Annotated in this window: 48 protein-coding genes, 1 tRNA gene and 1 pseudogene (1 of these 50 running past the window's edge); 24 read left to right on the top strand and 26 right to left on the bottom strand. The window is 64.4% G+C overall.

Translation table 11 applies throughout. The features are described 5' to 3' along the window. Together QMX83_RS01810 and QMX83_RS01805 are read left to right on the top strand one after the other, a co-directional pair. A protein-coding gene (locus tag QMX83_RS01810) for a heavy metal translocating P-type ATPase (protein ID WP_125359993.1) crosses the window boundary here: on the top strand, positions 1 to 1,447 show its 3' portion. The gene continues 548 nt to the left of window position 1, outside the view; 1,447 of the gene's 1,995 nt are visible here — the last part of the coding sequence; its start codon lies off the left edge, out of view; its stop codon occupies positions 1,445 to 1,447. Between the two features lie 2 nt (positions 1,448 to 1,449). Continuing rightward, complete coding sequence (locus QMX83_RS01805) at positions 1,450 to 2,175, top strand: response regulator transcription factor (RefSeq protein WP_125359994.1); 726 nt, start codon at positions 1,450 to 1,452, stop codon at positions 2,173 to 2,175. Positions 2,176 to 2,414: 239 nt separating this feature from the next. On the opposite strand, the gene QMX83_RS01800 is transcribed toward QMX83_RS01805, so the two are convergent. Then, positions 2,415 to 2,681 (bottom strand): hypothetical protein, encoded by a 267-nt coding sequence (locus tag QMX83_RS01800; RefSeq protein ID WP_282294952.1) that lies wholly within the window; start codon positions 2,679 to 2,681, stop codon positions 2,415 to 2,417. A 278-nt stretch (positions 2,682 to 2,959) separates the two neighbouring features. On the opposite strand from QMX83_RS01800, the gene QMX83_RS01795 reads away from it, so the two are divergent. After that, complete coding sequence (locus QMX83_RS01795) at positions 2,960 to 3,880, top strand: hypothetical protein (protein ID WP_125359996.1); 921 nt, start codon at positions 2,960 to 2,962, stop codon at positions 3,878 to 3,880. 274 nt (positions 3,881 to 4,154) lie between these two features. Continuing rightward, complete coding sequence (locus QMX83_RS01790) at positions 4,155 to 4,529, top strand: antitoxin Xre/MbcA/ParS toxin-binding domain-containing protein (protein ID WP_125359997.1); 375 nt, start codon at positions 4,155 to 4,157, stop codon at positions 4,527 to 4,529. Between the two features lie 774 nt (positions 4,530 to 5,303). Here QMX83_RS01790 and QMX83_RS01785 read toward each other — a convergent pair. The 4 genes from QMX83_RS01785 to QMX83_RS01770 form a co-directional block, all read right to left on the bottom strand. Beyond that, positions 5,304 to 6,524: a response regulator gene (locus QMX83_RS01785; protein ID WP_125359999.1), complete on the bottom strand. Its 1,221-nt coding sequence runs from the start codon at positions 6,522 to 6,524 to the stop codon at positions 5,304 to 5,306. After that, the gene (locus QMX83_RS01780; RefSeq protein ID WP_125360000.1) at positions 6,521 to 6,982 is read right to left on the bottom strand and encodes a response regulator; all 462 of its coding nucleotides are present in this window, start codon (positions 6,980 to 6,982) and stop codon (positions 6,521 to 6,523) included. The genes QMX83_RS01785 and QMX83_RS01780 overlap by 4 nt, the downstream gene beginning before the upstream one ends. Next, positions 6,963 to 10,139, bottom strand: a complete 3,177-nt coding sequence (locus QMX83_RS01775; RefSeq protein ID WP_125360001.1) for a hypothetical protein — start codon at positions 10,137 to 10,139, stop codon at positions 6,963 to 6,965. Before QMX83_RS01775 ends, QMX83_RS01780 begins: the two co-directional genes overlap by 20 nt. A 705-nt stretch (positions 10,140 to 10,844) precedes the next feature. Next, entirely contained in the window at positions 10,845 to 11,183 is a 339-nt protein-coding gene (locus QMX83_RS01770) for a hypothetical protein (RefSeq protein ID WP_125360002.1), read from the bottom strand. A 77-nt stretch (positions 11,184 to 11,260) separates the two neighbouring features. Between QMX83_RS01770 and QMX83_RS01765 the strand changes: the two genes are divergently transcribed. Both QMX83_RS01765 and QMX83_RS01760 read left to right on the top strand, forming a co-directional pair. Next, the gene (locus tag QMX83_RS01765) at positions 11,261 to 11,530 is read left to right on the top strand and encodes a helix-turn-helix transcriptional regulator (protein ID WP_125360003.1); all 270 of its coding nucleotides are present in this window, start codon (positions 11,261 to 11,263) and stop codon (positions 11,528 to 11,530) included. An 8-nt stretch (positions 11,531 to 11,538) separates the two neighbouring features. Then, positions 11,539 to 12,021 (top strand): annotated as a pseudogene (locus QMX83_RS01760) (ATP-binding protein); the annotation flags it as partial. An 18-nt stretch (positions 12,022 to 12,039) separates the two neighbouring features. Here QMX83_RS01760 and QMX83_RS01755 read toward each other — a convergent pair. The 6 genes from QMX83_RS01755 to QMX83_RS01730 form a co-directional block, all read right to left on the bottom strand. Further along, on the bottom strand, positions 12,040 to 13,635 hold the full coding sequence (locus QMX83_RS01755) for an EAL domain-containing protein (RefSeq protein WP_282294951.1): 1,596 nt from the start codon (positions 13,633 to 13,635) through the stop codon (positions 12,040 to 12,042). A 397-nt stretch (positions 13,636 to 14,032) separates the two neighbouring features. Continuing rightward, positions 14,033 to 14,869, bottom strand: coding sequence for a sugar-phosphatase (yidA, locus tag QMX83_RS01750; RefSeq protein ID WP_282294950.1), 837 nt, complete (start codon positions 14,867 to 14,869; stop codon positions 14,033 to 14,035). 67 nt (positions 14,870 to 14,936) lie between these two features. Beyond that, positions 14,937 to 15,542, bottom strand: coding sequence for a hypothetical protein (locus QMX83_RS01745; protein ID WP_282294949.1), 606 nt, complete (start codon positions 15,540 to 15,542; stop codon positions 14,937 to 14,939). A 142-nt stretch (positions 15,543 to 15,684) separates the two neighbouring features. Next, positions 15,685 to 17,433, bottom strand: coding sequence for a peptidoglycan-binding protein (locus tag QMX83_RS01740; protein WP_282294948.1), 1,749 nt, complete (start codon positions 17,431 to 17,433; stop codon positions 15,685 to 15,687). A gap of 132 nt (positions 17,434 to 17,565) precedes the next feature. Then, positions 17,566 to 18,105, bottom strand: a complete 540-nt coding sequence (locus QMX83_RS01735) for a hypothetical protein (protein WP_282294947.1) — start codon at positions 18,103 to 18,105, stop codon at positions 17,566 to 17,568. Between the two features lie 52 nt (positions 18,106 to 18,157). Next, positions 18,158 to 18,694, bottom strand: a complete 537-nt coding sequence (locus QMX83_RS01730) for a hypothetical protein (RefSeq protein ID WP_282294946.1) — start codon at positions 18,692 to 18,694, stop codon at positions 18,158 to 18,160. Positions 18,695 to 18,903: 209 nt separating this feature from the next. Here QMX83_RS01730 and QMX83_RS01725 point away from each other — a divergent pair, with 209 nt between their 5' ends. Then, positions 18,904 to 19,572, top strand: a complete 669-nt coding sequence (locus QMX83_RS01725) for a VOC family protein (protein ID WP_282294945.1) — start codon at positions 18,904 to 18,906, stop codon at positions 19,570 to 19,572. Positions 19,573 to 19,625: 53 nt separating this feature from the next. Here the strand turns inward: QMX83_RS01725 and QMX83_RS01720 are convergent, their stop codons facing one another. Next, complete coding sequence (locus QMX83_RS01720; protein ID WP_282294944.1) at positions 19,626 to 19,748, bottom strand: hypothetical protein; 123 nt, start codon at positions 19,746 to 19,748, stop codon at positions 19,626 to 19,628. A gap of 216 nt (positions 19,749 to 19,964) precedes the next feature. Between QMX83_RS01720 and QMX83_RS01715 the strand changes: the two genes are divergently transcribed. The 3 genes from QMX83_RS01715 to QMX83_RS01705 all read left to right on the top strand — a co-directional run bounded on the left by QMX83_RS01715 (position 19,965) and on the right by QMX83_RS01705 (position 25,154). Continuing rightward, positions 19,965 to 20,780 carry a hypothetical protein gene (locus tag QMX83_RS01715; protein WP_282294943.1) on the top strand — a complete coding sequence of 272 codons (816 nt, stop codon included), beginning with the start codon at positions 19,965 to 19,967 and terminating at the stop codon, positions 20,778 to 20,780. Further along, complete coding sequence (locus QMX83_RS01710; RefSeq protein WP_282294942.1) at positions 20,777 to 22,267, top strand: N-6 DNA methylase; 1,491 nt, start codon at positions 20,777 to 20,779, stop codon at positions 22,265 to 22,267. Before QMX83_RS01715 ends, QMX83_RS01710 begins: the two co-directional genes overlap by 4 nt. Before the next feature lie 115 nt (positions 22,268 to 22,382). Then, positions 22,383 to 25,154, top strand: coding sequence for a type I restriction endonuclease (locus tag QMX83_RS01705; protein WP_282294941.1), 2,772 nt, complete (start codon positions 22,383 to 22,385; stop codon positions 25,152 to 25,154). Positions 25,155 to 25,175: 21 nt separating this feature from the next. Here the strand turns inward: QMX83_RS01705 and QMX83_RS01700 are convergent, their stop codons facing one another. Both QMX83_RS01700 and ubiA read right to left on the bottom strand, forming a co-directional pair. Then, positions 25,176 to 26,567, bottom strand: a complete 1,392-nt coding sequence (locus tag QMX83_RS01700) for a TIGR00366 family protein (protein WP_282294954.1) — start codon at positions 26,565 to 26,567, stop codon at positions 25,176 to 25,178. Between the two features lie 118 nt (positions 26,568 to 26,685). Next, positions 26,686 to 27,579 (bottom strand): 4-hydroxybenzoate octaprenyltransferase, encoded by an 894-nt coding sequence (gene ubiA / locus QMX83_RS01695; RefSeq protein WP_282294940.1) that lies wholly within the window; start codon positions 27,577 to 27,579, stop codon positions 26,686 to 26,688. 165 nt (positions 27,580 to 27,744) lie between these two features. On the opposite strand from ubiA, the gene QMX83_RS01690 reads away from it, so the two are divergent. Continuing rightward, positions 27,745 to 27,821, top strand: a tRNA-Arg gene (locus QMX83_RS01690). 83 nt (positions 27,822 to 27,904) lie between these two features. Then, positions 27,905 to 28,522: a glutathione S-transferase gene (locus tag QMX83_RS01685; RefSeq protein ID WP_282294939.1), complete on the top strand. Its 618-nt coding sequence runs from the start codon at positions 27,905 to 27,907 to the stop codon at positions 28,520 to 28,522. Here QMX83_RS01685 and QMX83_RS01680 read toward each other — a convergent pair. After that, positions 28,519 to 29,481, bottom strand: a complete 963-nt coding sequence (locus tag QMX83_RS01680; protein WP_282294938.1) for a YafY family protein — start codon at positions 29,479 to 29,481, stop codon at positions 28,519 to 28,521. The two genes, QMX83_RS01685 and QMX83_RS01680, sit on opposite strands and share 4 nt — an antisense overlap. 126 nt (positions 29,482 to 29,607) lie before the next feature. Between QMX83_RS01680 and QMX83_RS01675 the strand changes: the two genes are divergently transcribed. Both QMX83_RS01675 and QMX83_RS01670 read left to right on the top strand, forming a co-directional pair. Continuing rightward, on the top strand, positions 29,608 to 30,465 hold the full coding sequence (locus tag QMX83_RS01675; protein ID WP_282294937.1) for an NIPSNAP family protein: 858 nt from the start codon (positions 29,608 to 29,610) through the stop codon (positions 30,463 to 30,465). Beyond that, positions 30,462 to 31,097, top strand: a complete 636-nt coding sequence (locus QMX83_RS01670; protein WP_282294936.1) for a LysE family translocator — start codon at positions 30,462 to 30,464, stop codon at positions 31,095 to 31,097. The genes QMX83_RS01675 and QMX83_RS01670 overlap by 4 nt, the downstream gene beginning before the upstream one ends. An 87-nt stretch (positions 31,098 to 31,184) precedes the next feature. Here QMX83_RS01670 and QMX83_RS01665 read toward each other — a convergent pair whose 3' ends face one another. Then, positions 31,185 to 32,540, bottom strand: a complete 1,356-nt coding sequence (locus tag QMX83_RS01665) for a Gfo/Idh/MocA family oxidoreductase (RefSeq protein WP_282294935.1) — start codon at positions 32,538 to 32,540, stop codon at positions 31,185 to 31,187. 24 nt (positions 32,541 to 32,564) lie between these two features. Then, positions 32,565 to 35,546, bottom strand: a complete 2,982-nt coding sequence (locus QMX83_RS01660) for a TonB-dependent receptor (RefSeq protein ID WP_282294934.1) — start codon at positions 35,544 to 35,546, stop codon at positions 32,565 to 32,567. A 412-nt stretch (positions 35,547 to 35,958) separates the two neighbouring features. Between QMX83_RS01660 and QMX83_RS01655 the strand changes: the two genes are divergently transcribed. The 5 genes from QMX83_RS01655 to QMX83_RS01635 are packed head-to-tail and all read left to right on the top strand — an operon-like array spanning position 35,959 to position 42,039. Beyond that, positions 35,959 to 37,116, top strand: a complete 1,158-nt coding sequence (locus QMX83_RS01655) for an SIS domain-containing protein (protein ID WP_282294933.1) — start codon at positions 35,959 to 35,961, stop codon at positions 37,114 to 37,116. A 13-nt stretch (positions 37,117 to 37,129) separates the two neighbouring features. Further along, a complete protein-coding gene (locus QMX83_RS01650; RefSeq protein ID WP_282294932.1) occupies positions 37,130 to 38,056 on the top strand; it encodes an ROK family protein in 927 nt (308 codons plus the stop codon). A gap of 40 nt (positions 38,057 to 38,096) precedes the next feature. Beyond that, a complete protein-coding gene (locus tag QMX83_RS01645; protein ID WP_282294931.1) occupies positions 38,097 to 39,416 on the top strand; it encodes a D-tagatose-bisphosphate aldolase, class II, non-catalytic subunit in 1,320 nt (439 codons plus the stop codon). 35 nt (positions 39,417 to 39,451) lie between these two features. Further along, positions 39,452 to 40,228, top strand: a complete 777-nt coding sequence (locus QMX83_RS01640) for a DeoR family transcriptional regulator (protein WP_125361529.1) — start codon at positions 39,452 to 39,454, stop codon at positions 40,226 to 40,228. After that, positions 40,225 to 42,039 carry an MFS transporter gene (locus QMX83_RS01635; RefSeq protein ID WP_282294930.1) on the top strand — a complete coding sequence of 605 codons (1,815 nt, stop codon included), beginning with the start codon at positions 40,225 to 40,227 and terminating at the stop codon, positions 42,037 to 42,039. Before QMX83_RS01640 ends, QMX83_RS01635 begins: the two co-directional genes overlap by 4 nt. 31 nt (positions 42,040 to 42,070) lie before the next feature. Here the strand turns inward: QMX83_RS01635 and QMX83_RS01630 are convergent, their stop codons facing one another. The 7 genes from QMX83_RS01630 to QMX83_RS01600 all read right to left on the bottom strand — a co-directional run bounded on the left by QMX83_RS01630 (position 42,071) and on the right by QMX83_RS01600 (position 51,610). Beyond that, positions 42,071 to 47,566, bottom strand: coding sequence for an AAA domain-containing protein (locus QMX83_RS01630; RefSeq protein WP_282294929.1), 5,496 nt, complete (start codon positions 47,564 to 47,566; stop codon positions 42,071 to 42,073). Beyond that, positions 47,563 to 48,756 (bottom strand): M48 family metalloprotease, encoded by a 1,194-nt coding sequence (locus QMX83_RS01625; RefSeq protein WP_282294928.1) that lies wholly within the window; start codon positions 48,754 to 48,756, stop codon positions 47,563 to 47,565. Before QMX83_RS01625 ends, QMX83_RS01630 begins: the two co-directional genes overlap by 4 nt. Before the next feature lie 94 nt (positions 48,757 to 48,850). Next, positions 48,851 to 49,333 carry a type II toxin-antitoxin system YhaV family toxin gene (locus tag QMX83_RS01620; protein WP_282294927.1) on the bottom strand — a complete coding sequence of 161 codons (483 nt, stop codon included), beginning with the start codon at positions 49,331 to 49,333 and terminating at the stop codon, positions 48,851 to 48,853. Positions 49,334 to 49,339: 6 nt separating this feature from the next. Continuing rightward, on the bottom strand, positions 49,340 to 49,663 hold the full coding sequence (locus QMX83_RS01615) for a type II toxin-antitoxin system PrlF family antitoxin (RefSeq protein WP_282294926.1): 324 nt from the start codon (positions 49,661 to 49,663) through the stop codon (positions 49,340 to 49,342). A gap of 46 nt (positions 49,664 to 49,709) precedes the next feature. Continuing rightward, entirely contained in the window at positions 49,710 to 50,066 is a 357-nt protein-coding gene (locus QMX83_RS01610; protein ID WP_282294925.1) for a hypothetical protein, read from the bottom strand. A gap of 257 nt (positions 50,067 to 50,323) precedes the next feature. Beyond that, the gene (locus QMX83_RS01605; protein ID WP_282294924.1) at positions 50,324 to 51,022 is read right to left on the bottom strand and encodes a ComF family protein; all 699 of its coding nucleotides are present in this window, start codon (positions 51,020 to 51,022) and stop codon (positions 50,324 to 50,326) included. A 90-nt stretch (positions 51,023 to 51,112) separates the two neighbouring features. Then, the gene (locus tag QMX83_RS01600; RefSeq protein WP_282294923.1) at positions 51,113 to 51,610 is read right to left on the bottom strand and encodes a hypothetical protein; all 498 of its coding nucleotides are present in this window, start codon (positions 51,608 to 51,610) and stop codon (positions 51,113 to 51,115) included. Positions 51,611 to 51,779: 169 nt separating this feature from the next. Between QMX83_RS01600 and bioB the strand changes: the two genes are divergently transcribed. The 5 genes from bioB (at position 51,780) to bioC (ending at position 56,655) form a co-directional block, all read left to right on the top strand. Then, positions 51,780 to 52,829, top strand: a complete 1,050-nt coding sequence (gene bioB / locus QMX83_RS01595; protein WP_282294922.1) for a biotin synthase BioB — start codon at positions 51,780 to 51,782, stop codon at positions 52,827 to 52,829. Between the two features lie 78 nt (positions 52,830 to 52,907). Further along, positions 52,908 to 54,119, top strand: coding sequence for an 8-amino-7-oxononanoate synthase (bioF, locus tag QMX83_RS01590; RefSeq protein ID WP_282294921.1), 1,212 nt, complete (start codon positions 52,908 to 52,910; stop codon positions 54,117 to 54,119). Positions 54,120 to 54,135: 16 nt separating this feature from the next. Continuing rightward, positions 54,136 to 54,918 carry a pimeloyl-ACP methyl ester esterase BioH gene (gene bioH, locus QMX83_RS01585; RefSeq protein ID WP_282294920.1) on the top strand — a complete coding sequence of 261 codons (783 nt, stop codon included), beginning with the start codon at positions 54,136 to 54,138 and terminating at the stop codon, positions 54,916 to 54,918. Positions 54,919 to 54,924: 6 nt separating this feature from the next. Then, entirely contained in the window at positions 54,925 to 55,707 is a 783-nt protein-coding gene (locus QMX83_RS01580; protein ID WP_282294919.1) for an SDR family oxidoreductase, read from the top strand. A gap of 63 nt (positions 55,708 to 55,770) precedes the next feature. After that, positions 55,771 to 56,655, top strand: a complete 885-nt coding sequence (gene bioC / locus QMX83_RS01575; RefSeq protein WP_282294918.1) for a malonyl-ACP O-methyltransferase BioC — start codon at positions 55,771 to 55,773, stop codon at positions 56,653 to 56,655. A 19-nt stretch (positions 56,656 to 56,674) separates the two neighbouring features. Here bioC and QMX83_RS01570 read toward each other — a convergent pair whose 3' ends face one another. After that, complete coding sequence (locus QMX83_RS01570) at positions 56,675 to 57,292, bottom strand: YdcF family protein (RefSeq protein WP_282294917.1); 618 nt, start codon at positions 57,290 to 57,292, stop codon at positions 56,675 to 56,677. After that, positions 57,277 to 57,671 (bottom strand): pyridoxal-phosphate dependent enzyme (locus QMX83_RS01565; RefSeq protein WP_282294916.1); only part of this gene is annotated, 395 nt, incomplete at its 5' end. The genes QMX83_RS01565 and QMX83_RS01570, both read right to left, overlap by 16 nt.

Here is a 57,671-nt window from a genome sequence, read left to right as displayed (position 1 = left end):
CAGCAACGTCAACCAGGCACCGGTGACAGGTGAGAGCATTCCGGTGGACAAACATCCGGTGCCTGACGCCGAAGAAGCGAGGCGTCGTCCCGATGCAGTTGACATGGCGTCTAGAGTGTTTGCAGGCACCATCAACGGTTCCGGAGCGTTGGAGGTGGAGGTTAGCCGGCGCTCTACGGAATCCGCGCTTGCACGCGTGGTCAAGATGGTCAGCGAGGCCGAGACACGAAAATCACCCACTCAACGTCTTACGGACAAGTTTGAGCGCATCTTCGTTCCCTGTGTTCTCGCCCTCTCTGGCATTCTGCTGTTCTCGTGGGTGGTGATTGACGAGCCGTTCCGTGACAGCTTTTACCGGTCCATGGCCGTGCTGGTTGCAGCCAGTCCGTGCGCATTGGCCATTGCCACCCCAAGCGCTGTTCTAGCCGGCATTGCCCGGGCCGCGCGTAGCGGAGTACTGATCAAGGGCGGTGCCCCGCTGGAGGAGCTCGGCATGGTCACGGCAATTGCCTTTGACAAGACCGGGACCCTGACCGAGGGCAAGCCCCGCGTAACCGACATTGTCGTGGCGGAGGGCGTAACCGAGAAGGAGTTACTAGAGATCAGCGTCGCCGTGGAAGCGCTGAGCGACCACCCATTGGCGGCCGCCATCGTTGCAGACGGTAGGACGCGCCTTTCCGGCCAGGTCGCAGTGGTAGCCAGTGGATTTGAGAATCTCGCCGGACGAGGAGTACGAGCGGAGGTTGATGGCCAGCCTGCCTGGATCGGGAAGGCTGAAATGTTTGGGGCTGACGGGGTTCCGGCTTTAGGCTCGTCCGCCAAAGAAGGTATCGCAACGCTGCGCAGTCGCGGCCGAACGACAATGGCGGTGAGACTGGGCGACAGGGATCTTGGCGTCATCGGCTTGATGGACACACCGCGGTCCGAGGCGCGCGATGCGCTGGACAGATTGCGTGGACTAGGCGTGAGCAGGATGATCATGATCTCTGGTGATCACCAGTTGGTCGCGCAATCTGTAGGCAGCGACGTCGGTGTCGATGAAGCGTGGGGCAACCTCATGCCAGACGACAAGGTTTCCGCGATACGTGAGATCAAGGCTAGCCAAAGGATCGCGATGGTTGGCGATGGCGTCAATGACGCACCTGCCATGGCCAGCGCCAACGTTGGTATCGCAATGGGCGCGGCGTCCTCGGACGTCGCTCTGGAGACTGCGGACGTTGCACTCATGTCGGAAGATCTGCGGCAGGTGGCCTTCTCGGTAGCCCTCAGCCGGCGCACTAAGAAGGTCATTCGTCAGAATCTGTACGTTAGCCTTGGCGTGGTCGCTTTGCTGGTTCCTGCCACGGTTCTGGGCTTAGGTATCGGCCCTGCGGTTGCAGTCCATGAAGGAACTACTCTTCTGGTCGTCATCAACGCGCTGCGGCTGCTCGGGTTTCGGGCACCCTGATCGTGGACATCCTGCTAATTGACAGCGATCGGTATCTCGTTCGCACGCTACTTGACGAATTGGAAGCCAAGCATCACACCGTGGACGTTGCCCTGGATGGGATCACAGGCTTACATCTTTCTGTGTCAAACAGCTATGACGCGATAATTGTCGACTGGGACCTTCCGCGGATGAGCGGATTGGACGTGGTACGCAGATTGCGACGTGAACACAATTCTTCCGTTCCATTGCTGATGCTTGCGTCCATGGCAGATATCGCCAGCAAAGTAGAGGCCTTTCGGACAGGCACTGACGACTTTGTCACAAAGCCGTTCGATCCACTGGAGCTGGAGGTTCGCCTAGAAGCACTAGTGGCCCGTTCTCGCGGCAGAGTCGGGATGCGCCGCCTTTCCGTTGGCAACTTGACTATGGACTTGGCCACTCTCGAGGCATTCCGCGCGGGAAACCGCCTTCACCTCTATCCTGCGTCTTGGAAGCTTCTAGAGGTCCTGATGCGCGAGAGCCCTGGAGCCGTTCCCAGGGAGCATCTCGAACGCGCGGTGTGGGGTCATCAGACACCTGACCATGACTTATTGCGCTCACAAATGTCTAGCCTTCGCAAGACCGTGGACGGGCCATTCAAGGACAAATTGATCCACACACTTCCGCGGTTTGGATACAGGCTTTCTATTCAGACCTCGATGGAGATGCGCGCAGCAGTGATGGAGGGCTCTGGAAGCTATGATTGAACGAAATGGCTTCTGCATTGATACCGGCCGTGCCTGGTTGGTGAAAGTTGATCGAGGTCAGTCATGAAAGGTGGTTGGCTTGCCGGCGTGCCGGCTGCAGTGTTCGCTTCAGCCTCGCTTTGGGGAATCTTGGCAATGCAGCCGTATGCGCCCAAGCCACACGAGTGGATGATGTGGATCCCGGCCACGGTTACTGCGTCCAGCATGACCATGGCTTGGGTCAGTGCCGCGATTGTGGATCAGATGCCGGCCATGTCGAACACGCGCGCTAGAAATCGTGCGGTTTTTTCGCGATGGACTCTCATGGTTGCGCTACTGGCAGCCATCGCCGCCTTCATTGCGTGCGTGACATCGAGCGAGCTTGATAGAGTGTTGGCATTGTTTGTTGGCGCGTCCCTAGTTCTATATTCCTCAGTAGAATCGCTTGTTGCGGCGGCACGTTGTCGCGCGAAGTTCGCCCCTACAATATTCGTCATGCTTCTACAATCGGCGGCGTTGGTGCTCACCGCGTTCCTGGTAGCCCACGATGAGCCGTCGCTCGACAGAGTAAGTGAAAGTTGGTTTACGGCGTGCATCTTGGCCTCGGGACTCTCTGCGCTCGCTGTCGCCAGATACTGGCAGGCGCTGTTGAACGACCCATTAGTCTCCTTTTCGCCAATGATTCGCTCAGTTTTGCGATTCTTTGCCGGCGACATGGCGTTGAGTACTTGGCATAGCAGGAGCCTGGTGAACGGTGACCCAGGGGAAGTGGCTGCCAAGGGGCCAGTCCGAAGGCGGCAGAAGCGTGGAAGAGAAAGCCGGCGGAGGCGATAAAGCGAATAGTCGGAAAATGGACTTGGAAAGTGATGAGGTGGGTCGGGACATGTTGGAGAGAAGAACTCCCGGGAGGGATAAGCGGGTAGAGGCTATCCTGATAGAACGCTACAAGAAGTATTTCATGAGCGAGAATTCGTTCAAACGCGGACTGGGTGTTCCTTGGCCAGCATTACGTAGCGCTATCATCAGCGAGGCAATGCGCTGTCACAGCGAAGTAGCTGGTACGCTCCCGCTCACTCTACAGCAGGCGGCCGCTGTGCTGAGTGTCCCACCCAGAGCACTGTTGGCGCTGAGCAAAAAGCATGCCGGTGAAAATGCAATATTTGCCTCCCTTTCAGGTAGTCGGGGGCTGGTACGAAGGGGGGTGGTATGCCCATGCAGGTTATTGCAGTGGGCATCAGAAGTGGACGCTGTCAGTGGATGGCGGGAAAGGCGGAGTGAGGTGGCGAGCATCGGTGCTACCGCGAAAGCTGCCGAGATTGTTGATCAGATTGGACTGCTGGAGTCGACCTTGGTTGAAGCAAGGATGGTTGATGTATCGAGAGGCGATCCTAAAGTGATCTCGCTTCGGCTGGATGAACGTGCACTGCCGATGAACATGGACGACATTCGCATGTGGCAGCAGCAGGAAGAGCGAGCATTGCTCGAAAGCCGCGATCGAGGGGTACGTGCTGTCTCAATTCCTGAGGCGCTATCGCTCCGGTGGCAGGACGAGGGCCTGCGTAGAGTGTGGCTGGACAGATTTCGTGTCACTCTGGTTCGCCTTGAGGCGCTACTGAATTACCATCGCAGTGATCTCAGGCAGGTTGCGATCCAGACAAAAGCTCAACTTCGAACGGTCGAACACGGACGACGAAGGCTGAGGCTTGTTATTTCGAGTGTTCGTTGACTGGGACCGCGGAAGCGAGCGTATGCAACTGGGCCGGTACTCTAATGGCCATAGTCGCCAGCTAGACGCGTCTTCATCCAATAAAAAGAAGGCGACCCTTGTGCATTGGGAAGGAGACCGTTGTCCTATGCAGGTCTGGGGGCCTAGGTCGCTTGTCTGGAAAGCCTTTGAACTGTGGGCCTAATGGCCGGCAGGTGGTTGGCCGCCGATAACTGTCGCTTGACGTGTACCAGAAAGAGTATTCTCGGACCAGACTTAAGGAGGGTATCGGGCCATGTCTCAGCCACCTGTTTGTCAAGTCTTAGACCTGAAAGCTGCCGCGATTCGGACCTTCGTACGAATCGCGCAGGCTTGGCGGTTGTCTGAGGATGAGCAAAGTCAGATACTGACCCTGTCCGAGCTGCCGCGCTCAGATGAAGATGTGAACCGAATGGTCGATGACACGGTGCTTCTCCGGATCGTGAACGCGATATCGATCTACGGAGCCTTGCACAGCCTGTTCCCGGATGCAGCTCAGGCTGATACATGGATTCATCGCGCCAATTCGGCCCCTCGGTTCGGTGGTGACCCAGCCATTCGGCTGATGTGTAGCGGGTCTGCGCGTGCCCTTGAGACAGTGCGGGACCATCTTGAAGCTCAGCTGCGTTGATTCCAAGCTAGCTGATACTTAGGTGAGATTGCGCAGATGGCCGCGTCGAGTTGGAGGAACCAAGCAGCTGTAGTTGCTCTTGCGAGCTTGGTCCCGACACTCGCGCATGCCGAAGGGAAGCGCGCGATGAGGTTTCGAGAAGATTTTCGCTCTGCGTCATCATTGTTTCAAAGGGGAAGGTAGGAGCATTCCTCGAATCAGATCGCGCGCACCAATGCGTTTAGATCAATGACTGTGGTTAGCCGACTATAGGCAAAACAGTGGCCATCGTGTCTCACCCTGGGCGACCGGGCCCGGTTATTGTGAAAGGGTCATCCGGAGGACACGCCCCTGAGACCGACCATACGTGCGGAGCTGATTCGAGATGCAACGAAGGCACTTGCGGCCCTCGCTGAGGGAAAAAGCGAAACCTTGGCAAGCAGCGCCTTCGCAATTTAGGCAGCGCGTAAGTCACACCGGCAGGCATCTGCGGAAGCGCACGATATCGACTCCGCTTTTGCTGAAGGGCCTGGAGTTTGAACGGGTATCTATCCCAAAGGCAGCCCACTTTTATCAAGAGAGGGACGAAGGGACCCGCGCTAGGCTCTTCTACGTTGCACTTTCGCGTGCCAGATCTTCCTTGATTATTTCATCCTCTAGCCCTGCGATGCGGCTTCCCGTTCCAAGTTGGCGTCAACCCAGTCTCCGCGTGACCATCGATGCTAAGCTCAGTGTCCTGAAACACTGAGCAGACGAGGTTTCGTCGCCCTGGAGAATGCTGACAGCCCACCGCGGCTAGCAAACATCGGCGTCCGCAAGCTTCGGCAGCAAGTGCGCCAAGAAGGAGGCGCTTGTATACGCCGCATAGGCTTGCCAACCATCGGACTTTTCCGAGTCAGCAAAGTCGCATACAGATTTAATGACGAGCGGTGTGGCCCCACATAATTCTGCAGCCGCCATGACTGCATATGCCTCCATCTCAACGCCAATAACCTCGCGGTGGCCTTCAGTGATCGGAGCAATTGCTCCGTCGTGCGCCAGCACCGATGCGCCCGAAGCCATCGGCCCGATATGCACGGATAGGCGGCCAGCCGGCACCGATTCTCGCCAACCCGCAGAGACCTCGGCGCATAGCCTCGCATCTCGACACTCTGCTTGAACTAGGGCGGCAATATCGCCCCTGAGCGCGCTTTGGTAGGGGGCCGCCCGAAACACCGGCAGTGGATCTGGCCCTTGAACGTGCTTTCCACTTCCCCAATCCCAGGTGGGGTCGGCAACAATGATATCGCCGATCTCAACCTTACCTCGGACACCTGCGCAAATCCCAACCATCGAAAGAACTCTTGGCTTGAACACTTGGGCTATCTTCGCCGCAAGTGCGGCGGACATAGGCATGCCCTTGCGAGGCGCGCACGCGGCCACTACCTTCAGTCTACGCGAGCCAGCCGTAGTCGTGCCGAGATAGTAACGAGTGGGATCACCAGCTACACTGTGCGGATTCCAGCCGAAGTTTAGGCCTAGGACAGCGTCAAGCTCCGGCGAACTAAGTGCCGTGATGATGGCGACATCGACAGGAGGCGTCCTATGCCGTGCGTTGCGGCTGATGATGTACCCCACTCGACCAGTAAGTACATCGATCCAGCTGTTCTCGTCTTCTCTGTAAAACTGCAAGGACGCGCCGCGGGCCGTCGCCTTAGTGATGGCTTCCTGCTCCAGCTCCTCTCGCGCGGTCACGAAGATGATCTCATCCGGGAGGATCGCTTTAGAGTCAACCGTCAACAGGTCCAACAGCGCGAATCCAGATTCCGGACTGGGACGGTCCCCAATGCTTTCCGGAAGATTCACGTCGATAAGGGCGATGTCGAACCGACACTCACGCATCCGCCTCCTGGCGTCAACAGCGTTGCTAACATGCACGATGTCCACAGCATCACCGTAGCTGCTCTTCAGCGGCGAAACAATCGCTGCAGCTTTGTCCACTTGATCATCAACAAGAATGATTCTTACGCCGGTCAATTGAGAATTCCTTTCAATAGTTCGGTGAGTCTACCTTTCCAAGCGTCTTCTGTCTGGCTGTAGTAGACATGGCCTAAATAGAAGTTTGGGAACGTCCTTTTCATCTCTGAGGCTATGTCTTCGATAGACACGCGACTCTGTCCTTCGCCGAACCCGTCAAACATAGTGACGATTATGGTTGGCATTGTTCTCTGACGCATCTTCATCTGCATCAGCAGATCTCGTCCCGCAAAGTTCTCCTGCGCCCCACCAGATGGTTCATCCGCCCCCACGTCAAAGTTTGGCATACTCATGTCGAGTAGCACAGCGTCATAGGTAACACTGCGATTGCAGATTGCCTTCAGCGCTGAGTTAAACGATCGCGCCTCATCCACGTCAACACCTTGCACAAGCTCCATAACAAAGGCCCTTATCTCAGCGGACTTGTCAGCATCATCTTCAATTAGGAGAATTTTCATCCGGAGCCTGAATATTGTAGGAAATTTCTACATAGAACTTGCGGTCATCAGAAAAGCCAAATTCGAGGCGGGGCTCCTCATAGAAAGGGGAATTGATCGAGCGCCAGAGCTTACGCAGGCCGCTACCACCTTCAACTTGAGCAAGTTTCAGAGAATCGCTCTTGCTTAGGCCTTCGCGAATCCCCGCTACACTGTCTCGCTGGCTCTGCGTCGGGACGCTAGGAGCCAAGGAACTCTCAACTCTAGCCGAGTACCTAGTCGGGGTTATGTCGAACGAGACAGAGACGTTGAGTGCGTCACCCTCAAGTCCAGAGTGCTCCACCGCATTCGACAGCACCACGTAGAATGCATCCACCATTCCGTCCAAGGTCCGCCCTGGCAATCTAACACTTCTATCGTATGAACCCACGTCAATCGTGGGCACGTGCGAGGACTCAGATGCTGTCTTTGCGATCATGTTATGCGCAATGTCTACGGGCAGGCCCGGCTGGTAGTCTTGTCGATCATAGACTTGACTGCGATGGAACCACGACGACACTTCATCAAGCCGCATGCGAAGTTGTGTTTTAGCGCGTGCGATACCATTTCTTAAATCTCCAACCGCCTGACTGTATGGCAATGAGTGGATACTATCGGTGAGCTGCTCGAAAGCGGAAGTAAAAGCAGGCTTAATCGTCCTGTCCAGAAGCTCTCTCACTTCGAGCAAGTTCTCATCCGTTTTATCCCAAAGGTTGTCAATACATACATCGATGAACTCGTCCATGGATCTGGATCGAATTGCAGAGCGCTGCATGAACCTTCGTTCTAAATTGGAAGACCTATAGATGAAAGCTGCCTTCGTGTCTTGCCTAACGTCCTTGACGCCGTGAGATATGGATATTTGCAGCCGTTCGTCGCGGAGCTCGTGCAGGATTCGGTCGAACTCCGCAGAGAAGGCGGCTAAGGAAGTCGCTACCCGTTGCCGAGCGGCACCGTCATACACCTCAAATCTGTCGTCCCAGTAGACGTTCGGCTTGTATCCCGAACCGGAGGCATTGCGTGAGCTAATTAGGCGCTCGTCCGCCAAAGGCTTCCTCAGCGTGTTCGCGAGGACACCGTGTCTGACCCGGGTACTCAGGTAAGCATTCAGCCCATGGTCCCCACGCAGAAACTCGTGGGTTACTTCGGTGAAGATCGAATCGAACTGGCTATCCGTCTCGGTTTCCGCCTCATCGACCAAGTGAACACTGGAGAGCGCCCTTCCAATCGAGATGCTCTCGGTCATGGGAATGTCCATCAGGGCATCCGCAATTCTTTCAACCACGGCATGTGAAGGGTCGCTGATTGCACCGGCGTTGGCTTTGTATCGCGAATACTGCCCCCCAATCTTTGACTTCAGACTTCGTTTGATCGCGGCTATGTCTACGTAGACCTTGCTTTGCTCAAGCAGCGATGTCCCCTTGGCGATCTCTTGTTTCTTAACTCGGTCGCGAATTTCATCCAAATAGCGCGAAGCGTCGTCGGGGTCAAGGGACGCAAGTTGTCTACAGACACTGATTCGCGCCTCCACGATCTCCTCAGTCCCATTGTAAAGAAGTGTCTGCCGCATGACTTCCGGCGTCCAAACCCGGTCCAAATACAGGATCGCTCTAGACGTGTTGGAAGGCCCTAGAATCTGGACAACGTCCGCGGCGCTCCGAATCTGGTGGTGTTCTTGGAACCGCTCGAACGCAAACCGCAATTGAGCCAACCTGGCGTCAGACGAGAACGCGTTGAACAACTCAAAGCTTAGCGGCACGTCGATCGTATCCGGCCAAGTTGCCGCGTCAGCTAGACCGCTGACTACTAGATCGAGTGGCAGCGAGGTTGGCACGTCCGGATTCGTGATGTGCGCATCAACCAATAACGACACGGCTTCCCCCCGGGCCCCGCACTTGGTCTTCGCCATAGCTAGCGCGGTGAGGACGCGATACCTCGCAGCGATCGGCGCATCTTCTAAAAGACAATTTAGCTGTTCGATCGCATCCTGCGCGCGACCGGTCTGAAGAAGGTGACGCGCAATGTAGGCACGGTGGCGATTCAAAGAAATCTGCACCCCCAACGAGCTCGGGTCTTTCCCGAAGTACAACAGCTCAATGGACGCCAGCGTAGTTCTATAAAGATCGGCGGCGACGATGGATGCTCGAGCCTGCTTTAAAGCAGTCGGCCTTGCGCACGCAAGCGTGAGTGGCGACACCCACGCGTCGTATACCGCGATCGTCTTCATCTGATCGATCATCGGCTTGTCGTTCTCCTGCTGAAGACAGGCTAGAACGACCTCCCGAAGATACAGACCCCAGGTATGTCCGTAATGCACATCCACCGTAGAGAAGATCGAGGTGGCCTCACCGTATGAATTTTCATCCAAGCGAAGTACGCTCATGAGGCTCGAGCAAAGGGCCGAATGCGCAGGGGAGAGACTTGGAATCGCGCAGCCTGACCGTACAGCTGCTCGCGCTAGGAGCGTCAACATTGCAGCATCAGTGGGGTCGCACTCTGCCAGGTACTTACCTCCCTGCTGCAGGACGTCTTCATACCCGCTCTGGAAATACGACTCAAATATCTTCGCCCGGGCGACAGCCTCAGCTCCGGCATCAAGTTCTACAACACATCCGAATGCCAAGCCAAGAGGGTCGAGCCTGCGGTCTTTAATGCGACGGCGTAGCAGTGAGACGGGCCTTTCCAAAGCCGCAGAAACAACCATCGGAAGTCGATCAGCTGTGGCCATATCCTGCAGCGTTGTGACCAATGCCTCATAATGATCGATCAGGCTCGCTTGCGCCTCGAAGAAAAGGTAGGCCGAAAGCTCACTTGGGTTGGCGGTGGATACATCGCTGACTCGGCTCGCAGCGTAGCTCCGGAACACGTCTGACACATCATTGAGCTTAGCTAGAACTTCGTCTTTGAGGAAGCGCTTAGTTCCACGGCTCTCTGCTCGGCGAGAGAGGTAATGAATCAGAAATGCTGAGATCGACTTCGGCGCTGCGGCATCGAACTGTTCTTGGACGCGCTGCCGCTCAACCAGAGGCGCGTTGTCACCAAGCGTCAACCAAGCTTGTGCGAGCCATAATGAAACACCAAATCGCCTCTCATGCGAGATCAGAGACTGCGCTGCATTTTCGAACCGCGACAGCAACATACTCGATTCAAATTTATTCCGTGCCGCAACGTATTCAGCGATCGCGTCGCTGTGGAGTAGGCATCTACACACCGCCCAGACGACCTCATTAACTGGCCCTACGGGTGCGCCGGCGGCTTGGATCCCGAACATATCTTTGTAGGCTTGAGGGAAAGGCTCGCCATGAAATGGAAGGAGACGTTTGGGCTCATTTATGAGCTTAGGGAACCGCTCGAAGAGCTCCGCGGGCGTGCTATTCGCCTTCAATAGAAAGAGAGTCTCCCTAGCGAAGTCCCCGCCCTGGCGAACAGCGCCGATAGAGCGGTGCAGCGAGTGCTTCCGTTTGCCTTTTCGGGCCATGATCTTCCTTGCAGTGTAGTTTCGACGATCGCGGGTTCTTCTACGAACGACTCTAGCCTGTGGCGAGAGGCCGCCTCGGCGTACTCTATCGAGGTTTAGATCGGGTTGGAACTGGCTTCGCGGTCAGCGAGTGCGAGGCCGAGTGATCCAGACCCATGGCGAGGGTCGGATGATGTCGCCAGGCGGTTTTGTTCTTGGGATTGCGCAATTGCAGGCAAAGCTGCGCCTCGCCCCAGGCAATATCCTGGGCGACCTATCCCAATCCACATCTCAGCGCTGGCTGCCAGCCAGCCCACTCTCCGTCAGGCGACGTTTCCCCTACGTCCGTAGCAGTTCGCAACCGCCGGACGATTCTCGCTGAACATTCTACGTCGCTTTTTTTGCTCGGATCCGCGCGGATTGCTCTGCTATGAACTTGTGCATCTCGGATCTGGATTCTCTCGCCGCCTGTGGAATATCCATCGCAAATTGCAGTGATAGAGATTTTGCGAGGGCAAATTGCGCGGGTGTGGGGGCCTTAAGATCCCAATCAATCAGTTCGGGAAACGCCTTCGATAACTCAGTTGAGAGCTTACTCCCGAATGCCGCCAAGTTGCCTTCGTCCTGAAGCCGCAAAAGCTGCCACTGCATCCGCTTCTGCGCGTCTTCCGTAAGGCCAAGCTCGATAGTGAAGTCCAAATCGGTACATACGAGAAAAAAAGGCATAGTGCTCCACCGATACTTTTAAGTAGCCTACCTTTAAAGTCGTAGTCTTAAAAGTATCAGATCAATAGCTTTGGCTCATGGATGAACATGAGCTACTGCCCAAAATTGGTTCCGCGCTTAGAGCTCGTCGCGTCGCCCTTGGCCTCAGCCAAGAGGCGTTCGCAGATAAGATTGGGATGCATCGGGCCTACTATGGGCGAATCGAGCGCGGTAGAACAAATTTGACTATTGGCACTCTCAATAGGCTGGCTGGGGGATTGAAGGTGTCCTTAGGCGCACTCTTTACGTCGGTGGAGGCTGAGTCGACTCGTGACGCCGGCCTGCTATCGGGGTCAGATGGTGGTTGACCACTTTCGCAATGAATCCCTGCCCGTGCGGCTGGGCCGGCGATCGCAGCGGACGCTGCTGCTGCACCCAGGAAAGCATCCGCCGCTATCGCGCCCGCATCTCCGGCCCCCTGCTGGACCGCATTGACCTGCACGTGCAGGTGCCGCGGCTGGAGCCAGCCGAGTTGCGCAGCGATGCGCCACTGGGTGAAGACAGCGTCAGTGTCCGTGCGCGCGTGGTGGCTACGCGCGAAGTTCAACTGCGCCGCGCTGGAAAGCCCAACGCCCTGCTGGTTCCCACCGAACTGGACAAGTACTGCCGACTGGCCGAGGACGACCAGTATCTGCTCGAAGCCGCTGTCGAGCAGCTGCAACTCTCCGCCCGCTCCATGCATCGCATCCTTCGTGTCGCACGCACCGTCGCTGATCTGGCCGGTTGCGACAACATCGAAACCACGCATCTCGCCGAGGCCATCGGCTACCGGCAGGTGGACCGGGGTAATCGCGTATGAGCCTTCGCCCGTTGCGTATCAGGCATCCACGCCCAACCGCTCCTCGAGCTCCACCTCGCGCGTGATATCGGTAAAGAACCCATACCACCTCCGCGCGTGACCGGTTTCCTTCAGGTCGCCGCGGCTCAATACCCAGCGCCGACTGCCGTCGGGCCATTCCAGGCGGAAGCGCGTCTGGAACGTCGTCGCTGCCGGGTCGCGCCCTACCCACTCGCTGCGCACCCGCTCGCGATCCGGCGGGTCCATGCGGGCGTACCAGCTGTTGATGCGCTCGCGCACACTCATCGCAGCCAGCTCCAGTGGATGCGGGGTCATGTAGCTCAGTTCACCGGATTCCTCCGCCACCCAGAACACGGTGGGCGTCGCCGGTGTGGCATACACGTCTTCCTGCTCGCGCGCGCGTAGCGCGGCTTCGTAGCGCTTGGTGTCGGTGACGTCGATGCAGACCACCGAAACACCGAGCACCACGCCACCGGCATCACTGACCCGCTCGTGGTTGAGCAGGAAGGTCTCGGCGGTATGCGGCATCACCACCTCGCTCAGATCGCCCTGGTCATCACAGAAGCCACGCAGAATCAGCTCCAGCGCGCGGCCCCCGATCTCCACCGGCAGCACGTCGGTCACCTTCTGCCCAATCACCTCGTAGCGCGGAACATGGATCATGTTGCAGAACTTGGCGTTGGCAGCCGCAAAGCGCAGGTCGGGGTCGATGAAGGCAAGGCCCACCGGGGAGCGCTCGTACAGAATCTCCAACTGGTACTGGCGCTGATAGGGCGTCAGGTGCGTGCTGGACGGGGCCGCCTGGCGTGGCTCGAACCGGGCCAGCCAGCCGGCAGCGGTCGCCGCGTCCATCGCCGGGGCCAGCCACCAGCCTTGGTAGGTGTCGCAACCGATGCTGGCCAGAAACTCCAGCTGGAAGCGCGTTTCCACGCTTTCCGCCACCACCTTTGCACCCAGACTTTTGCCCAGGCCCACAATGGCCGACACGATCTTTCGGCTGGCCTCATCCTGTTCCAGCGCGCGGATGAAGCTGCCATCGATCTTGATCTTGTCGAACTGGAAACGATGCAGGCGCACCAGGCTGGAGTAGCCGGTCCCGAAGTCGTCCAGCATGGTCTTGATGCCCAGTTCGCGCAGATGGGCAATGCCCAGTTCGGCCGCGCGTTCGTCCTCCACCACCTCGACCTCGGTCATCTCGACACGTATCCGCCGCAGCGGGAAGCCGGTGGCTTTGAGCGTGGCGATGATGTGGTCCACCGTCGCTGATTCCTGCAGCATGGTCGGCGGCATGTTGAAGGCCAGATAGAAGTCGCCGGGCCATTCACGGGCGGTGCGGCACGCCTGCTCCACCAGGTGGATGGTGAGGCTGGCGATCAACCCGCCGCGCACTGCAACGGGAATGAAGGCGTCGGGCAGCAACAGGCGGCCATCGCTGGCGCGCCAGCGGGCCAGCACTTCAAAGCCGCGCAGATGACCGGACTGCACATCCACGATCGGCTGGAAGAACGGGACGATGGCATTGGTGCGCAGCGCGTACTCGAGCGCGTCGTCGGTGACTTCCGGAACAGTGGACGCAGCTTCGACACGTGCATGCAGGGGTTCGACAGCGGTCATGCGGTGTGTCTGTGGCATTCCGGACTCGGCGGAAAAGGGGGCAGCGGGAGCGGTGGAAATGGTAGCGAACTGACGATGCAAGCAATGTGCCGCGACAGTTCGCTCAACGAACATGAGCAATTACGTGGTGACGTTTCGTGCGACTGATTGTCGCATTACTGTTGCGCCGGCTTTTCACGCCTCGGAACGGAAAGTGTGACGTCGTTTTGAGCACGGCACCGGATGCCTGCGGATGTTTGCCCACGCACGGCCACGCGCGCCACCGCAAACGTGATGCGCGTCACAATTGAACCGGGCGCAGTCTGTTTTCGCGTGATTCAACATTCGCAAGCGTACGCACAGAAACTGCGCAGAATCGGCGCAAGCCGCACAATATCGCCGATACGGCGCGCCGCCCTCAGCTACGCAGCACGAAGCGCTCCAGCGCCAGGGCGACGCCGTCCTCCGCGTTGGTCGCGGTCTCATGCAATGCGGTGGCTTTGACCACGTCCACCGCATTGCCCATGGCCACGCTGGTGCCAGCGAACTGCAGCATGGTGAGGTCGTTTTCCTGGTCACCGATCGCCATCACCTGGCTCCTGTCCAGACCGAGATGATCGGCCAGCATCCGCAGTCCCGGGCCTTTGCCGGCGCGGTGGTCGAACACTTCCAGGAAGAACGACGCGCTTTTGAGCACGGCGAAGCGCTGTATCAGTTCCGCGGGCAAGCGGGTAATGGCCGCGTCCAGCACGCTCGGTTCGTCCACCATCATCAATTTGATGAAGGACATGGCCGGGTCCATCTCGTCCACGCTGCGATACGAAAGCGGCACGTGCGACAGATGCGAATCGACCACGGTGTAATGGCTGATGTCACGATTGGTGGTGTACAGGCGTTTGCCGTCCAATGCCTGGAAGTGCACGCCCAGTTCGCGGGCGACGCGCTCCACATACACGAAGTCGTCAAAGGTCAGCGGAAACTCGGCGACGCGATGGCCGTCACCCAGGCGCTGCACCAGGCCGCCATTGCACGCGATGCAGTAGTCTTCCGCACCATCGATGCCCAGCTCATCCAGGAACGGAGCCAGGCCGGAGACCGGTCGGCCACTGGCCAGCACCACACGGACACCCCGCGCCCGCGCCTGCGCGATGGCCTGCTTCACTCGCGGGGTCAGCTGATGCGCCGGGTTCAGCAGGGTGCCATCCATGTCGATGGCGACCAGTTCGATTACCGGCGTGCGCAGGCCCATGTCCATCTCTCAACCCTTTCAATAGCAACAGATTCCGGCGCGAAGGCCGGGTGCCAGTGTAAGCCAGCGATCGCTAACGAATGGTGTCTGCGTCGCGCAGGCAGCGTTCGCCGAACACGACTTCGCCCTGGCACAGGACTTCCATCAACGGCGTATCGGAAACGTTGCCGGCCCAGTAATCGGCCACCTGCGGTTGCGCCCGGGCGTAATCCCAACCGCCGTCGATGGCGATCAGCAACGCGTGATCGAGCCGGGCCTGCGTCGTGCAGCCGGACAGATCGACCTTGCAGAGCAGCTCGCCGATACCGTGCCGGCGCTTGAAGGTGGCTGCGTCGTCCAGCGTCGGGGTCGCGAAGAACGACTCCAGCCGCGAGGGTTGTTCCGCGAAATAGTCCGCCCGCACTCGTTCGTAGAAGCTTTCCCAGAACAGCAGCGACAACCGTGCTGACGGAACACCGTGCAGTTGTGGGAACTGACTGCCCGCCCCGACCAGTGCCAGGCCCAGCGGCGCATCCGGCTGGCGGCGGGCCAGATCCAGGGCGTGCTGCATGGCGTGATGCAGGCCGTGGCGATGAGGGTCCGCCTTTAGCCCATAGTGGTATTCAGCGGTGGAAACAATGCGGTAATGCGCGTAATGCGCATGCTCGACCGACTTGTAGCCGAGCTTGATCCGGTGCATCGACGGCCTCCTCCGTGAACTCGAACCCGTTATCGGTATCGGCCCATGCCGGGGGAACTTGCGCTGCAGCGCAAAAAAGGCCGGCCAGGTTTCCCCGGCCGGCCCCAACACCACACTCGTGGCCCCCGGAGGGGCCGGAACATCAGCGGCCCATTGCGACCTTCTGCTGTTCTTCCTGCACCTGGTTCTGCTGCTGGGTGCTGTTGTCATTGAGCAGCTGCGCGCTGGTCTGCTCCACCGACGGTGCCGGCTGCCCCAGGTCGACCGCCGTGCGGAAGCCCGGCGTGGTCCCCATCACGAAGGCCTTGCCGTCCTGCACGGTCACGCTCTGCAGCTTCTCCGGAGAATCAATGCCGGCCTGCTTGGCCTGCGCCGTGATGTGGGCGGCAGCTTCATTGGAGATCGGGCTGGGCAGCTGGCCACGAATGGCATTGTGCAGCGGCGTGTCCGGATGCCCCTTGTCGCCGAGCAGCGGACCGGCCGGCGTGGCCTGGGTCTGCTGCTGCGCCTTTTCCAGCGCGGCCTGGGTCTGCTTGCCCACGATGCCATCGTCGCCCAGGCCGTGCTGGCGCTGGAAGGCAATGACCGCCTCGCGGGTGTTGTCGCCGAACTTGCCATCCTCGGAGAGCGGCTTGCCTTCGGCATCGCGCACGCCCAGGCGGTTCAGCTCCTTCTGCAGCGCGGTCACGTCATCGCTGCGGTCACCCTTGCGCAGGGTGCCCGCCGGGGCGTCGTGGTCGTGGTCATGCGCGTGGCCGTGCTTGCCGGCCGTCTGCTGCACCCCCTTGTTCCAGTAGGCTTCCGGGTTGATCAGGTTCCCCTTGGGGTCCTTCATCTGATAGTGCACATGCTGGGCATACTGGTTCGGGCCTTCCGGACCCCGGCCGCCCATGGTGCCGATCGGGTCACCCGGCTGCACGTGCTGGCCGACTTTCGCGGTGAGTCCCTGCATGTGCAGGATCTGGTGCGAATTGCCGTCGGCGTCCTGGATCATCACCGTGCCGTACTTGCCGCCCACCGAGGTGACCACGCCGGCAACCGGCGAATGCACGGTCGGATGCTGCAGGTTGCGGCCGGTCTGACCGCCTTCGTAGTTGAAGTCGCTGCCACCGTGGGCCTTTTCGCCACGATGCTCACCGAAGTGGCCGGTGATGTGCGGCTTCACCCCGTTCTGGGGCGGCAGCATCACGTTCATGGTGTGCTCGTAGGAGCGCGTCGGATCGGCCTTGGCCACGGCCGCCGCGCCGGCGGCACCCGCTGCCGCCACGGCAGCACCGGCCTGTGCGGCCTGCTGCGGCGCGGACTGGCTCTGTCCCTGGGTCTGGGCCAGGCGCTGGTTCACGAACTGCTCGTACTCATCCAGATGCGGCGCGACTTTGCGCTGGGACAGACCCAGGCCGCCGTAGTCCTTGCTCGGGCCATCGTGATGATATTTGTAGATGTAGTCTTCGCCCTGGCCACGGCTGCGTGCCAGGTTGCGGTTGTCGACGAAGTGGGAGACCAGTGCATCCGACTGTGCGTCCACGTCGAAACGGTTGGCGTTGGTCAAGCCGTAATGCTTGCCGGTCTTGTCGATGAACTGCCCCAGGCCCGAAGCCGAGGTGGTGCCGGCGGCGGCATCGGGATTGAAGCCGGATTCAACGCGGGCAATGGCCAGCACGTAAGCGGTTTCGCGCGGGGTCAGCCCGGCTTCGCGTGAGGATTCAATCAGCGAGTCGATGACGCGCGACTGCACTTCCGGCGAGGCGTCGCCCCAGCGGCGCGATTCGCCGTGCAGGCGGCCGTCGGTGCGGTCGATCGGCTCACGGTAGTGGCTCCACGATTCGATCTGGCTGCTGCGGTACGCCGCACCCTGCGGCTGCAGCATGTTGGTGTAGATTTCGTTTGGCATGTCTGTGCTATCCATTCTGTGAGAAAGAGGCTTTCCTTAAAGGGTATTGCTCCTTGTATCGACCAACGGTCGATACCTGCCGCGTACTGACCAACGGTCAGTACCTACCGCCTATCGACGCTCCGTCGATAGTCATTCTTCGATGTAGTCCACCTCCTGCGGATGGGTGATGCCAAGCTTGGTCAGCAGGGCCGAGTACTCGTCATTGTTCGGCGACTGCTGGTCGCCCTCGCCTTTCAGCGGGGGGTTGCTGTGGGTCAGTGGCTTGCCATCGGTGTCGTACAGATAGAACCATTCGCAGAACGCACAACCCTGTTCCACTTCGCCGAACTGCACGACGAAGTAGGACGCGCCCTGTGCATCCTTCACGCAGGCCAGGCCGACTGCGCTGTAGTCGCTCATCTCCGGCGGATTTTCGAGGGTGCGGCGCTGGCCGTCCTTTTCGAAGTCCATGCGGGTGCGGGACGTTTCGTCCGTGGCCGGCAACACGGTCAGCGACAACCGGGCACCGTTGCATTCCTTATGCATGCCTTTCTCTTCTTGCGGGGTGGGTGAAGGGGTAGGTGCCGGCGCGGTCGCGGCCGGCCCAGCCACGGTGCTGGTTTCACCGGTCGGCGCGCCGCACGCGGCGAGCAGCAGCGCAAGCACGGGAACAAGCGGCAGCTTCGACATCACAGGCTCCTTGTCACGGGGCGGCAGCCGCGCCAGGCGGCCGCCGTCCAGGTCAGATCGATTCGTCCACCTTGCGCACCAGCTGCCAGCAGGGCTTCTGGGCGAAGTAGTACGACTGCTGGTCACTGGTATTGGGGGTACGGAACTGCACCTTCATGCTGCCGTCGCCCTGCGCGGTGGTGGTGATCTCACGCGCCTTGCTGCGCGGCGACGCCGGATCCGGCATGACCGGCCACTCGACGTCGGCCAGCGCGATCTGCTCCACCACCTGCTTGGGCTCGAGCTCGGTCACGTCCACATGCTCGCTGACCAGCGGGTCCGCCGTGGCCTTCTCCTGCAGGGCGATTTCCGCACCGAAATGTGGCAGGAAGGCCTCGAACTCCGGATAGGGACAGTTGGCCTGGGGTTCGGCCGTTGCCGTGGCCGGCACGGCCGTATCGGCCGGGGCAGCGTCAGCCGGTGCCGCAGGTTGGGCCGTCGTGGATGCGGCATCGGTGGGGGTCGCCGGCTCGGCGGCGTTGGGCTTGCAACCCGCCAGCAGCACGCTGAGCGACAGGGCAAGCAGGGTCATGGGGCGAAGATGGGACAACGGATCCTCCTGATTCGTGTCTGGCGCAGGCAGAATCCGCGCCGGGTGGCGTAGCATAACGGTGCGCCAATGCATTGGCGTTCACGGGATCCCAACGCACGCGCGGCAATCCCGCCAAGCGTGATGAACGTCACACATTGAAGCCCTGCATGCGGGCGACCCCACTCAGCACACCCCGTGTGCGGTCATGGAAATGTCAGGCTTTTGACATGCGGATTGTAGAACTCACGCTCCCGGTTTCAGATGTCGCGCGGGTCGGCGCGTACTTCAACGACGTACTCCAGCTACCTGTGGAGGGCGACTGTGTGGTGATCGGCTGGACCCGCGTGCAGCTGCGCGAAGCGGGAAGCGATCCGGTGGGCGGCGTGCACCTGGCCTTCAACGTTCCTGCCAACCGCTTCGAAGCGGCCACCGCGTGGCTGCTGCAGCGCGCACCGTTGCAGACCAATGCCAAAGGCGAAGCACATTTCACCTTTGGCGACGCCTGGGCGTCAGAGTCCATCTATTTCGAGGGGCCGGACGGGCTGATCCTGGAGCTGATCGGCCGCCGACGACTACCGGCTTCGGCCCGGAGCGGCCCGTTTCATGGCAGCGAGCTCACCTGCGTCAGCGAGGTCGGGCTGCCCGTGGACGACGTCGCCGTTACGCATTCACGCGCCGAGGTCGCATTGGGACTGCAGCCGCTCAGCGCACCCACGCCCTGGTTTGCAGCGCTCGGCGACGACGAAGGCCTGCTGATCGTGGTGGACGCCACCCGGCGCTGGTTCCCCGAGCAGAAGGTGCTGCCGAATGCACGTGGCATCGTGGTTCACGCCACGCAGTGCGCCCGTGGTGATGTGGTCGGCACCACGCACGGCTGGCGGGTGTTGTCGGCCTGACATGCGAGACCCCGCCGAAGCGGGGCCTCATCGAACACGGCGACCGCCAGGGGTCACTCTTCTTCGTCCTGCCAGCCCTGCTGCTGGTTCTGGTTGCGCTGCTGCTGTTCCTGCTGCTGTTGCTGCTGCTGATCGCGCTGGTTCTGCTGGGAATCCTGCTTGCGGTTCTGGCCCATGTCGGTCTCCGGTTGCCGCGTGCGGAATGCCGCGGTCGGGGAGACTGTGTGCAGCACAGGGTTAACGTTGTGTGGCAGTTTCCCAAGAGATACGTCAAGGTCACCGCTCCTGCTCGCGCAAGTTCCTCTGCGATATGGATTTTCCACCGCAGTCGGGGTGCTGGTGACGGAATGGAATGGCGTCATGCCGCGCCGGCACCCCTCGCAGTCAGTTGAATGAACAGGCCCGCTCCCGCCGCGCTGCCATCGCGGTCGGCGCGGAAACTGGCTCTGGTGCGACGTGTTGCAGGTGCACAGGATGCGCTTCCGTGCGTGGAGAATGCGCCACACACTGCCGCTGATGTTCGCTTTCAACGCGGAACCTGCGCGCCATTCGAATGGTGCGGTTTTCATCTATTGACGGGTCCAGTCCGCCCGCGCATTTTCCGCCGCATGAACGTACTTCACCGCTACCCAACACTGGCCGATGTGGCGCACGTCCGTCAGGGTCATGCCTTCCGCGGCGCCATCCCCGCCGTTCCGGATGGCCCGGTCCGCGTCATCCAGCTCAAGAACCTGACCACGCCGGCCACGCTCTCGCCCGAACACCTGCTGCGCACCCGGCTGTCCTCGCGCCATTCCCCTCGTTTTGTAGAACACGACGACATCGTGCTGGCCAATCGCGGGACGCGCCCCTTTGCCCACCTGCTGTCCCGGCCACCCGCACAGACCGTCTGCAGACCGCACCTTTACATCATCCAGGTCACGGATCCCGAACGGCTGCTGCCGGCCTTTCTCGCATGGCAGCTCAATCACGTCGACGTGCAGCGCCAGTTGCGACGACAATCGGCCGGCTCACGGCAGCACAGCGTACGCAAATGTGCGGTGGAGCAGCTGCGCCTGCGCATACCGTCCCTCTACACCCAGCAACGCATCATCTCTGTCACCCAGGCGCTGCAGTCCACGCGCGAAACGTTCAACGCGCTCATGCAGGCGCGCGATGCAGAGATCACCGCCCTGGCCGAACGGATGCTCCAGGAGCGTGCCGCATGAGCGGCGTCGCACTGCGAAGTTCCCGCGCGACGCTGTCTGCACTCAAGCTCGCCCGACGCTGCATGGAAGGCCATGCCGACGAAGAGGCGGCCACGCATCTTCTGCTGATGCTGGTGGTGCTGAAAGTCGCCAGCGATGCGGACGCGGACCGCCACGCAGCCGCGGCCGGCCGCATGGCCTCGGAAACGCCGGCGTCCACCGGTGCACGTGCCCTGGAGGTCTGTTCGGCAACGCTGTTCGATCGTCTGGCACGCGCCCCCCTGGATGGCCTGTCGGCGCGCGTCGGCTCGGTCCTGCACACTTTCTGTCTGGACAACCCCGACGCACTGGACCAGGTCACCGACGCACTCGACATGGCGGCAGGACTACCCACCGACGGTGCCATGTATCGCGTGATTGAGCGCCTGCGTATTCCGGCGCTGGACTTCCGTCTTCGCCACGGCCAACACCGTCCCGACCTGGCTGAAGCGACCGACCAGATGCTGGGCCAGCCGCTACAGCGGCGTTCGCGCGAAGACGGGCTGCACGTGCCCGAGGCACTCGCCAGCATCATGATGGCCGTGCTGGATCCTTGTGATGGTGACCACATCCTCGATCCCGCCTGCGACCGCGGCTGCCTGTTGCTGGCCGCCGCCCGTTGGGCCCAACGCGACACGCCAGCGGCACGGGTGCGCCTGCACGGCCAGGACGTGGACCGCCGCAGATGGGCCATGGCGCGGGTCCGTCTGCTGCTGCACGGGCACGACGGGGCCTGTCTGCAGGTCGCCGACCCGCTTGCGCCCGATCCGGAGGCAACGCCGCGCTTCGCGCAGGCAGGCGTGCAGATCGTGCTGTCACGGCCACCGCTGACGTTGAAGTGGAACCCGGAACGGGCGAGCTGGGGGAACTGGGATCACTTCCAGCACGGCATCCCGCCGCGCCAGTGGGCGCATATGGCGTTGATCCAGCACATGCGCGCGCAGCTGGATCCGCACCAGGGGCGCATGGCCATCGTGGTTCCCAACGGCGTGCTGTTCCGCGAAGGCGAGGAGGCAAAGATCCGTCGCTCACTGCTTGAGGCAAACGAGGTCGACACCATCATCAGCCTGCCCGAGCGGTTGTTCAAAGGCACCGCCATGTCGACCTCGCTGCTGGTGATGCGCAAGGCCCGACGTGACACCACTGTGCTGTTCATTGACTCGCGTCCACTGCTGATGGCGGCAGGCAAGGGCGCACGGCTGAATGACGACATCGCCCAGCAGATCATTCACCTGTGTGCACAGCGCAGCCAGCGGCCAGGGGTCGCCCACGTGGTACCGGTGGACCAGGTACTCGAGAACGGGGCACATCTGAACGTTGCACGTTACGTGCAGGTGGACGGCCCGGTAGGCGGCGGCGACCTGACCGCACTGCGTCGCACGCGCGTCCGTCTGCACCTGGAGGTCGAATCCCTGCAGCGGCGACTGGACGGCGAGGTCGATACGCTGATGCGCGAACTTGGCGGGTGAAACACGACACTCAATCGCGACTCGTATTGCATGATCCGGAATGATGCAGGTACCCGGCCGCTGGCACGCCTCAGCAGAGGTGTGACATGCCGATCCCACATCACCGGATACACGCATGACAGGCCCTCGCCACGAAGACGCTGTTCGCCGTTCCGCCCTGGCCTGGCTCAAGCGCCTTGGCTGGAACTACGTTGCACCTGATCACTACGCAGCCCTTAAGGGTCATCCTGAGAGCGTGCTGCTCGGCGACCGCCTGCGTGCCATCGTCAGACGCTGCCGTCATCTGCATGCGGGCCGCCATCTCGTCCTCTCCGATGAGAAGGTGGACGCGATTCTGCGCACGGTCGCTGATGCCCACGCAGGCGCGACCTGGCCGGCGGCCAGCGCTGCAACGCTGCGGCTGCTCCAGTCAGGCATCCGCGTGGACCTGCCGCTTCCCGGCGGCGGCCACGTCACCCGCACGATCCCCCTGATCGACTGGGACCATCCCAACCGCAATCACTGGGACGTCGCCGACGACCTGCGCGTGAGCGGTGGCTCGCGCGCCGTGGGAGTTCGCGACCTGATCTGCTATGTGAATGGCATCCCCCTGGTGCTGATCGCCTGTGTCGAACGCGATTCGCACCGTCATTGGGCGCGGGTGGAGCGTGGCATCACCCACCTGCTGCGGGGGATGGAAGCCGCAACGCTGGAGCCGCCACCCCGCCAGGCGCAGCTGCTGATCAGCCTGGACCGGCGCGAGGCGCGCTTCGCCGGCATTGGCGCTGCGGTGCATGCATGGACGCGGTGGCGTGAGACGCACTGGGACCGGTCCGTGCTCGGTCGACTGCGCGCGATGCCGATCCGTCAGCATGAGGGTCCACCCGATGTACCGCTTGCGGCGCATGCCGAACTGCTCGGTGGGCTGCTGGCGCATGATCGACTGCTACGCCTGCTGCAGCGGTACATGCAGGCAGTGCCGCATGCGCCGGTCAGACTGGCACGCGCCGCACAGTACGGTGGCGTCGAAGCCGCACTTCAGCATCTCCGGGCGGTCACCCGCCACGGCCGCAGCAGTGACGCGCAGGTGGTGCTCAGCCCCGGCTGCGGCGTCCAGCGCGCGCGCGAATGGTTGGCCGCCGCAATCGGACATGACCCGGTCCTGGCCACCTTCCGCCTGCTCATACCCGTGCGCCATCCGTCGCGGTCGCGGCCCGCCTGGGCACGCGGTGTGCAGGTGACCGACGCCGAGACGCCGGCGCAACAGCTACGTGCGTTTTTCGCGACATCGGCACCTGCGCCGCTGGAGATCTGCGCGCAGGCGCTGCTGCGTTGGGCAGGAATCGCGGCGGCGGTCCCACATCCCGGCGCGGGCGCGGACGTGGTGCTGCTGCTGGATGCCGACTTCTGGACGCACGAGGCGAGCGTGTTGTCCGACCTCCGGCGACATCTGCCTGAGGCCACCTGGCTGACGTTCACGTCCACACCGGTGGCGCACCGCCCACCCGCGCCACGCCCGGGCATCTCGATTTACCACTACGACACCGTCCACGCCGTGGCCGACGGTGTGGTCGTGCCGGTCGTGGCAGACGCACTCGGTTGCGACACGCCTGACCCGACCTGCCGGGTGCGCGCGATCATCCTGCACTACCACCAGAAGCTGCAGCTTACACGGCGTGATCTGCGTGCGATGGTGCTGGTCTCCACGCCACAGGAGGCCCTCGCCTACCAGCGTGCGTTCGAGCAGGACGGCCGGCTGCGCACGCGGATGCGGGCGTTGGACGCGCAGGGCCACAGCATCGAGCGTGTGCCCGAGGTTCCGCCCGAGGGGATCCATCTTGAGATCTGCTGCGGGCCGGTTCCGGCCCAGCAGGAAGCACGCCTGGGCGTCGTCTATGTGGAGCGCGAGCTGGATGCGACCGAACGCGATCGCCTGATCGGGCGGATCAACCAACCGCATGCGGACAAGCACGCCGCGCTTCTGGTGTACGGACTGACAAACCACGCTGCGCTGCCTGCGCAGCCGGCGCACGTGCCCTCTCGCAGCCGCCTCGTGGCCACGCTACCCGACCTGCCCTGGCACGACTTCAATGCGTGCCTGGAGGTGGTGGCCCCGCGTTGGGAGATCACCCTGTTGGGTGACGATCGTGACGCGCACCGCCAGCGCCGGCACTTGTTGCGCCGTCGAATCACCCAGCACGGTCTGGACCTGCAGCATGCGGCGGTGGCAATGCCGGGCATGGCGGGCGACGCAGCCTGCTCGGCAACGCAGTTGCGACGCGAACTGCAGGCTTACGCCTGTGTCGATGCGGCGGCAGCGCAGGTCGCATTGGAAGAAAGGCACTTCGGCCGCGAGGACACGCGCGTGCGCCAATGGCTGCAGGACACTCCATTGGGAGTGTGCGAGCCGCTGCTGCCCTACACGACCACCACCGGCGAGGGGGATGCCGCGCGGCAGGCCAGTCAGCTGTACGCGGAACTGCGCGAAGCACTTGAACATCCTGGCGAAGAGCCGGCGCGGGCCGAGCGGGCAGGCCGCGAACTGCAGGGCATCCTGCTCAATCACGCCGATCCGTTGACCCGCATCACCGCGCTGGAAGGTCTGCGTGATCGGCTTCCGGCGATGCTGGGCCACGCCGGGCAGCCGCCGCGATCGCGCGCCTACCTGGTGCTGGAAGGCAATCTGGGGGCGGGCATGGATGCCACCCACCACGCGCCGCTGATCCGGCAGATGGAGAGCACCATCGGCATGGCACAACGATTTCTCCCGCGCGAGCCGCGAGTGTTCCGCCAGCACGTCCGCGCTGGACTGCGCTCCCTGTTTGAGCAGGAATTCGGTGCGACCCGTGCCGAGCTTCTGCTGGACGCGATCATCACCCGCGCCCCGCATTGGCCGCTGCCGGACTGAGCCCGGCAGCCGCCTACAGCCTCAGGGCATGACCGGTGGCACGTAGGTCAGGGTCATGCCCAGCAGCCACAGCAGGCCCAGCACCAGCGGGATGTGCACCAGCAGCTGGATGAAGGTGAAACCGACGATGTCGCGCGCCTTCAGGCCCAGCACGCCCAGCAGCGGCAGCATCCAGAACGGATTGATCAGGTTGGGCAGGGCCTCGGCCGCGTTGTAGACCTGCACGGCCCAGCCCAGGTGGGCATGCAGTTCATTGGCCGCCTGCATCACGTAAGGGGCCTCGATGATCCACTTGCCGCCACCGGAAGGCACGAAGAAGCCCAGCACCGCCGAGTACACGCCCATGACCAGGGCGAAGGTGTCGGTGGTGGCGATGTGCACGAACACGCTGGACAGCCGATGTGCCAGCGTCTCGCCGCCGCTGCCGGCGGCGTGGGTCAGGATCATCGCGATGCCGCCATACAGCGGGAACTGGATCAGCACGCCCGTGGTGCTCGGCACCGCCTTGGCCACCGCATTGAGGAAGCTGCGCGGTCGCCAATGCAGCAGCAGGCCCAGCGAAATGAACAGGAAATTGTAGGTATTGAGGTTGGCAATGGCGGTCACCACCGGCTTGCTCGCAAACTCACTGAACAACCAGCCAAAGGCCAGCAGCGACAGCAGCACGGTCAGCAGCGGGCTGTATTCCAGCCATTCGCCGGCACGGGTACGTGCCGGCAGCGGCTCGGGTTCGGCCTGGGCCGCCCCTTCGAAATCCGCCGCGGTGCGCGCCGTGGCCGGTCCCGGCGCGGTCATCCAGGCAATGATCAGCGATACGACGATCAGTGCCGCGGTGAGGGCAATGGACTGCCACAGGAAGATGGTTTCAGTGAAGGGCAGTACGCCGGTGATCTCCACCAGCCCCGGCGGCATGCTGGCCGGATTGGCCTGCAACTGCGCGGCCGAGGAGCTCAGGCCCATCGCCCACACTGCGCCCAGCCCCAGATACGCAGAGGCACCGGCGGCACGGTAGTCCATGCGCAGGTCTTCGCGGCGCGCCAGCGCGCGCACCAGCAGGCCACCGAACACCAGCGAGAATCCCCAGCTGAGCAGCGAGGCCAGCATGCTGACCAGGCCCACATACACCACCGCACCGCGGCCACTGCGCGGCACCCGCGCGAGCAGGTCGATGAAACGCGCCACCACCGGGGCCGTGGCCACCGCATAGCCGCCGATGACCACGAAAGCCATCTGCATGGTGAAGGGAATCAGGCTCCAGAAGCCGTCACCAAAGGCTTTGGCGGTGGCCTGCGGCGACGCCCCGAAGCCCATCGCCGCCACCGCGACGATGACCACGCCCAGCACCGCGAACACGTATGCGTCGGGGAACCACTTCTCCGCCCACGCCGCCGAACGCAGCGCCGCGCGCGCCATCCAGCCATCCTGTACCGCCGCCGATGCCGAGTTGGCCATGCCCTACCCTCCCAGGTGTGATTCCTGGATTCTCGCGGCGGGGCCCCGGATTGTCAGTAACCCATTGGTCGGGTCGCGGTCAGGCGCGGGCCAGCGCGACCGCAATCCCGGCAAACACCACCGCGCCGACCCAGTTGTTGTGCAGGAACGCCTTGAAGCAGCGGTCCCGGTCGCGGTGCCAGCACAGATGGAACTGGTAGACGATCAACCCGGCCGCCACACCCAGCCCGGCCCAGTACGCCAGGCCCAGTTCTCCGCGCAGCCCCACCAGGGCCAGTGCTGCCAGGAACAGCGCGTACAGGATGCCCTGGATCACCAGATCCAGGTCGCCGAACAGAATGGCCGTCGAGTGCGAGCCCATTTTCAGGTCGTCGTCGCGGTCGACCATCGCATACCAGGTGTCATAGGCGGTGGACCACAGGATGTTGGCTCCGTACAGCAGCCAGCCGATCACCGGTACCTCGCCCTGCACGGCGGCAAACGCCATCGGAATACCCCAGCCGAAGGCCAGGCCCAGATACACCTGTGGCAGATGGGTATAGCGCTTCAGATACGGGTAGCTGGCGGCCAGGAATACGCCGATGAAGCTCATTCCGATGGTCAGGGCGTTCATGCTCAGCACCAGCGCGAAGGCCACCAGCATCAGCCCGGCGAACAGCAGCAGTGCCTCGCGCCCGCTCACCCTCCCGCTGGCCAGCGGGCGGTCCTTGGTGCGCTTGACGTGCGGGTCCAGCCAGCGGTCGGCGTAGTCGTTGATGACACAACCGGCCGATCGCGTCAGCCAGACGCCGGCGGTGAAGACGAACAGCGTCCACAGCGGGGGCAGCCCGCCAGCGGCCAGCCACAGCGCCCACCAGGTGGGCCACAGCAGCAGCAGGGTGCCGATCGGGCGATCGGCACGCATCAGTTTCCAGTACTGGCCCCAACGCGACGGCGGTGCGCCGGCGGGGGCATCAAAACGTTCGTAAGCCATGCTGCAAGGATACGCCAGCGCCCCCACGGACGGGCTTGCACGGTCCGTTCGTTGAAGGGGGGCAGACCTGCGCCGCGTTTACCGCTAGAATGCCCGTCCCGCACCGCCACTTGGCGCTGCGATGCCCGCCCCGGCCCTGTGCTGACGGCGTGGCGGTTCTACAACGCGCCCGTAGCTCAGCCGGATAGAGTAGTGGCTTCCGAAGCCATTGGTCGGGGGTTCGAATCCCTCCGGGCGCGCCATTTTCCCCTCGATTGTCACTGCTCTCAGCCGCCTGCGGGCTGTCTGCGCTGCCCGCGTTCCTACCTCCAATCTCGAGGTGACGATGAAACTGCTCTACCAGACGCACTCGCCTTACGCCCGCAAAGCGCTCGTGTTCGCATACGAGGCCGGCATCGCTACCTCGCTTGAGGTCATCCACCAGGAAACCAGCCCGACGGCGAAGAATCCCGAGGTATTCGCCCGCAATCCCTTGGGCAAGGTGCCGGTCCTGCTCCGCCCCGATGGCGATGCGATCTTCGACTCGGACGTGATCTGCGCCTACCTCGACACCCAGCATGCCGGACCACGCCTCATCCCGCAGGAGGGCGAAGCGCGGTGGCGCGCGCTCCGTCTCCAGGCCGCGGCGCAAGGCCTGTGCGACGCCGGCATCGCACTACGCTGGGAAACGGTGCGACGGCCCGCCGAGCTGCGTTATGCACCGCTACGCGATGGCTATACGGAGAAACTCCTGACGACCTATGAGTGGCTCGAACAGGAGATCGACGGCAGCGAACCCGTCCATGTGGGGCACATCGCCGTGGCCACCGCCCTGAGCTGGATCGCGTTTCGCGATCTGCCGGATTTCCGCGAGGGACATCCCCGGCTGGTCGATTGGTTCGATGCCTTCGAAACGCGCGAGTCGATGCGAAGGACGCCGTTGTCAGGCGAGACGCACGACTAGCCTTTGCCACCGTGCCGGCGCTGCAGATGCTCAACCTGCGCCAACAATGCCGCCCGGAGTGCATCTGGCTGACGGATATCGAACTCGAAGGGCAGCCGTGACAACTCACGCGCGAACCAGGCAAGGTCGTCAGCTTGAGCCCGCAGAAGTGTGCTGTCGCCAGCGGGTTCAAGTACGCCAATCGTTTCGAAGATTTCACGTTGCGCTGTCGTGATGTCGGCATGTAACAGGACTTCGATCGCGTGGGTGCGGGAACGCATGGCCATCGAAGAGACCAGATGCGCGAGTACGTCGAAGCCTTCTGGACGCCCAAAGCTTGCCGGCATGGCATGCACCTGCTCGATGCGGTCAAGCCGGAACGAGCGCAGCCCCCTGCGCAGGTGACAGTACCCTACGGCGTACCAGCGACCGCCGCGCCACGCCAGGCCCCAAGGATCAACGTCGCGTTCACTGGAACCGCGTTCGGTCCGGTAGATCAGGTGAACGCGCTGACGCGCCTGTGCGGCCTGACTGAGGATCACCAGCGCGGCATTGTCGGCACCGGCATCGCGCGCGTCGGCTTTGGCGAGATCCAGTGCCACTGTGTCGTCAATCGCGCGAACGCGCTGTTTGAGCGCCTCCGGCATCACCCGCTCGAGTTTGGCATGCGCACTAGCGACGGCGGGGATCACACCCGACAGACCCAGGCTCCGAGCAGCAAGCAGGCCGAGCGCTAATGCAAGCGCCTCATCGTTGGTGAACGCCATCGGGGGCAGCTTGAAACCCGGCACCAGGGCGTAACCGCCATGGCGACCGCGCTCTGCGGTGACGGGAATGCCGATCTCCTCCAATGAGGCGACGTAGCGACGCAGCGTGCGGCCGTCGACCCCGACCCGCCGCGCCAGCTCGGGGCCGCTCATGCGGCCGTGAGCCTGAAGCAGCTCAAGGACGGTCAGGACACGCGTCGTCGGAAGGCTCATGGGGACGAGTGTACGTTCAATCAGGGCGGATTCCGTCCTGATTGGTTTCTAACCTGAGGATTCCTCCGGCCGGGCCACCCAGACACGGCCCGTTGCCCCTTCGTATCCCACTGACTGGAAACTCCAATGAACATGGTCCTCCGGCTCCTGTTGGTCACCGGCCTCTGCGCCATCGCGCTCCCGGCGCACGCGTCATCCCCCTCCCCCGCCGGGCCCGCCACAGACAGCGTGAAGCACCTCCAGGACTATCAGGTCGTGGAGCTACGGCGCTACACGACCACGCCAGGGAAGCGTGGCGACTTTGTACGCTACTTCGACAGCTACTTTCCCGAGGCATTTGAGCAGCTGGGGGCCATGATATTTGGCCAGTTCGTCGAGCGCGACGATGCGAACCGTGTTGTATGGCTGCGCGGATTCAAGGACATCCAGGCGCGGCCTGTGGTGAACGCGGCCTTTTACTACGGCCCCCTTTGGCGCGAGCATCGCGCCAAAGTCAACGCGATTCTGCCCGACAGCGACAACGTGATGCTGATGCGCCCGCTTCACGCGGAAAGCGGCATTACCGTGTTGCCTGCGGTCGACCCCGTGCGTGAGCCAGACGGTGCACGTGGCGTCGTCGTGGCGCAGATATTTCCGGTCAGGAAGGAACAGATGGACGCGTTCTCCTCGCGCGCGGAGAGGGCGTTCCTGGCCTACGACAGCCAGGGCGTAAGAAGCGCGGGTGTGCTGGTGTCACTGGATGCGCCCAACAACTTCCCGCAATTGCCCATTCGCGAGGATGGCCCTTGGTTGGTATGGCTTGGCGTGGCCCAGGACGATGCGGCGCTGCGACTGCTGTCACAGCGAATGGAGGACGTCGAGCAGGCCATGAACAAAGCCGGCGGGCTGCGAGGCGCGATCGAGCGCATTGTGATGGATCCGACGCCGCGCTCACGCCTACGCTGGCTTACCCTCAACGCCGCCACTGACCCGGCCACGCCATGATCGAGACCGCGCATCTGTGGTTGTTCTTCGTGATGGTTCTGGGCGTGGTCCTGCTGCCCGGGCTTGATATGGCCTACGTCATGGCCAGCGCGCTGATCGGCGGCCAGCGCTCGGGGTTGTTGGCAACCGCCGGTGTCATTGCGGGCGGCGCATGCCACGTGCTGCTGGGCGCACTGGGCGTAATGGCGGTGCTGAAGGTAGTGCCTGCGGCGTTCAATCTCATGCTGCTGGCTGGCGCGCTCTACATCGCATGGATTGGATGGACGTTGCTGCGCAGTCGGATTGCGTTCGACGCGTCGCCATCGACGCGCGTGCGGAGTGGCGCGGGCACCTTCGGGAGGGGCATGGCAACCTGCCTCCTCAATCCCAAAGCCTATCTCTTCATGCTGGCCGTCTTTCCGCAGTTCCTGAAGCCTGACTACGGTCCTCTCTGGCTTCAGGCGCTGGTGCTTTGGATCATCATCGCTGTCTGTCAGGCCGCCGTGTACGGCGGCATGGCGCTGGCTGGAGAAGGCGTAAGAGCCTGGCTCGGCGCGAAGCCGGCTGCGAACCTGCTGCTCGCGCGCGTGGTGGGTTCGATGCTGCTTGTGGTGGCGGCGGTGACCGCGTGGGAGGGCTGGCACCTTTCGTAGCGCCGGGCTCTGCCCGGCTCACGGTGCACGGTCACGGCGCAGCCGGGCAGAGCCCGGCTCTACGGCATGGCGAAGGCCGGCGTTCGTTCAGTACCGGCCGTCGAAGGCAAAGATCGGCTTGCGCTGCTTCCACAGCCCGTTGGTGAAGTCCGGGAACTCCAGGGTCTGGAAGCTGTTGGCGATGGACAGCTCGGAGAGCGGCGTGATCGCGCTCCAGGTCACCGCGTCATAGATGTCGATCGGCATCGGGGCGCGCGCCTTGAGCGCTTCGACAAAGGCGTGGATGACGAACCAGTCCATGCCGCCATGGCCGGCGCTGGCGGCAGTCGCGGCGTTCTGCTTCCACAGCGGATGCTCGTAGCGGTCCTGGTAGACCTGGAAGTCTTCCCATTTGTGCGGCGGGCTGCGGCCTTCGATATGGATGGACTGGTTGAGGTCCATCCACAGCCCCTTGGTGCCCTGCACGCGGAAGCCGAGCGAATAGGGGCGCGGCAGCGAGGTGTCGTGCTGCAGCAGGATGGTTTCGCCGTTCTCGCAGGCCAGCGTGGTGGTGACGATGTCGCCCAGCTTGAACTGCACCTTCGTGCTTGGGTGGGTCGTGCCACCGCTCTTGGCGACGGTGTACTCATGCAGGCCGCGCGCTTTACTCGCGAAAGCATTGATATGAGTGAAGCGGTTGCCGCGGTTGATGCCGGTATACATGGCGCACGGGCCAATGCCGTGGCTGGGGTACAGCTCGCCGTTGCGACGCACCGAATGCTCGGTACGCCAGCGCGCTTCAGACCAGCCCTTGGGGCCGAATTCCACGCCGCTGTCATACGGCTGACTGGGATCGCCGGAATTGAACTTCACTCCGCGCAGGTCATGCTGGTAGCCGCCCTGCAGGTGCACCAGTTCGCCAAACAGCCCTTCGCGCACCATCTGCAGCGCGGCCATCACGTCGCGTCGGTAGCAGACGTTCTCCAGCAGCATGTACGGCGTGCCGGTGGCCAACTGGGCATTGAGCACATCCCAATGGTCCTGCAGGGTGATACCGGCCACGACCTCGCAGCCGACCGCCACCTTGGCCTGCATGGCAGCGATCGCCATCGGCGCGTGGTACTCCCACGGCGTGGCGATGATCACCCCGTCCAGCCCGCGCTGTTCCAGCAGGCGCTTCCACGCGTTGACGTCGCCGTTCTGGCCATAGGCGGTCGGAGCCGGCTTGCCGGCCTTGGCGACCATGTCCAGACCACGCTTGAGCATGATCGGCTCGATGTCGCACAACGCGACCACTTCGACGTCGTCGCGTCGTACCAGTTCCTTCAGCAGCACCTGGCCACGCATGCCGGTGCCGATCAGCCCCAGCTTGACCTTGCGCGTCACGGCCCAGGCCGGCGTCTCCGGCAGCAGGCTGGTGGCGGCGAGTGCGGCACTGGCCGCGATGAATTCCCTACGCTTCATGAAACATTGCTCCGCTGGTAAGGGTCAGAACCGATAGCCGAGCTGCAGACTGTAGCTGCGCCCGTAGATGCTGGCATAGTCACTGGAGTCCCCAAGGAAACCCTGGGGGTCGTAGAACGGCAGGCGGTTGAACAGATTCTTGACCGTCAAGCCCAGCGTCCAATGGTCGTCCGGTCGCCAACCCACGCTCAGGTTGGCGGTCCACCACGACGGTACGCCACCGCACTGCGCGGGGTTCACCGGCAACCGGCTGGCAGTGCAGGTGTCCGGGTTGTTGTCTTCGGCATCCACCTGGTCGTAGGCCCACTTGGTGGTGCCGACGTAGTTCACGAACACGCTGGTGGTGACCTCGCGATAGGTCCAGTCGGCATTCAAGGTCGCACGCAGACGCGGGTTTCCGTAGTAGCCGATGGTATTGCCGTAGTACCAGCGCGAGGTGTCGTCGATGTAGTACTCCTTGCGCCGCGCTATGGTCGCGGCCACCCCGATGTTCAGGCTGCCGAAATCCCCCAGGCTGAAGCGGCTGCGCGCGTCGATGTCGAAACCATCCACCAGCGTGCGCCCCTGGTTCTTGTACTGGCCGACCACGCTGGAGACGTTGCCGACGCTGTAGCCGGGCAGCGTGCCCGGGCAGACCACACCGCTGGCCGGATCGGCGCACATGGCCGCCACTGCCTCGACGTTGGCGCGGTCGCTGTCGCTGATCGGGTTGCGGGTCATCGACTGGATGTCTTCAGGCTTGCTGTAGTCCGGTGCGGCGATCTCGTTGCGCCGATAGATGAACCAGTAGTCGGCCGACACGCTCAACCAGCTGGCGGGCTCATAGACCAGTCCCAACGTGGAGATCTTCGCCTTCTCGGGCTTCAGATCCTGGTTGGGCTGGGTCATGCGCGCCACGGTGCGGCTGCAGTCCGAGTTGAGCAGCGAGTTGCCCAGGTCGACATCGCCACTGCGTGCTGACTGCCGCAGCAGGTTGGCGATGGCGTTGGTCTCGTCGCAGCGGATGTCGTCCTCGAAACCGCCGAGCTGGGCGAACACACCGCCGGTGCCGGCTTCCGCCAGGCTGGGCGCGCGGAACCCCTCCGAGTAGGTGCCGCGCAGCAGCAGCTGTGGCAGCACCTGATACTTCAGGCCGATCTTGGGGGCGAGGTTGGCGCTGAAGTTGGGGTACTTGTCCACGCGCAGCGCCGCATCCAGTTCCAGCTTGTCGGTGATCGGGGCCACCGTCTCGGCGAACAGCGCATAGGTGTTGCGCTTGCCATCGAACCACGATCCGCCCTGCTGGGTGATCAGGCCATTGGCGGCGTCCTCGTTGCCCGGCGTGTAGAAGGTCTCACGGCTGGCATTGAAGCCGAAGGCGGCACGCATTTCACCGGCCGGCAGCTGGAACAGCGGACCTTCGATCCTGCCGTCAAGGGTGTGCAGCCGCGTCCACGACTGGATGTCGAAGGTGGGGAACGCCTCACGGATCAGCGCGGCATTGGCCTCGCTGATCACCCCGAACTGGTACGCCGGGTTGTCGGAGATGATCACCCGTCCCGTGCCCGGGTCGATGCTGTACGGACCGAACGCGCGCTCGAAGCCGTCCAGGTTGACGTTGATGGTCTGGTAGGTCACCGAATGGGTGCCAGCGGTGGCAAACGCGGTCTCCCAGTTCCAGTCACCGATGTCGCCACGCAGGCCGGCCAGCACACGGTAGCTCTGGTCGGTGTTGCGCTGGCCGAAATGACTGTCGCCAACATCCTGCAGCAGATAGTTCAGCCCCACCACGCCGCCCATCAGTGCCTTCAGTTCCGGGCTGGCGTTGTTGTAGACATTGTTGGGGCCCAGGAACGGCGTGCGGAACTGATTGACCGTGGTGCCGGTATTGCGCGAGAACCAGCTGCTCGGATTGCCGGTCGTGGTGCCGTACGCATTTGGGGTACCGGCGTTGGCGCGCAGGTCGATGTCGGTGTAGGTCGCCTCGGCGAACGCCTCGGTGCTGTCACCGATCAGGAAGCGCGAGCTGATGTAAGCGGTGTTGCGCTTGGTTTCCGCACCGGAGTCGATCTCGCGGTTCATCCAGGTTTCCCACACGCAGCGGGTACCCGAGGCCTCGGTGATGGCGGTGTTGCACCCCGGTGCGGCCTCCTGGCGGCGCGCCCCGGTCACCGGGTCGAAGGCGAAGTAGGTGCCCGGGTTGAATTCGCCCGGCCGGCTGCCGACGCCCAGGCGCAGGTTGTTGAGGTAGTTCGGGTTGTTGACGTAGTACTGGCTGGGCCGCTTGTCGTAGTAGTCGCTGAGCGGAATGGCGTCGCGACGGTACAGGTTGACGCTGGCATAGACGTTGTAGCGGTCTGCATCCAGGTCGCCGAACCCGGCGGTGAGGCTGGCCTGGTGTTCGCCGTAGGAATCGATGCGTGAGGAGGAATCCGTGGTGATGCTGACTTCCGCGCCGCGGTAATCCCGCTTGGTGATCACGTTGATCACGCCGGCCACCGCATCGGTGCCATAGACCGCCGAGGCACCGTCGGTCAGCACTTCCATGCGTTCTATCGCGGCCGCCGGAATCGCATCGATGTTGACGAACTGGGTCTGGAAACCGGCCGGCGCACCGTAGTACGACAGGCGACGGCCATTGAGCAGCACCAGCGTGCCCTGCGCACCCAGCCCGCGCAGATTGGCCTGCGAGGCCCCGTCCGAGCCGGTGAACAGCGAGCGCGAATCCTGCTGTGCCGGCCGCGCGGCCGGCAGGTTGTCCAGCACCTGCAGCAGCGTGCGCGCCCCCATGTTCTCGATGTCCTGCTTGCGGATTACCTGCACCGGCGAGCTGGTCTCCACATCCGAACGGCGGATGTTGGACCCGGTGACCTGGACCCGGCTCAGTTCGGTGGTGCGTTCGTCGTCGGTGCTGGTCGCGACGCTGTCCTGGGCGAAGGCCGGTGCGGTTCCGATCAGGGCAATGCCCAGCGCGAGCGATAAGCGGGTGGCGGGGATGCGGCGTTGGCGATGGCGTACGTTCAACATCTTGGCTCCTCGTGCGGTCCGCAGCGTGGGGCTGCCTGGGTGGTATTTCCGGCAACAGTTACCCGCACCGCAGCCACGCAGGCTGCAGACGGAGAACGGTGAGGTGGATGAGAAAACGGGGAATGGCTCCCTGCGGCCGACTCTAGGGCAGCCTCTCGAAAGATGTCAACAAAATGAAAGCAAAAAGAAGGGGTTTTTCGCGACAAACGAAAGTTGACGCAAGGCAACACTTTCTTTACCGCTTATGAATACGCAGATTTTCGCTTTCGCGACAGCGGGATACAAAAGCGATTACGGGCAGGACGCGTCAATCTAATCGAAAACTGTGATCGGCTGAACTTATTTAAATCTTTCGATAATTGACATTTCGAAAGAAAACAAAGATGGTGACCGCGTCCAACAGGAAGCCCCCATGTCCCAGCCCGCGCTCTTTGACCTTGCCGCCTGGCAGTCCCGTGGTGGTGCCCACACCGCTGAGGAGATCGCCCAGCAGCCCGTGCTGTGGGCGGCCGTTGCCGATCAGCTGGAAGCCGCCCAGGGCCGGCTTGATGCGTTTATCGGTGAATCGCTGAGCCGGCCGGAGCAGCGGGTGATCTTCACCGGTGCCGGCAGCTCGGGCTTCATTGCCGAGATGGCGGCCGAGGCCATCAACGCGCAGTGGTCCGCCGACGTGCGGGCGGTGCACACCACCAGCCTGCTCACCCACCCGCAGCTGTACCTGCAGGTCGACCGCCCCACCCTGCTGGTGAGTTTTGGCCGCAGCGGCTCCAGCCCGGAAAGCGTGGCGGTGGTCGATCTGGTGCGCGCGAGCGTGCCGAATGCGACATTCCTGCATATCACCTGCAACGCGGAAGGTGCGCTGGCCGGCAACGGTCGCGACGATCCCAACACCTGCTCGCTGCTGATGCCGGCGGCCAGTTGCGATCGCGCCTTTGCGATGACCAGCAGCCTGACCTGCATGCTGCTGTCCGCACTGGCCGTGTTCGACCGCGCACCGTGGCAGCAGCGCATCGCGCAGCTGCGCCTGCTGGCCGAACACGCGCAGCAGGCGCTGCAGCACTGGGATGGCGCGGTGGCCGCGCTGGCCCAGTGGCCCTGCAACCGGGTGATCTATCTCGGCAGCGGCCCCCTCGAAGCCGCCGCTCGCGAAGCCGCACTGAAAGTGCTGGAGCTGACAGCAGGACGCGTGCTGGCGCTGTCCAACACGCCGCTCGGCTTCCGTCACGGGCCCAAATCCACGCTGGATGGCGACACCCTGGTGGTGATGCTGCGCAGCGCGCAACCGATGGCGCGCCGCTATGAACAGGATCTGCTGGACGAGCTGCGCGCCGATGGCGTCGCCGGACGGGTCATTTGCGTCGGTCCATCTGGCGCAGACCGTGCTGAAGGCGACTTCACGCTCGAGGTCCCGGCGCTTCCCGACAGCTGGCTCGCACCGCTGTGGTTGCTGGTGGCACAAGGCTATGCGCTGCATCGTTCGGCGGCGATGGGCTACACACCCGACAACCCCTTCCCTGACGGCACGGTCAACCGCGTGGTACAGGGTGTGACCATTCACTCCCTCGGCTGAGCGCAACCGACGCATGCAGACCTGGTACGGCATCGACATCGGCGGCACCAAGATTGAACTGGCCGCATGCGACGCGCGCGGCGCGGTCATCCACCGCCAGCGCGTGGCCACGCCGTGCCACGACTACGCGGCGTTTCTCGACAGCGTGGCCGCTCTGGTGGACCAGGCGGACGAAACGCTGGGCAATACCTGCAAGGCCGTTGGCGTCGCCCTGCCCGGGGTCCGCGATGCCGACAGCGGCCGCCAGCTCAGCGCCAACGTGCCGGCGTTGACCGGGCGCACCGTGGGCGCGGATCTGCAGACGCGTCTGCAGCGGCCGTTGGCCCTGGGCAATGACCTGCAGTGCTTTGCGCTTTCCGAGGCACAGGGCGGTGCCGCCGATGGTTATCCGAGCATGTTCGGGGTGATTCTCGGCACCGGGGCCGGCGGTGGTTACTGCAAGGACGGTCGACTGGTGGCCGGCAACAACGGCATGGCCGGCGAATGGGGGCACTGGAGTCTGCCCGCCACCCTGCAGCTGCGCCATGACCTGCCCCTGCTGGACTGCGGCTGCGGCCTGCGTGGCTGCCTGGAGCGCTATGTGTCCGGCAGCGGACTGGCGCTGATCCATGCCCGCCAGGGCGGTGACGCGCTCGACGCGCAGCAGGTGGTGGAACGCGCCAACGGCGGCGATGCCGTCGCCCAGCGCGCGTTGGCCATTCACCGCGACCTGCTGGGTTACTGCTTTGCCAGTCTGATCCTCGCCTTGGACCCGCACGTGATCGTCCTCGGCGGCGGCTTGTCCAAGCTGGAGCCGCTGTATCGCGATCTGCCCGCTGCCATTGCCCCCTATCTGTTTGCCGGGGTGCGGGTGCCGCCGATCCTGCCGCCGGTGTTCGGCGACGCGGGCGGCGCGCGGGGTGCCGCGCTGTTGGCCTGCCAGCAGCATCCCGCAGGTTGAACCGCCCCCCTTCTCATTCCACGACAACCGGAGCCTTGCCATGTCCGCCGTACGCGCCTTGATCGCCGCCCATCGCCAGGGCCAGCCGGTGGGGCTGTACAGCGTGTGCTGCAGCAACGAACAGGTATTGCGGGCCGCCATGCAGGTGGCGAAGCACTACGGCACCCTGCTGCTGATCGAGGCGACCTCCAACCAGGTGGATCAGTTCGGCGGCTATACCGGCATGACCCCGGTGCAGTACCGCGACTACGTGCATGCGCTGGCCGACGAACAGGGTTTTCCGCGCGATCGACTGGTGCTGGGCGGCGACCATCTCGGTCCGAATGCCTGGCAGAAGGGTCCGGCCGACGTGGCCATGGCCAACGCGCGCGAGCTCATCGCCGCCTATGTGGCGGCCGGCTTCCACAAGATTCACCTGGACTGCAGCATGTCCTGCGCCGATGACCCGACGCCCTTGCCCGATGCAACGGTTGCGTTGCGCTCGGCCGAACTGGCGCGCGTGGCCGAGCGCACCGCCGCAGAACAGGGGCTGCCGCCGCCGGTGTATGTCATCGGCACGGAAGTGCCGGTGCCGGGCGGTGAATCCTCGCTGGAAGGCGGGTTGGCCGTCACCACGCCGGAGGCGGCGGCCACCACGCTGGCCATCCATCGCGACGCCTTCGCCACGCCCGACCTGTTGCCGGCCTGGGACCGTGTGCTGGCCATGGTGGTGCAACCCGGCGTGGATTTCGACCACAGCAGCGTGCACTACTACGACCCGGAGGCAGCGCAGGCGCTCTCGGCGTTCGTCGCGTCACAGCCACGCATCGTGTTCGAAGCCCACTCCACCGACTATCAGACCGAGGCGGGGCTGCACGCCCTGGTGCGCGACCACTTCGCCATTCTCAAAGTCGGTCCGGCCGCCACGTACGCCTTCCGCGAAGCCGTGTTCGCCTTGGCGATGATCGAGAACGAGTTGCTGCCGGCAGCGCAGTGCTCCCAGCTGATCGCGGTGCTGGACCGCGTCATGTGCGAGAAGCCGGGCTACTGGCGCAGCTACTACACCGGCACCGAGGCGGAACAGCAGCGCCTGCGCCGCTACTCACTCAGCGACCGCAGCCGCTATTACTGGGGTGAACCGGACGTGCAGGCCGCGCTGGCCACGCTGGTTGACAACCTTACCCGCCAGCGACCGCCGCTGATGCTGCTGAGCCAGTTCCTGCCGGAGCAGCGCGCCGCGGTACAGGCCGGCACCCTCAGCGACGCGCCCCTCGCGTTGATCCAGCACAAGGTCGCGCTGCGCCTGGCCGAGTATGCCCGCGCCTGCGGTGCGCAAGGTCCATTCGAAACCTTATCGGCAGCGGGGCTTTCGGAAGAGTAAGCTTCGGCTTTCCTTCTGAAAGGGAGTTCACGGTCATGCGCAACACTCGGCAACGTCGCCAACAGATCATGCAGATGCTGGTCGAGCACGGCAGCGTGCAGGTCAGCGAGCTGGTGGAGCGTTTCGGCGTGTCGGCTGTGACCATCCGCACCGACCTGACCCACGTCGAGGCGCAGGGTCTGGCCACGCGTACCCATGGCGGTGCCACCCTGATGCGCACGCCGCCCATGGAGCAGGACATCCATGAAAAGGACACGCTCAACCTGCCGCTGAAGGACAGCATCGGCGCGCATGCCGCGCAGCAGGTGCGCCCCGGCGACAACATCATCATCGACTCCGGCTCCACCACCATGACCCTGGCCCGGCACTTACGCGCGCACCGCGACGTGACGGTGATGACCAACGGGCTGAACATCGCCTGGGAGCTGGCCAATGCGCCCGGCGTGGAACTGATGCTCACCGGCGGCCTGCTGCGCAAGCAGTCGCTGTCGCTGCAGGGCAGCCAGGCCGAAGCCAGTCTCAACAGCTACAGTTTCGACACCCTGTTCCTGGGCGTGGATGGTCTGGACCTGCAGTTTGGCCTGACCACCCACCATGAAGCCGAAGCCAGCCTCAACCACCGCATGGTGGAGCGGGCGCGGCGCGTGGTGGTGCTGACCGATGCGTCCAAGTTTGGACGGGTCAGCCTGCATCGCATCGCCCGGCTGGAGCAGGTCCATACCATCATCACCGACGCCAGCATTGACGCCGAGTATCTGGAAGGGCTGCAACGGCTGGGCATCGAAGTGATCATTGCCGAGACCCCTGCATGACATCTGCCGCCGCCTCGCACGCCACCCTCAACACCCACGCAGAAGGCCCCCGATGGCCGGTGCGCTACCTGTTGTTCATTGGCGGCATGGGCGGACTGCTGTACGGCATCGACATCGGCATCATCGCCGGCGCGCTGCCCTATCTGGAGGCGACGGCGACCGCCAGCTGGCACCTCACCAGCCAGCAGCTGGGCTTCGTGGTCGCGGCGGTGCTGCTGGGCAGCGTGCTCTCCTCGCTGTTTGCCGGTGCCATCGCCGACCTGGTCGGGCGGCGCAACACCCTGGTCCTGGCCGGTGCCTTGTTCACCCTGAGCATCCCGGTGATGGCGCTCTCGGAAGGCTACGGCGCGCTGCTGCTGGGCCGACTGCTGCAGGGCATCAGCGGCGGCCTGATCGGCGTGGTCGTGCCGCTGTACCTGGCCGAAGTGCTCAGCCCGGAGCGGCGCGGACGCGGTGCGGGACTGTTCCAGCTGCTGCTCACCATCGGCCTGGTGCTGGCGGCAGTGATCGGTCTGTACCAGGCGCATGCGGTCGATGCCGCCGCAGAGAGCGTGCGCCATCTGCCCGCGGCCGAGCAGCAGCGGCTGCTGTTCGAGGTCAAAGACCACGCGTGGCGCACCATCTTCTGGAGCTGCCTGCTGCCCGGGCTGGTGTTTACCTTCGGCGCGCTGTTCATCAGTGAATCCCCGCGCTGGCTGGCCCGTCGTGGCCAGCTCGACAAGGCCCGTGCCGCGCTTCAGCGCACGGTGGCGGCCAGCGAGGTGGAACCGACCCTGCAGAGCATGCAGGCACCGGAACAGACCCAGGCACTGGCGCGCGGATCACGCGTGCGCGACCCGCTGCTGAGCCGCCGCTATGTGTGGCCGTTCGTGCTGGCGTGCCTGGTGCTGGCATTCACCCAGGCGACCGGCATCAATTCCGTGCTGGCGTATGCGGTGAACATCCTCAACCAGGCCGGCCTGCCCGGCGCGGCGGCGAACGGGGCCGACGTGGCCATCAAACTGCTCAACGCCCTCATGACCGTGGTCGCGCTGGTGCTGGTGGACCGCAAGGGCCGCAAATTCCTGCTCATGCTCGGCACCGGTGGCATTACCGTGGCGCTGCTGTGCGCGGCACTGCTGTTCGTGCGTGGCGAGCAGGGTCGCGTGGATGTTCGGCCGATCCTGCAGCAGCAGGTCAGCGGCGAAGCGCTCGACCTGACCCTGGATGCGGCGCAATGGGCACAGCTGGACCGCCATGCCGACGCCCGGCCGCAGCAGCTGACCGTGTCCTATGCCTACGGCGATTTCAACAACGTGCGTTCGCTGCGCAGCGACAGCCCCACCGATGCGGCGCTGCAGATCCGCCGCGAGGATGCGGTGTCTGCCGACAGCGTGATCGGCCGCTTCTTCCGCAGCCTGCACCTGAATCCCTTCCCGGACCCGGCGCAGGCCGCGGACGCCCCCCTGGTGATCGAACGCGCCAGCGTGGGTCCGGTGCCGTCGCCCACCCACGGCTGGCTGGTCGCCGGCTGCATCCTGCTGTTCGTGGCGTTCTTCGCGGTCGGCCCGGGCGTGTGTGTTTGGCTCGCGCTGTCGGAGCTGATGCCCACGCGCATCCGTTCCAATGGCATGAGCATCGCGTTGCTCATCAACCAGTTCGTGTCCACCGTGATCGCGGCGATGTTCCTGCCCACGGTCGGCCATTACGGCTACGCCAGCATGTTCTTCTTCTGGGCCGGCTGCACGCTGCTGTATTTCCTGGTCGCGGCGTTCTGGCTACCGGAAACCAAAGGCAGGACCCTGGAAGAGATCGAAGCCCGGTTCCGGTAGCGCCGGGCTCAGCCCGGCTCCTCCTCGTGCATCAAGACGCCTCGATGTAGCCCTTGCGCAGCTTCTCGGCCACCAGCTTGTCCATCTCGCGGCGCGCGCGCTCGACACTGTCGAACGCCTTGAGATTGGACTGGCCCGTGGTGCCGATGCGCCCGAAGCTCACCGTCAGTTCCATGCCGTTGAGCGCAGCGGTCCAGAACTTGCGTGAGGCCCCCTGCTCGAAGCTCAACCGCACCACGGTTTCGTCGGGCAGCGGCTCGGACGCCGGCGCCACCGGGGCGGTGCTTTCCTCCACCGGCAAGACCACCGGTGGCAGCCTCACCTCGTCTGCACCGTCGTCCGGCTCCTCATGCCCCTGCAGCGCCTGGTCGATGCGTGCAAGCACCGCGTCCTGATCGCGCAGCCAGTCCCGGCCGGGCACATCGATCACCCGCCAGCCGAAGCCACGCAGGATGCCGGGGCGGAACACATAGCGTTCGCGGGTATCCAGCACGGTGTCGTCCGGTCGGTCGAGCAGGATGGCGAGCTGGTAGTCGCCGCTGTCCGGATCCACCACCGCCAGGTCGCAGCGGAACTGCGAGCGGCCCACATGCTCGTGCACGATGTGACCGCGCTGGCGCAGCACCTGGGCGATCTCCTGACGGATGCTGTCGGTGCTGGCGGTGCGTGCGAACACATCGCGCGCACCCGCATTGAGCGTGGACAGCACGGTCTGCGCCCGCTCCATGTCGCCGCGGGCACTGGCCTGGGCGAACTGCAGGAACGCGCGCAACGCCGCGGCACCGTCATTGTGGGTGTTGGTGATGGCGTCGGCCTGGATAGTGGAGACCACCGCCATGCGGTGACGGGCGCGGCTGAAGATCACGTTGAGGCGCTTCTCGCCGCCGCGCTGGTTGATCGGGCCGAAGTTCATCAGCATCTTGCCGTCCGGCCCCGGCGCGTAGCAGATGCTGAGGATGATGACGTCGCGCTCATCGCCCTGCACGTTCTCGAGGTTCTTGATGAACAACCCGTTGAACTGGTCCTCGTCCTCGCGGATGTACTCGCGCTCCAGCCGCGTGGCGAAGTCGGCATCTTCGGCCGCCAGCGCTTCCAGCGCCGTCTCGATCTCGTCCTGCTGCGCCTCGGAGAAGGCGACGATGCCGATGCTCAGGCCGGTCTCGCGGCGCAGCATCTCGCGCACCATCTGCGCGATGTAACGTGCCTCCGGCTGGTTGCGTCGGCTCACATACACGCCGTCTTCCAGTCGATGGAAACTCACCGCGCGCGACAGCAGGGTCTCCGCGCCACGCTGACCTGCATCTTCGTCGGCCGAGGAGAACAGCGGCACTTCATCTTCGTCCGGCTCGATCCTTCGATCCGGAATCGTCACCAGCCGACCGTCGTAGAACGCCGCGTTGGAGAAGCTGATCAGCGACTCATGCCGGCTGCGGTAGTGCCAGGCCAGCAGGGTGGCGGGCAGGTTTCGCGCCGCCTGGTTGAGCAGGCTGTCGGAGTCCATGTTGATGGCGATCTTTTCCCCATCTTCTTCCACGACGACTTCTTCTTCGCCCTCGCCGCTGGCCGAGAAGAAGCTGGTGGGCGGCAGCTGCATTTCATCGCCGACCACCACGATCTGACGGGCGCGGCTCAAGGCCGGCACCGCTTCCTCGGTGGGAATCTGGCTGGCCTCATCGAAGATGACCACGTCGAACAAGTCCGGTGACAGCGGCAGCGTGTCGGACACCGACAATGGACTCATCAGCCAGATCGGCTTGAGATCGTTGATCACCAGGCCGGTTTCATCGTCGGACAGGTCGCGGATCGAGCGATGGCGCATGCTCTTGCCGAACTCATGCTCCAGTTCGCGACGACCGGTGCTGTACTGCTTCTTGAACTCTTTTCCGGCGGCATCCAGCTGGCTGGTGGACAGCGAGGCCTGGCGGACGTTGGCCGCGAACAGGCGGTGCAGGGTGGCCTGCACCACCTGGGCATTCAACCCCAGCAGCGATTGCTGGTGCCGGGCAATGCGACGCGCGGCGGCGGCCAGCTGCACACCGTCGAAGCGCGCCAGCTGCGGTGCTTCGCGTTCGATCCGGCGCAGCGCCTCGTCGGCGATGGCCGACTCCATGCTTTCCCAGGGCCCCGGCAGCGTCCGCAGCGCGGTGCGCACGGCCGGCTCGGCCGCCTGCACCGCGCGTAGCAGGGGCAACAGGTCGGGCAGATCGTCCAGCACCTCGCGCAGGTCGCGCAGCAGCTCGGCCACCTGGTCCAGGCTGAGTGCATCCGACAGCTCGATGTTGGCGGTGATGCGCTGGGCCAGCTTGGCCAGCGGTTCGGCAGCCAGCGCCTCGGCGCGGGCCGCGGTCACCGGATCCACCGCCTGGCGCAGGTGCGCGACCAGCGCGCGCAGGTCGGCCGAGCTGGCCAGGCGCTGCTTGCATTGCGCCAGCGCCTCGAGGAACGCGCGCATGCTGGAGACACCGTAGCGGCTGCGGCTGGCCGCATCGGCCGCGTCCAGCGCCGAGGCGGCGGCGTGCTCGGCGGCCAGCGCCTGCAGCACACGGACGTAGCCCGGGTGCACAGCGTGCCGTCCAAAGTCATAGCGACGGCGCAGCTCGCCGCGCAGTTTCCACCATGCCGGCTGCAGCCAGCGCAGCGCGAATGGCTCCAGGCGCTGCATCAGTTCGATGGCGGCCCGGGTGTCACCGGGTTCCAGCTTGTCGCGCCAGTAGCCGGTGTCCTGGCGGGCGACTGCCAGTGCCTGCTCGGCCTGGGCCAGCGAGGACTGGATGCCCAGCAGCTCAAGCGACTGGCTGGAGCTGTCCTCCACCAGCGACAGATGTGCAGCCAGTCCCTGGTCAAGCAGCCACTGCGCCTCCACTGCCAGCGACTGCGCCTGCTGTGCGGTCATGGCGGGCGTGATCAGGCGCGCCGTGTCCTCGAACACCGGATCCAGCTGCGCCAGCAGCGCCTCGCCGTCCTCGACCCACTGGCCCGCACGCGCATAGGCGCGCTCGTCATTGACCACATCGGCCGACAGTCGGCCGAACGGATGCGCTGCCAGGCTGAGCAGACCGAAGCGGTCGTGCAGTTCGCGCTGCACGCGCTGGGCGAGTTCGCGATGGTGATCCCATGACGCCAGGCTCGGCAGCCGCTCGCGCTGCGCCGCGTCTAGCGCGGCGGCCGTCGGCAGGCCGGCCATGCGGCGGACGAGTTGGCGCACGCTGGTACCCAGCGGCTCGGGTACCGACGCCATCGCCTGTTCAAAGGCATCCACCTGAAGCTGGTGGCGCTCCAGCGCCTCCAGTGTCCCATCGCGCAGCTGCCCCAGGCGCTCGCTTTCGTGGGGTTGGGCGATCCACCGCTCGTAGCCCTCGCGCAGGTCGGCGATGAACGCCTTCTTGTCCGCCTGCGAGTCGTGGATGAGGCAGCACAGTGGCTCCAGGCCGGCCTGCTTGAGACGGTGGAACACCACGTCGAGCGCGGCCCGCTTCTCGCACACGAACAGCACACGCTTGCCGCGCCCTGCGTAGTCGGCGATCAGGTTGGTGATGGTCTGCGACTTGCCGGTGCCTGGCGGCCCCTGGATGATGAAACTACGCAGGCTGCGCGCCATTCCCACTGCAGCGTTCTGGGTGGCATCAGACGCCACCACGTTCCACTGTTCGCGCACCGGCACCGGCTCGGGGGCCTGCAGGTCAACCGCGCGTGGGTCGATCGAGAACACGTGATCGAACGCTGGATTTTCCCCTGGTGCGTCCAGCAGCTGGTTGTAATCGCGGACCAGCGACATCTTGCGGTAGTTGAAGTTGGCCAGGCTGACCTGGGTCAGGTCCAGGTCCCAGGCATAGCGATGGCCGTCCGACTCCTGCAGTTCATAACCGACGCGCTCCTGTTCGGCGGCTTCGGCGACCATCCAGGCATGACGGGGGCCGGCCACCGGTGCCGCGCCAGCTTCAAACTGCTGCGGCAGCGCGGACGGTCGCACCCAGCGCTCGAACAGGGCGCGTCCCAGCGGGCGATAATCGTCGCGGTCATAGCTGTAATCGGGCAACCCGTGTCCCGCACGGGTGCTACGGGAGGACGTGCGTCGCCGCTGATACTGCTGCAGGCGCTGCAGTGCCTTCTGCCGCACCACTTTGATCTGCGCCTTTTCCACCAGCCGCAGTTCCACCGACGGCTCGCTGCGGTGGATCTGCGCCAGCAGGTCGGCATGGATCTGCGCGATGGAGGTCTTCTGCAGATCCACCGTTTCCGGCAGCTGGATGTCGTACAGCTGCCGCAGCTGATGGCGCAGCACCGGGTTGAACTCGGCTTCACCCTCTTCGGCCTGCATGACGTACTGGTCACGCACGCCCTTGCGCTTGGTCAGTGCGACCGGCAGCCACAGCAGGGGCGTGGTGATGCGCTCTTCCGGGGTTTCCTTGAGGTTGTGCCAGCGCAGGAACGCGACCACCAGGCGCAGGTTGCTGAAGCCGTACTCGGCGCGGTCGCGCCGCGCTTCCTGGATCAGTTTGTCCAGCGCCACCGGCAGGTAGGGTTGGTCCTCGAAACGCAGCCAACGCTGCAGGTCCACCGCACGACCCGCGGACACATCGGCGGCGAACGGGCCGCCCCAGGTGCAGATGTGCTCGGCGCGGATGCTTTCCAGATTCAGCATCAACGGCACGCTGGAAACGGTCAGGTTGACGCTGCTGGCAGTCGGTTTGAAATACAGCAGGCGGTTGCGCCGGGACAGATCGAACAGCCGGTCGCGCAGATGCGACAGCACCGCTGCACGGCGCGGATTGGCACCCCGCGCACCGGCCAGCACGCGCTCCACATCCAGCACGTCCGGCTGGTCGCGCCAGGTGCGCAAACGCTGGGCCAGTCCGGCGACATCTGTTGCACGGTCGTGGCGGTTGAGCGCGGTCATCTCCACGATGACGGCGGCGACAATGGGGTTGAGCCGGTCAACCACGGTGAACAGGTTGCGCCGGTGCGCGGCGAAGCGCTTCAGGTCGTCCAGGTCATCGAAGTCCAGCCCACCGGCCAACGCTGCCAGCAGCAGGCCGAGGCGGAAGATGTCGGCAATTTCGTCGTGATGGCCCAGCGCCAGCTCCCAGCTGGCGTAGCCGGGCAGGAACACCGGCCGCTCGATCGGGGCCTCGAGGTTCTCCTGGACCTCCAGATTGCTGAGTTCTTCCCATCCCTTCGGATCGTGGGACCGACGCAGCTCACCGACGATGTTCAAGGTGGAAGCCGGCAGGGGCTGTACCCGGTGCACCGCGCCGATGTTCAGCTGCGGCGGCTGCCCCTCTGGCTGGCGCAGGTGCAGACCGCCATCGGAACCGAGCATGACGGCGGCAGGGGCCAGCGCCGCCACGCGCCCCTGCGCATGCAGGTGTGCGACCTGCTCGAACAGCGGCAACACCAGCACCAGCACATCGTCGGTCGGCAGCGCCGCGCCGCCCTGCGCGTCGATCAGCGCGGCCAGCGTGGTCGTCGGGGTATCGATCGGCGTGTCGATCGGGGTTGGCACGGTTGCGTCGGTTGTCTCGTTCATGCGGCCACCACCGTGTCGGCCTTCTTCTTCAGTTTGTCGAGTTCGCGTTTGCCCATGCGGGCGTCGCGTTTCAGGTTGGTCTGCAGCGCCTCTACGCTGTCCAGCTCGCGTGCCACCAGGTAGCTGCGCAGCAGGGCGGCGTCCTGGGTGTCGGCGTCCACCAGCGACAGGTCGAGCATCAATGCATTCAGATAGTCCAGCACGCTGGCATCCACCTGGGCCTCGCGGAACGTAGCGGGCGTCACCACGGGCTCGTCGTCGCGCCAGTCGGGAAACAGATGGCGCGCCTGGTTCAACAAGGGCTCGGCGCGCACGCTGTCGTCGGCCAGGAAGTAAGCGAGAAAGCCGCGCGTCATCGCGGTCAGGCGCAGCTGGTCCGGCAGATCGAGTGCGTTGAGGACCAACGGGCCACACAGCTTGTCAGCCACCCATTCGTCAAGCTCCGGCTCAGCCTTCCACCACAGGTCCAGCGCGCGGGCGCGCACCACGTTTTCGGGATGGGTGCCGGCCGCGCTGCGCTTGCGGCGTCCGGAGTCGATCTCCGCCGCCTGGCGCAGGTACGCCGCCGGATCAGGATTGGCGATACCGGTATCCACCTTCACCAGGGTCGATACCGCCGCCGCCACCGATTGCGCGGCCAGCGCACCGGCGCGGTCGGCAAACAGTTCGGTATGCAGCGAGTAGCGACGGAGCGTTTCCGCATGGCTGGCGCTGGCGTGGCGCGCGGCCAGCGCATCGCAGAGGATGCGGTCGGCAACGTGGTAGTCGCCACCGTCGCGCAGCCACAGCAGGTAATGCGCGACCTCGTGGCCGAACAGCGCCAGCCGCTCATCCTCGCCCAGCCGCTCCAGAATCTGCCCCTGCAGGACCACGTGGATTTCGCCCGGCACGAACACCAGTGACGCGTTCATCTGCTGGCTGCCGGCCTGATACAGCGTCGCCGGTGCCTCCACGCCCAGGCGCTGCATGGCCAGGCGCAGGCTCGCGTACACGTCAGGGTGGGCGTCCGGCTCCAGTCGATAGGTGTCGCGCAACAGCTCGCTGCGGACCTGCTGCTGGTAGTCGTCCTGGGTCTTCTGGGCACTGGCCCAGGCCCAGACCTCCGGCTCATGCGCTTTCAGGTACGCCACCAGCGCGCGATGGTAGGAGAGCGGTTCAATCGTGAGGTGTTCGGCGGATCCCTGGCTCACCGGCGCGTCCTTTCTGTTGGCCCTGCAGCCAGTTTACGGATTTGCCCGGCGTCGCGCGCGGCCGATCCGCAGCGCAGACGCGCATGGCGCGTCTCTACGTCTTCTGGGACAGCGTCATCAGTCTTTTCAGTTCTGTGTCGTCCACGACGGCGGCCTTCAGCGCGTTCCAGTCGTCTGGCGGTCTACCGTTGGCCAACATTCGTTGGAAGGTGGCGTACGCATCTGTTTTCGACCCGTATGCGCGCAGCGTCTTCTCGTCGTTGACCCAGGCAAGGATGATGACCTTTTCCCGATCATTGAATCGGAAGAACAGCCGATACTGCTGGAAGAACTTCGCACGGAACCAGTGTTGGTGGTTCGTACCGAGCGTTGCACCCTGTCGATATCTGGGATCGGCCGGATGGGATGGAATCTGGTCAAACGCCAGCGCGGTTACCGCAGACAGCCGCTTGAATGCGTTGGTCCTGCGGAAGTCATCTGGCCTGCGCCGCGCAGCATCTGCAACGGCCTCTATCAGGCCGGTGAGCTGCTCTGCAAAGCAAGCGTGCGCGTAGACGGTCCATCCATGGATAACCATTCCGGGTTACTCATCATCGGGATCCAGCGGCGCATCGAGGTCGATGTCCACACCCGCTACCAGCTTCTGGAGCTGGGCAACCAGATCAGCATCAACGGGGGAGACGTTGCGGCCGGATTTCATGTCCTCCTCGAGCAAGCCCAGAAATGAGGCCACGACGGGATCGTCATTGCGCTGGCCGCCTTTGGTAATGCGCACCTGTCCATCCGCCAGCACTTCGTAGTGGATGGCATCACGCTTGCGCAAGCCAAGCGCGCGGCGCACGGGCTCCGGGACCGTCGTCTGATAGCGGTCGGTCAAGGTGGAGTCGGCTTGAAGAATGGCGGTCATTGGACGATCCGGCGCGATTCGGCAGCTGAATGGTAATGCATATGCATTACCTTGGCAAGCCAGCGTGCTCGCCGATCAACGCATCCAGCAGATCAGGCACGGGTGTGAGCTGGGCGTGGTCCACCTGCAACGGGGCTGCTGTCCATGACAGGGGCACCAGCGCCTGCGCGTGTTCGAACGAGCGGCAGGTCGCGCACCACTCCCAGAGGCTCCCTCGCCCCTGGTAGGCAATACCGTTCAACTGAAGGGGATCGACGCGTCCCAGGTAGAAGTAGCGGCGCAGCGTAGGTGCCTTGCAGACGGGACACGGGGCGTGAACCCTGTATCCGGTTGGCGTTTCGGCGAATGCCTTCTTCCAGGAGCACACCGCCTCAAGCGGCACGCCTTGCCATTCAGTGTTCATAGGCCGCGCAGCGTGTCGTTGTAGGTACCACAGGTACACCGCATGACCCATGCCGAAGAAGACCGGGCCTCGACTTCAATAACGTCGTTGCACTTCTCGCAGCGCACGTTCACGACGCGCCCGTGCTTGAAGAATTCACCGAGTGCGCTTTGATGGGTATCCAAGCACGGCTTCTTTGAATCGCTAGCGTTCACGTGTCGCTCCTGCGGCCTGGGTGCGCGTATCAACGCCAGAGTGAACCATGGGACAGAGTTCGTTCAAGGCGTTCTGGCACACACCCATAGCGTAGCGCGGCGCAGGCCGTAGCCCTGCAGTGCGTGCACCGCTGCCTGCAGGGTCGCGCCGGTGGTCATGACGTCATCGACCAGGGTGAGGGCCCTCGGGGGTGCGAAGCGCACCGCGAATGCATCGCGCATGTTCTGCTGGCGAGCTTCGGCGTCGAGGCCGGACTGCGCAGCGGTTTCCCGCTGCCGCGCCAGCCCCTGCCACAGCGGCAGGCACATCTCCCGGGCCAGCGGCCGGGTCAACTCCAGCGCCTGGTCGTAGCCACGCTCGCGCAGCCGCCTGCGGTGCAAGGGCATGGGCAGCAGGGGTTCGGTGAGGAAGGGCGGCACCCGCTGCAGCATCAGCTGGGACAGCAGGCGACCGGCGGCCAGGTCCTGGCGGAACTTGAAACGCTGGATCAAGCGGTCGACCGGTGCGGTGTAGACGAAGGTGGCCGCTGCCGCAGTCTGGAGGGGAGCATCGCTCAAGCACGCGCCGCAACTCACTGCGGGTTCTCCGTCAGGCAACGGCAACGCACACACCGGGCAGGCGTGGTCGTTCCAAGGCAGGGCCGCGTGGCAGGCGCGACAGAGGTCCAGCCCGTCCGCGCCGGGCTCGAAACACACCAGGCAGCGCAGCGGCAAGGCCTGCAGGGCGAGCCAGGAAAGGGCATGGGTAAGCACATGAAACACAACGGAGTACCGGGCAACGGCGCGATACCCAGCGTGCTTGCACCTACCCCACGCCACCATCAGGCGACGCCGGTGCTGCGCGTCATCCGATTACGGATGCTGGCCGGTAATTTCCGCGTACATCTGCTGGGCGTCCTCGAGGTCTTCCAGGCCGTTCACCTGCAGTGCCTTGCCGAAAGGACCACGGATGGTCGCCACGGTCAGCACCCGGTCGCCCACGGTGAAGGCGATGCGTTTGCCGACGCGCGCCTCGGTGGCCGCGAGCATGCGTGCGCCTGCTTCTTCCGTCAGCTGCACGTTCAACACCGGCGTCCCGGTGTAAGCATCCGTATCCAGCGCCACGCTGCGCACATCGGCGGTGACCAGGAAGGGCGGCTCCTGCAGGGAGAGCGGTTGTCCTGCCGCGTCGGTCAGACGGGTGGATGCCGGGAGGTTCTGCTCGTCCACCTCCCGCATCAGCAGCCTGGCCTGCGGCAATGGCGCAGCGCCACGGCCTGCCTCACCTGCCAGCGTCGATGCAGGCGGGGTCGTACAGGCGGTGAGACCGCCGGCAGCAAGAAAGGCCGCCGCCAGGAGGGTTCGAAGCATTCGCGCGTCCATGTTCAACAAATCCGCCAGTGAGTCCGTCACTGCTGACTTTATCCAACAACGGGTCGTGGCATCACCCCACTGTAAACTTATTGACACCAATTCCAGTTGACAGTCTGGGATCCACTCCCCACACTGCCGCCCTTCGACTCCAGCCGGCAGGCCACGCATGTCCACCGCCCTCCGCCATGACTGGCAGCCGCAGGAACTGCTGCAGCTGTTCGACCTGCCCTTCCCGGAGCTGCTGTTCCGCGCCGCGGCGGTGCATCGCGAGCACTTCGACCCGGCCCAGGTGCAGGTGTCCACCCTGCTGTCGGTGAAGACCGGCGGCTGCCCGGAAGACTGCGCGTACTGCCCGCAGGCGCAGCGCTACGACACCGGCGTGACGGCGCAGAAGCTGATGGCCACTGAGGAAGTGGTCGCCCGTGCGCGCCAGGCCAAGGCGGCGGGTGCCTCGCGGTTCTGCATGGGCGCGGCATGGCGTTCGCCGAAGGATCGTGACATTCCCAAGGTCGCTGCGATGATCCGCGAGGTGAAAGCGCTGGGCCTGGAGACCTGCGCCACGCTGGGCATGCTCGACCGCCCGCAGGCCGATGCGCTGCGCGCGGCCGGGCTGGACTACTACAACCACAATCTGGACACCGCGCCGGACTACTACGACTCCATCATCCACACCCGCCAGTACCAGGACCGACTGGACACGCTGGAGCATGTGCGCGATGCCGGCCTGAAGACCTGCTGCGGCGGCATCGTCGGCATGGGCGAAACCCGCGCGCATCGCGCCGGTCTGCTGCTGGCGCTGGCCAACCTGCCCAGCCACCCTGATTCGGTGCCGATCAACCGGCTGGTGCAGGTCGCCGGCACGCCGCTGCACGGCAGTGCCGAGCTGGACCCGTTCGAGTTCGTGCGCATGATCGCGGTGGCCCGCATCGTGATGCCGCGCTCGATGGTGCGGCTGTCGGCCGGGCGCGAAGCGATGAGCGACGAGTTGCAGGCGCTGTGTTTCCTCGCCGGTGCCAATTCGATCTTCTACGGCGAAAAACTGCTCACCACCGGCAACCCCGACACGGCCCGCGACCAGGCCCTGTTCGAACGCCTCGGCCTGCAGCCGATGCCGTTGCAGGTGGACGCGCCCGGACATGACCACCCCGGCACCGTGCATGCCGACATCACCGCGCCGAGCGCCAGCTGCGGCGGCCGCTGCGGACAGGCGGCCTGACCCTCCGACCGGGGGTGCGGCGCCCGGCCCGCCAACCGGGTACGCTAGCTGCCCTCCCCGATCCTGCCCGTGACGACCATGGCCCGCCCTGACCTCCAGGAACGACTTCAGTCCCAGCGCAAGCTTCGCCAGGCGCAGGGCCGCATCCGTGTGCGCCGCACCGTGACCCGCCGCGACGGCGTGCGCCTGGAAGTGGACGGGCAGTGGCTGACCGGCTTCTGCAGCAATGACTACCTGGGCCTGTCCCAGCAGTTCGGCGTGGTCAGCGCGTTGCAGGACGCCGCCGCACGTGACGGTGCCGGGGCGACCGCCTCGCACCTGATCTGTGGTCACCATGCGCTGCACGAAGCGCTGGAACAGGAAATGGCCGATTGGCTGGGCTATCCGCGCGCACTGCTGTTCGGCAGCGGCTTCGCCGCCAATCTTGCAGTGCAGCAGGCATTGCTCAGCGAGGAAGACGACGTCTGTGTGCAGGACCGGTTGAACCACGCCAGCCTGCTCGACGCCACCCGTCTGGCCGGTTGCCGGCTGCGCCGTTATCCGCACCTGGACAGCGAAGGTGCGCTGCGCCAGCTCAAGCATGCGCCGGAAGGCGCGGCCATGCTGGTCACCGACGGCGTGTTCAGCATGGACGGCGACATCGCCCCGCTGCGCTCGCTGTCGCTGGTGGCACGCATGCAGGAAGCGCTGCTGTATGTCGACGACGCGCACGGCATCGGCGTGGTGGGCGAGCATGGCCGCGGCTGTGTGGCCGACGCGGGCCTGGGTGTGACCGATGTGCCGCTGCAGCTGGCCACGCTGGGCAAGGCCTTAGGCAGCAGTGGTGCCGTGGTGCTGGGTGATGAGGCACTGATCCAGCACCTGGCCGAGACCGCGCGTCCGTACATCTACACCACCGCGATTTCCCCCGCGCAGGCGGCCGCGTCGCTGGCCGCGGTGAAGCTGGCCCGGCGCGACGACTGGCGGCGCGAGAAGCTCACCGAGCTGGTCGGCGTGTTCCGCGCCGGCGCGCGCCAGCACGGGCTGGAACTGATGCCCTCTGATACCCCGATCCAGCCGCTGCTGTGCGGCTCGGAAGCCACCGTGGTCGCGTTGTCGGCCGCGCTGGAAGCCTCCGGCTTCCTGGTCAGTGCTATCCGTCCGCCGACCGTGCCGGAAGGCAAGGCCCGACTGCGCGTCACCTTGTCGGCCCTGCACACTCCGGCGCAGGTACGGGCGCTGACCGACGCCATTGCCGAGGCCCGCGAAAAGGTATTGCGGCAGCAGTCGCTGGACGCGCTGAGCGCGTGATGCTGGCCGGCTGAGCATGCATATCGAGGTCACGGGACGCGGTCCGGCGCTGGTACTGATTCACGGCTGGGCCCTGCATGGCGGCGTGTTCGCGCCGCTGGTGGAACGCCTGAAGGACCACGTCGAACTGCACCTGGTCGACCTGCCCGGCCATGGCCACAGCCGCGAAGACCCCACCGCGCTGCGCCTGCCGCAGGTGGTCAATGCCATTGCCGCAGCCACGCCGCCCGCGGTCTGGTGTGGCTGGTCGCTGGGCGGGCTGTTCGCGCTGCATGGGGCCGCCGTGGTGCCCAAGGTGCGGGGGCTGGTGATGATCGCGGCCACGCCGCGTTTCGTGCGTGGCGAGGCGTGGCCGCACGCGGTCGAGCCGGCCGTGTTCACCCAGTTCGGCCAGGACCTGGCGCAGGATTACCGGGGCACCCTGGAACGCTTCCTGGCGCTGGATGCGATGGGTTCCGAGCATGCCCGGCAGGAGCTGCGCACCTTGCGCGCAGCGCTGGTCGCGCGCGGCGAGCCCGCGCCCCGCGCGTTGCAGGAAGGGCTGGCCCTGCTGGAGAACACCGACCTGCGCGGTGCGCTGCCGGCGCTCGCAAAACCCAGTCTGTGGCTGGCCGGCCAGCGCGACCGGCTGGTCAGCGCGCGCGGCATGCAGGCCGCCGCTGAGCTGTCGCCTGGTGCTCAGGCCCAGGTCATTGCACACGGCGGGCACGCACCGTTCCTGGGGCAGGCCGATATCGTGGCCGCTGAGCTGCGACAATTCGTTGTTGAGAGCAGTCGACGCGTCGACTCTACCGGGTAGGACATCATGGATCTTGGAATTGCCGGCCGCTGGGCCCTGGTCTGTGCCGCCAGCAAAGGGCTGGGGCTGGGCTGCGCGCGCGCTCTGGTGCGCGAAGGCGTGAATGTGGTCATTGCCGCACGCGGCGAAGAAGCACTCAACCGTGCCGCCGAAGAACTGAGGGCGCTGCCGGGGGCCGGCGAGGTCCGCACCGTGGTCGCGGACGTCACCACCGAGGCCGGCCGCGTCGCGGCGCTGGCGGCCTGCCGGCAGGTGGACATCCTGGTCACCAACGCCGGTGGCCCGCCGGCCGGCGACTTCCGCCAGTTCGAGCGCGAGGACTGGATCGCCGCGCTGGACGCCAACATGCTCGCGCCGATCGCGCTGATCCGCGCCACCGTGGACGGCATGATCGAACGCGGTTTCGGGCGCATCATCAACATCACCTCGTCGTCGGTGAAGGCTCCGATCGACATCCTGGGGCTGTCCAACGGCGCGCGTTCGGGGCTGACCGGCTTCGTGGCGGGGCTGGCGCGGCGTACGGTGGCGCACAACGTCACCATCAACAATCTGCTGCCGGGCCAGTTCGATACGGATCGACTGCGTGGCAACTTCGCCTACGTGGCGCAGCAGCAGGGCGTGGACGCGGGGCAGATCGCCGAGCGCAAGCGCACCCTGATTCCCGCCGGCCGCTTCGGCAATGCCGATGAGTTCGGTGCCGCCTGCGCGTTCCTGTGCAGCGCGCAGGCGGGGTACATCACCGGACAGAACCTGCTGATCGATGGCGGGGCGTATCCGGGTACGTTCTAGTGGTTTTTCCGCACGACCTACGGTCGTGCGCTACCGTTTGGTTGCACCGTCAGTGAGCTCTGTATGACCGCCAGCTTCGATCCGAACCACGTCCGCCGCGCGTTCTCGCGGGCTGCCCACAGCTATGACGCGGCCGCCGCGCTGCAGCGTGAAGTGGAGAAGCGCCTGCTGGAATCGCTGGATTATCTGGATAGCCGGCAGCCACAGGTGGTGCTGGACGTAGGCAGTGGCACCGGCCACGCCAGCGCGGCAATGAAGAAGCGCTGGCCGAAGGCACAGGTGATTGCGCTGGACCTGGCCCCGCCGATGCTGGCCGAGGCCAAAAAGCAGGCCGGCTGGTGGAAGCCGTTCTCGCGCGTGTGTGCCGATGCACAGGCACTGCCGCTGGCCGACCAGAGCGTGGATGTGATCTTCAGCAATCTGTGCCTGCAGTGGGTGGAAGACCTGCCGGCGGTGTTCGCGGGTTTCCGACGGGTGCTGAAGCCCGGCGGGCTGCTGGTGTGTTCGACCTTTGGCCCGGAAACGCTGATCGAGCTGCGCGATGCGTTCGCTGTGGCAGACAGCACGCCGCACGTGAGTCGCTTCGCACCGATCGCGCAGTTTGGCGATGCGTTGATGATGTCCGGTTTCCGCAATCCGGTGCTGGACCGCGATCTGTTTACCTTGACCTATGCGGACATGGATGCACTGATGCGCGAGCTGCGTGCCATCGGTGCCACCAACGCGCGCCAGGACCGTCGACATACGCTGACCGGACGCGGTCGCTTCGCCGCCGCGCGTGCTGCCTATGAGCCGCTGCGTCGTGAAGACGGCAAGCTGCCGAGCAGCTGGGAAGTGATCTATGCAACCGCATGGGCACCCGAGCACGGCGCGCCGATCCGCGAGCGCGGTCATGACGTGGCGAGCGTGCCGGTGTCGGCGATTCCGATCCGCCGCCGGACGGAATGATGACGCGCATGGCGTGTCATTACGCGCCGGTGGTCACCAGATCCCGGTGGAAGAAGTAGATTTCCTGCGCGAGAAACTTCCAGCTGGTGTGGAAGCTGCGGAAACGCGTGCTGGGCGTCGAGGACGCCAGCGCGTCGATCCCCAGCTCATGCGCCAGCCGCAGCGCGCGGGCCATGTGCAGCGGGTCGCTGACGATGATCACGCGGTGCAGCTGGCGCTGCTCCATCAGCCGGCGGGCTTCAACCAGATTCTGCCGGGTGGTGCGTGAGGCGGTTTCGATCAGGATGGCCTCGTCGGGCACGCCCTGCTTGATCGCATAACGACGGGCGACCTGCGATTCGGAGAAGCGCGCGGCGGTGCCGCCGTAGCCACCGGTGAAGATCAGCAGCGGTGCATAGCCCTGCCGATACAGGTCCAGGCCATGGCGGATGCGCTCTTCGAACACCGGCGAAGGCTTGGCGTCGTACGCGGCGGCCCCCAGCACGATGATGGCGTCGGCCTTGGCGGCCTGGTCGCGCTCGCCTACCCACACGATCCACGCGGTCACGCACAGCAGCCACGCCAACACCGCCACCAGCAGCCGCCACAGCCAGCCCCACAGGCCGACCCGGGCACGCCGCCTCATGCCTGCCCCCACGGCAGCGCATCCAGATCCACATTGCCGCCGGACAGCACCACCCCCACCCGTTGCCCGGCAAAGCGCGCCGGCTCGGCCAGAATGGCGGCCAGGGCAATCGCCGATGACGGCTCGACCACCTGCTTGAGCACCTGCCAGAGCAGGCGCATGGCCTGCACGGTGGCGGCATCGTCCACGCTGATCACCTCGGCAGCGCCGTGCAGCAGGGCGAAGTTCGGTGCACCCAGGGTGCCGCGCAGACCGTCGCAGATCGTGTCCGGGGTGAAATCCAGCTGCAGCGACCCGGCGGCCAGTGACCGCGCGGTGTCGGCGGCCCCCGCCGGCTCGGCCAGCACCAGGCGCGCGTCCGGCGCGGCCGCCTGCAGCGCCAGCCGGGTGC

This window comes from Stenotrophomonas sp. PS02289 (genome assembly GCF_029960115.1).
Taxonomy (GTDB): domain Bacteria; phylum Pseudomonadota; class Gammaproteobacteria; order Xanthomonadales; family Xanthomonadaceae; genus Stenotrophomonas.
The sequence above is the reverse complement of the archived record's forward strand: the minus strand, read 5'-3'. Positions and strand labels throughout refer to the sequence as shown.

Excerpts from the sequence above, each read along its gene's own strand:
- QMX83_RS01790 (WP_125359997.1), top strand. The coding sequence starts at position 4,155 with ATGTCTCAGCCACCTGTTTGTCAAGTCTTAGACCTGAAAGCTGCCGCG.
- QMX83_RS01780 (WP_125360000.1), bottom strand. The coding sequence starts at position 6,982 with ATGAAAATTCTCCTAATTGAAGATGATGCTGACAAGTCCGCTGAGATA.
- QMX83_RS01775 (WP_125360001.1), bottom strand. The coding sequence starts at position 10,139 with ATGTTGCTGTCGCGGTTCGAAAATGCAGCGCAGTCTCTGATCTCGCAT.
- QMX83_RS01770 (WP_125360002.1), bottom strand. The coding sequence starts at position 11,183 with ATGCCTTTTTTTCTCGTATGTACCGATTTGGACTTCACTATCGAGCTT.
- QMX83_RS01765 (WP_125360003.1), top strand. The coding sequence starts at position 11,261 with ATGGATGAACATGAGCTACTGCCCAAAATTGGTTCCGCGCTTAGAGCT.
- QMX83_RS01755 (WP_282294951.1), bottom strand. The coding sequence starts at position 13,635 with ATGACCGCTGTCGAACCCCTGCATGCACGTGTCGAAGCTGCGTCCACT.
- yidA (WP_282294950.1), bottom strand. The coding sequence starts at position 14,869 with ATGGACATGGGCCTGCGCACGCCGGTAATCGAACTGGTCGCCATCGAC.
- QMX83_RS01745 (WP_282294949.1), bottom strand. The coding sequence starts at position 15,542 with ATGCACCGGATCAAGCTCGGCTACAAGTCGGTCGAGCATGCGCATTAC.
- QMX83_RS01740 (WP_282294948.1), bottom strand. The coding sequence starts at position 17,433 with ATGCCAAACGAAATCTACACCAACATGCTGCAGCCGCAGGGTGCGGCG.
- QMX83_RS01735 (WP_282294947.1), bottom strand. The coding sequence starts at position 18,105 with ATGTCGAAGCTGCCGCTTGTTCCCGTGCTTGCGCTGCTGCTCGCCGCG.
- QMX83_RS01725 (WP_282294945.1), top strand. The coding sequence starts at position 18,904 with ATGCGGATTGTAGAACTCACGCTCCCGGTTTCAGATGTCGCGCGGGTC.
- QMX83_RS01720 (WP_282294944.1), bottom strand. The coding sequence starts at position 19,748 with ATGGGCCAGAACCGCAAGCAGGATTCCCAGCAGAACCAGCGCGATCAG.
- QMX83_RS01715 (WP_282294943.1), top strand. The coding sequence starts at position 19,965 with ATGAACAGGCCCGCTCCCGCCGCGCTGCCATCGCGGTCGGCGCGGAAA.
- QMX83_RS01710 (WP_282294942.1), top strand. The coding sequence starts at position 20,777 with ATGAGCGGCGTCGCACTGCGAAGTTCCCGCGCGACGCTGTCTGCACTC.
- QMX83_RS01705 (WP_282294941.1), top strand. The coding sequence starts at position 22,383 with ATGACAGGCCCTCGCCACGAAGACGCTGTTCGCCGTTCCGCCCTGGCC.
- QMX83_RS01700 (WP_282294954.1), bottom strand. The coding sequence starts at position 26,567 with ATGGCGCGCGCGGCGCTGCGTTCGGCGGCGTGGGCGGAGAAGTGGTTC.
- ubiA (WP_282294940.1), bottom strand. The coding sequence starts at position 27,579 with ATGGCTTACGAACGTTTTGATGCCCCCGCCGGCGCACCGCCGTCGCGT.
- QMX83_RS01685 (WP_282294939.1), top strand. The coding sequence starts at position 27,905 with ATGAAACTGCTCTACCAGACGCACTCGCCTTACGCCCGCAAAGCGCTC.
- QMX83_RS01680 (WP_282294938.1), bottom strand. The coding sequence starts at position 29,481 with ATGAGCCTTCCGACGACGCGTGTCCTGACCGTCCTTGAGCTGCTTCAG.
- QMX83_RS01675 (WP_282294937.1), top strand. The coding sequence starts at position 29,608 with ATGAACATGGTCCTCCGGCTCCTGTTGGTCACCGGCCTCTGCGCCATC.
- QMX83_RS01670 (WP_282294936.1), top strand. The coding sequence starts at position 30,462 with ATGATCGAGACCGCGCATCTGTGGTTGTTCTTCGTGATGGTTCTGGGC.
- QMX83_RS01665 (WP_282294935.1), bottom strand. The coding sequence starts at position 32,540 with ATGAAGCGTAGGGAATTCATCGCGGCCAGTGCCGCACTCGCCGCCACC.
- QMX83_RS01660 (WP_282294934.1), bottom strand. The coding sequence starts at position 35,546 with ATGTTGAACGTACGCCATCGCCAACGCCGCATCCCCGCCACCCGCTTA.
- QMX83_RS01655 (WP_282294933.1), top strand. The coding sequence starts at position 35,959 with ATGTCCCAGCCCGCGCTCTTTGACCTTGCCGCCTGGCAGTCCCGTGGT.
- QMX83_RS01650 (WP_282294932.1), top strand. The coding sequence starts at position 37,130 with ATGCAGACCTGGTACGGCATCGACATCGGCGGCACCAAGATTGAACTG.
- QMX83_RS01645 (WP_282294931.1), top strand. The coding sequence starts at position 38,097 with ATGTCCGCCGTACGCGCCTTGATCGCCGCCCATCGCCAGGGCCAGCCG.
- QMX83_RS01640 (WP_125361529.1), top strand. The coding sequence starts at position 39,452 with ATGCGCAACACTCGGCAACGTCGCCAACAGATCATGCAGATGCTGGTC.
- QMX83_RS01635 (WP_282294930.1), top strand. The coding sequence starts at position 40,225 with ATGACATCTGCCGCCGCCTCGCACGCCACCCTCAACACCCACGCAGAA.
- QMX83_RS01630 (WP_282294929.1), bottom strand. The coding sequence starts at position 47,566 with ATGAACGAGACAACCGACGCAACCGTGCCAACCCCGATCGACACGCCG.
- QMX83_RS01620 (WP_282294927.1), bottom strand. The coding sequence starts at position 49,333 with ATGGTTATCCATGGATGGACCGTCTACGCGCACGCTTGCTTTGCAGAG.
- QMX83_RS01615 (WP_282294926.1), bottom strand. The coding sequence starts at position 49,663 with ATGACCGCCATTCTTCAAGCCGACTCCACCTTGACCGACCGCTATCAG.
- QMX83_RS01610 (WP_282294925.1), bottom strand. The coding sequence starts at position 50,066 with ATGAACACTGAATGGCAAGGCGTGCCGCTTGAGGCGGTGTGCTCCTGG.
- QMX83_RS01600 (WP_282294923.1), bottom strand. The coding sequence starts at position 51,610 with ATGCTTCGAACCCTCCTGGCGGCGGCCTTTCTTGCTGCCGGCGGTCTC.
- bioB (WP_282294922.1), top strand. The coding sequence starts at position 51,780 with ATGTCCACCGCCCTCCGCCATGACTGGCAGCCGCAGGAACTGCTGCAG.
- bioF (WP_282294921.1), top strand. The coding sequence starts at position 52,908 with ATGGCCCGCCCTGACCTCCAGGAACGACTTCAGTCCCAGCGCAAGCTT.
- bioH (WP_282294920.1), top strand. The coding sequence starts at position 54,136 with ATGCATATCGAGGTCACGGGACGCGGTCCGGCGCTGGTACTGATTCAC.
- QMX83_RS01580 (WP_282294919.1), top strand. The coding sequence starts at position 54,925 with ATGGATCTTGGAATTGCCGGCCGCTGGGCCCTGGTCTGTGCCGCCAGC.
- bioC (WP_282294918.1), top strand. The coding sequence starts at position 55,771 with ATGACCGCCAGCTTCGATCCGAACCACGTCCGCCGCGCGTTCTCGCGG.